Origin of the sequence: Teichococcus oryzae, assembly GCF_008386565.1 — a bacterium.
GTDB classification, from domain to species: domain Bacteria; phylum Pseudomonadota; class Alphaproteobacteria; order Acetobacterales; family Acetobacteraceae; genus Pseudoroseomonas; species Pseudoroseomonas oryzae.
In genome coordinates, this window is record NZ_VUKA01000014.1 from 1 (window position 1) to 56163 (window position 56163).

The 56163-nt window shown below is 69.8% G+C and carries 53 protein-coding genes (1 of these 53 only partly in view); 31 read left to right on the forward strand and 22 right to left on the reverse strand.

What is annotated here, in order from left to right:
- Positions 1-126 precede the first annotated feature (126 nt).
- The gene (locus F0Q34_RS17620) at positions 127-327 is read right to left on the reverse strand and encodes a DUF465 domain-containing protein (RefSeq protein ID WP_149813635.1); all 201 of its coding nucleotides are present in this window, start codon (positions 325-327) and stop codon (positions 127-129) included.
- A gap of 240 nt (positions 328-567) precedes the next feature.
- Between F0Q34_RS17620 and F0Q34_RS17625 the strand changes: the two genes are divergently transcribed.
- Together F0Q34_RS17625 and F0Q34_RS17630 are read left to right on the forward strand one after the other, a co-directional pair.
- Positions 568-738, forward strand: a complete 171-nt coding sequence (locus F0Q34_RS17625) for a YdcH family protein (protein ID WP_149813570.1) — start codon at positions 568-570, stop codon at positions 736-738.
- A gap of 211 nt (positions 739-949) precedes the next feature.
- The gene (locus F0Q34_RS17630) at positions 950-1201 is read left to right on the forward strand and encodes a DUF3126 family protein (RefSeq protein ID WP_149813571.1); all 252 of its coding nucleotides are present in this window, start codon (positions 950-952) and stop codon (positions 1199-1201) included.
- A gap of 49 nt (positions 1202-1250) precedes the next feature.
- On the opposite strand, the gene F0Q34_RS17635 is transcribed toward F0Q34_RS17630, so the two are convergent.
- Entirely contained in the window at positions 1251-1814 is a 564-nt protein-coding gene (locus F0Q34_RS17635) for a DUF1013 domain-containing protein (protein ID WP_149813572.1), read from the reverse strand.
- Positions 1815-1993: 179 nt separating this feature from the next.
- Between F0Q34_RS17635 and F0Q34_RS17640 the strand changes: the two genes are divergently transcribed.
- The 7 genes from F0Q34_RS17640 (at position 1994) to F0Q34_RS17670 (ending at position 14392) form a co-directional block, all read left to right on the forward strand.
- Positions 1994-2938: a complex I NDUFA9 subunit family protein gene (locus F0Q34_RS17640; RefSeq protein ID WP_456316251.1), complete on the forward strand. Its 945-nt coding sequence runs from the start codon at positions 1994-1996 to the stop codon at positions 2936-2938.
- Positions 2939-3173: 235 nt separating this feature from the next.
- The gene (locus tag F0Q34_RS17645) at positions 3174-4613 is read left to right on the forward strand and encodes an NAD(P)-dependent oxidoreductase (RefSeq protein WP_149813573.1); all 1440 of its coding nucleotides are present in this window, start codon (positions 3174-3176) and stop codon (positions 4611-4613) included.
- Between the two features lie 5 nt (positions 4614-4618).
- Positions 4619-9157: a glutamate synthase large subunit gene (gene gltB, locus F0Q34_RS17650; RefSeq protein ID WP_174242074.1), complete on the forward strand. Its 4539-nt coding sequence runs from the start codon at positions 4619-4621 to the stop codon at positions 9155-9157.
- A 137-nt stretch (positions 9158-9294) separates the two neighbouring features.
- On the forward strand, positions 9295-9963 hold the full coding sequence (gene fzlA / locus F0Q34_RS17655) for an FtsZ-binding protein FzlA (protein ID WP_149813574.1): 669 nt from the start codon (positions 9295-9297) through the stop codon (positions 9961-9963).
- A 212-nt stretch (positions 9964-10175) separates the two neighbouring features.
- Positions 10176-11858, forward strand: a complete 1683-nt coding sequence (gene cydD, locus F0Q34_RS17660) for a thiol reductant ABC exporter subunit CydD (protein WP_149813575.1) — start codon at positions 10176-10178, stop codon at positions 11856-11858.
- Positions 11855-13519, forward strand: a complete 1665-nt coding sequence (cydC, locus tag F0Q34_RS17665; RefSeq protein ID WP_241665563.1) for a thiol reductant ABC exporter subunit CydC — start codon at positions 11855-11857, stop codon at positions 13517-13519. Before cydD ends, cydC begins: the two co-directional genes overlap by 4 nt.
- Positions 13520-13600: 81 nt before the next feature.
- Positions 13601-14392 (forward strand): YidB family protein, encoded by a 792-nt coding sequence (locus F0Q34_RS17670; RefSeq protein ID WP_149813576.1) that lies wholly within the window; start codon positions 13601-13603, stop codon positions 14390-14392.
- Positions 14393-14443: 51 nt separating this feature from the next.
- Here the strand turns inward: F0Q34_RS17670 and F0Q34_RS17675 are convergent, their stop codons facing one another.
- Positions 14444-15385, reverse strand: coding sequence for a hydroxymethylglutaryl-CoA lyase (locus tag F0Q34_RS17675; protein WP_149813577.1), 942 nt, complete (start codon positions 15383-15385; stop codon positions 14444-14446).
- Entirely contained in the window at positions 15382-16593 is a 1212-nt protein-coding gene (locus F0Q34_RS17680) for a CaiB/BaiF CoA transferase family protein (RefSeq protein WP_149813578.1), read from the reverse strand. Before F0Q34_RS17680 ends, F0Q34_RS17675 begins: the two co-directional genes overlap by 4 nt.
- 57 nt (positions 16594-16650) lie before the next feature.
- Here F0Q34_RS17680 and F0Q34_RS17685 point away from each other — a divergent pair, with 57 nt between their 5' ends.
- Positions 16651-17325 (forward strand): IclR family transcriptional regulator, encoded by a 675-nt coding sequence (locus F0Q34_RS17685; protein WP_149813579.1) that lies wholly within the window; start codon positions 16651-16653, stop codon positions 17323-17325.
- A 128-nt stretch (positions 17326-17453) separates the two neighbouring features.
- Positions 17454-18326: an isocitrate lyase/PEP mutase family protein gene (locus tag F0Q34_RS17690; protein WP_149813580.1), complete on the forward strand. Its 873-nt coding sequence runs from the start codon at positions 17454-17456 to the stop codon at positions 18324-18326.
- 15 nt (positions 18327-18341) lie between these two features.
- On the opposite strand, the gene F0Q34_RS17695 is transcribed toward F0Q34_RS17690, so the two are convergent.
- From F0Q34_RS17695 to F0Q34_RS17710, 4 genes are all read right to left on the reverse strand, one after another.
- Positions 18342-19169, reverse strand: coding sequence for an ABC transporter permease (locus F0Q34_RS17695; RefSeq protein ID WP_149813581.1), 828 nt, complete (start codon positions 19167-19169; stop codon positions 18342-18344).
- Positions 19166-20110, reverse strand: a complete 945-nt coding sequence (locus F0Q34_RS17700) for an ABC transporter permease (RefSeq protein ID WP_149813582.1) — start codon at positions 20108-20110, stop codon at positions 19166-19168. The genes F0Q34_RS17695 and F0Q34_RS17700 overlap by 4 nt, the downstream gene beginning before the upstream one ends.
- Complete coding sequence (locus F0Q34_RS17705; protein WP_149813583.1) at positions 20095-21750, reverse strand: peptide ABC transporter substrate-binding protein; 1656 nt, start codon at positions 21748-21750, stop codon at positions 20095-20097. The genes F0Q34_RS17700 and F0Q34_RS17705 overlap by 16 nt, the downstream gene beginning before the upstream one ends.
- Positions 21751-21908: 158 nt before the next feature.
- Positions 21909-22649: an orotate phosphoribosyltransferase gene (locus tag F0Q34_RS17710; protein WP_149813584.1), complete on the reverse strand. Its 741-nt coding sequence runs from the start codon at positions 22647-22649 to the stop codon at positions 21909-21911.
- A gap of 51 nt (positions 22650-22700) precedes the next feature.
- On the opposite strand from F0Q34_RS17710, the gene F0Q34_RS17715 reads away from it, so the two are divergent.
- The 5 genes from F0Q34_RS17715 to F0Q34_RS17735 all read left to right on the forward strand — a co-directional run bounded on the left by F0Q34_RS17715 (position 22701) and on the right by F0Q34_RS17735 (position 26611).
- Positions 22701-23651, forward strand: a complete 951-nt coding sequence (locus tag F0Q34_RS17715; protein WP_241665564.1) for a mitochondrial fission ELM1 family protein — start codon at positions 22701-22703, stop codon at positions 23649-23651.
- A gap of 94 nt (positions 23652-23745) precedes the next feature.
- Entirely contained in the window at positions 23746-24816 is a 1071-nt protein-coding gene (locus F0Q34_RS17720; RefSeq protein ID WP_149813585.1) for a tartrate dehydrogenase, read from the forward strand.
- A gap of 122 nt (positions 24817-24938) precedes the next feature.
- Positions 24939-25178, forward strand: coding sequence for a hypothetical protein (locus tag F0Q34_RS17725; RefSeq protein WP_149813586.1), 240 nt, complete (start codon positions 24939-24941; stop codon positions 25176-25178).
- 207 nt (positions 25179-25385) lie between these two features.
- The gene (locus F0Q34_RS17730; RefSeq protein WP_206668081.1) at positions 25386-25862 is read left to right on the forward strand and encodes a PepSY domain-containing protein; all 477 of its coding nucleotides are present in this window, start codon (positions 25386-25388) and stop codon (positions 25860-25862) included.
- Between the two features lie 44 nt (positions 25863-25906).
- Positions 25907-26611 (forward strand): general stress protein, encoded by a 705-nt coding sequence (locus tag F0Q34_RS17735; RefSeq protein ID WP_194163325.1) that lies wholly within the window; start codon positions 25907-25909, stop codon positions 26609-26611.
- Positions 26612-26656: 45 nt separating this feature from the next.
- Here F0Q34_RS17735 and ggt read toward each other — a convergent pair whose 3' ends face one another.
- Positions 26657-28345: a gamma-glutamyltransferase gene (gene ggt / locus F0Q34_RS17740; protein WP_149813587.1), complete on the reverse strand. Its 1689-nt coding sequence runs from the start codon at positions 28343-28345 to the stop codon at positions 26657-26659.
- 283 nt (positions 28346-28628) lie between these two features.
- On the opposite strand from ggt, the gene F0Q34_RS17745 reads away from it, so the two are divergent.
- Positions 28629-29168: an ankyrin repeat domain-containing protein gene (locus F0Q34_RS17745; protein WP_149813588.1), complete on the forward strand. Its 540-nt coding sequence runs from the start codon at positions 28629-28631 to the stop codon at positions 29166-29168.
- Here the strand turns inward: F0Q34_RS17745 and cuyB are convergent.
- Both cuyB and F0Q34_RS17755 read right to left on the reverse strand, forming a co-directional pair.
- On the reverse strand, positions 29165-29872 hold the full coding sequence (cuyB, locus tag F0Q34_RS17750) for a cysteate racemase (protein ID WP_149813589.1): 708 nt from the start codon (positions 29870-29872) through the stop codon (positions 29165-29167). The two genes, F0Q34_RS17745 and cuyB, sit on opposite strands and share 4 nt — an antisense overlap.
- 8 nt (positions 29873-29880) lie before the next feature.
- Positions 29881-30666, reverse strand: a complete 786-nt coding sequence (locus F0Q34_RS17755; protein ID WP_241665565.1) for a sulfite exporter TauE/SafE family protein — start codon at positions 30664-30666, stop codon at positions 29881-29883.
- A gap of 82 nt (positions 30667-30748) precedes the next feature.
- Between F0Q34_RS17755 and F0Q34_RS17760 the strand changes: the two genes are divergently transcribed.
- Positions 30749-31570, forward strand: a complete 822-nt coding sequence (locus F0Q34_RS17760) for a sulfite exporter TauE/SafE family protein (RefSeq protein ID WP_149813591.1) — start codon at positions 30749-30751, stop codon at positions 31568-31570.
- Here F0Q34_RS17760 and F0Q34_RS17765 read toward each other — a convergent pair.
- A complete protein-coding gene (locus F0Q34_RS17765) occupies positions 31552-32040 on the reverse strand; it encodes an RrF2 family transcriptional regulator (RefSeq protein WP_149813592.1) in 489 nt (162 codons plus the stop codon). The two genes, F0Q34_RS17760 and F0Q34_RS17765, sit on opposite strands and share 19 nt — an antisense overlap.
- Positions 32041-32123: 83 nt before the next feature.
- Between F0Q34_RS17765 and hmpA the strand changes: the two genes are divergently transcribed.
- From hmpA to F0Q34_RS17825, 12 genes are all read left to right on the forward strand, one after another.
- Positions 32124-33326 (forward strand): NO-inducible flavohemoprotein, encoded by a 1203-nt coding sequence (hmpA, locus tag F0Q34_RS17770; RefSeq protein ID WP_149813593.1) that lies wholly within the window; start codon positions 32124-32126, stop codon positions 33324-33326.
- A 260-nt stretch (positions 33327-33586) separates the two neighbouring features.
- Positions 33587-34525: a 2-hydroxyacid dehydrogenase gene (locus tag F0Q34_RS17775; RefSeq protein WP_149813594.1), complete on the forward strand. Its 939-nt coding sequence runs from the start codon at positions 33587-33589 to the stop codon at positions 34523-34525.
- Entirely contained in the window at positions 34525-35295 is a 771-nt protein-coding gene (locus tag F0Q34_RS17780) for a class II aldolase/adducin family protein (RefSeq protein ID WP_149813595.1), read from the forward strand. Before F0Q34_RS17775 ends, F0Q34_RS17780 begins: the two co-directional genes overlap by 1 nt.
- 13 nt (positions 35296-35308) lie before the next feature.
- Positions 35309-36385 (forward strand): ABC transporter ATP-binding protein, encoded by a 1077-nt coding sequence (locus F0Q34_RS17785; protein WP_306419399.1) that lies wholly within the window; start codon positions 35309-35311, stop codon positions 36383-36385.
- Positions 36386-36534: 149 nt separating this feature from the next.
- Entirely contained in the window at positions 36535-37311 is a 777-nt protein-coding gene (locus F0Q34_RS17790) for a class II aldolase/adducin family protein (protein WP_149813641.1), read from the forward strand.
- Positions 37308-38969: an amidohydrolase gene (locus tag F0Q34_RS17795; RefSeq protein WP_149813597.1), complete on the forward strand. Its 1662-nt coding sequence runs from the start codon at positions 37308-37310 to the stop codon at positions 38967-38969. The genes F0Q34_RS17790 and F0Q34_RS17795 overlap by 4 nt, the downstream gene beginning before the upstream one ends.
- A 4-nt stretch (positions 38970-38973) precedes the next feature.
- On the forward strand, positions 38974-39915 hold the full coding sequence (locus F0Q34_RS17800) for an ABC transporter permease (protein ID WP_149813598.1): 942 nt from the start codon (positions 38974-38976) through the stop codon (positions 39913-39915).
- The gene (locus F0Q34_RS17805) at positions 39912-40811 is read left to right on the forward strand and encodes an ABC transporter permease (protein WP_194163326.1); all 900 of its coding nucleotides are present in this window, start codon (positions 39912-39914) and stop codon (positions 40809-40811) included. The genes F0Q34_RS17800 and F0Q34_RS17805 overlap by 4 nt, the downstream gene beginning before the upstream one ends.
- A 22-nt stretch (positions 40812-40833) precedes the next feature.
- On the forward strand, positions 40834-42459 hold the full coding sequence (locus F0Q34_RS17810; protein ID WP_149813599.1) for an ABC transporter substrate-binding protein: 1626 nt from the start codon (positions 40834-40836) through the stop codon (positions 42457-42459).
- A gap of 14 nt (positions 42460-42473) precedes the next feature.
- On the forward strand, positions 42474-43907 hold the full coding sequence (locus F0Q34_RS17815; protein WP_149813600.1) for an amidohydrolase family protein: 1434 nt from the start codon (positions 42474-42476) through the stop codon (positions 43905-43907).
- Positions 43907-44911 (forward strand): ABC transporter ATP-binding protein, encoded by a 1005-nt coding sequence (locus tag F0Q34_RS17820; protein ID WP_149813601.1) that lies wholly within the window; start codon positions 43907-43909, stop codon positions 44909-44911. The genes F0Q34_RS17815 and F0Q34_RS17820 overlap by 1 nt, the downstream gene beginning before the upstream one ends.
- Positions 44908-45972, forward strand: coding sequence for an ABC transporter ATP-binding protein (locus tag F0Q34_RS17825; RefSeq protein WP_149813602.1), 1065 nt, complete (start codon positions 44908-44910; stop codon positions 45970-45972). The genes F0Q34_RS17820 and F0Q34_RS17825 overlap by 4 nt, the downstream gene beginning before the upstream one ends.
- Positions 45973-45985: 13 nt before the next feature.
- On the opposite strand, the gene F0Q34_RS17830 is transcribed toward F0Q34_RS17825, so the two are convergent.
- The 9 genes from F0Q34_RS17830 to hisI all read right to left on the reverse strand — a co-directional run bounded on the left by F0Q34_RS17830 (position 45986) and on the right by hisI (position 53638).
- Positions 45986-46354: a response regulator gene (locus F0Q34_RS17830; RefSeq protein WP_149813603.1), complete on the reverse strand. Its 369-nt coding sequence runs from the start codon at positions 46352-46354 to the stop codon at positions 45986-45988.
- A 26-nt stretch (positions 46355-46380) separates the two neighbouring features.
- On the reverse strand, positions 46381-47817 hold the full coding sequence (locus tag F0Q34_RS17835) for an RAD55 family ATPase (RefSeq protein WP_161600934.1): 1437 nt from the start codon (positions 47815-47817) through the stop codon (positions 46381-46383).
- Between the two features lie 126 nt (positions 47818-47943).
- Positions 47944-49119 carry a lipid-A-disaccharide synthase gene (gene lpxB / locus F0Q34_RS17840; RefSeq protein ID WP_149813605.1) on the reverse strand — a complete coding sequence of 392 codons (1176 nt, stop codon included), beginning with the start codon at positions 49117-49119 and terminating at the stop codon, positions 47944-47946.
- The gene (locus F0Q34_RS17845; protein WP_149813606.1) at positions 49116-50003 is read right to left on the reverse strand and encodes a carbon-nitrogen hydrolase family protein; all 888 of its coding nucleotides are present in this window, start codon (positions 50001-50003) and stop codon (positions 49116-49118) included. Before F0Q34_RS17845 ends, lpxB begins: the two co-directional genes overlap by 4 nt.
- Positions 50000-50599, reverse strand: a complete 600-nt coding sequence (locus tag F0Q34_RS17850) for a GNAT family N-acetyltransferase (protein ID WP_149813607.1) — start codon at positions 50597-50599, stop codon at positions 50000-50002. The genes F0Q34_RS17845 and F0Q34_RS17850 overlap by 4 nt, the downstream gene beginning before the upstream one ends.
- A gap of 92 nt (positions 50600-50691) precedes the next feature.
- Complete coding sequence (locus tag F0Q34_RS17855; RefSeq protein ID WP_149813608.1) at positions 50692-51393, reverse strand: SDR family oxidoreductase; 702 nt, start codon at positions 51391-51393, stop codon at positions 50692-50694.
- Positions 51394-51432: 39 nt separating this feature from the next.
- A complete protein-coding gene (locus F0Q34_RS17860; RefSeq protein ID WP_149813609.1) occupies positions 51433-52083 on the reverse strand; it encodes a GOLPH3/VPS74 family protein in 651 nt (216 codons plus the stop codon).
- Positions 52084-52179: 96 nt separating this feature from the next.
- Positions 52180-53226 carry a CobW family GTP-binding protein gene (locus F0Q34_RS17865; protein ID WP_149813610.1) on the reverse strand — a complete coding sequence of 349 codons (1047 nt, stop codon included), beginning with the start codon at positions 53224-53226 and terminating at the stop codon, positions 52180-52182.
- The gene (gene hisI / locus F0Q34_RS17870; protein ID WP_149813611.1) at positions 53216-53638 is read right to left on the reverse strand and encodes a phosphoribosyl-AMP cyclohydrolase; all 423 of its coding nucleotides are present in this window, start codon (positions 53636-53638) and stop codon (positions 53216-53218) included. The genes F0Q34_RS17865 and hisI overlap by 11 nt, the downstream gene beginning before the upstream one ends.
- A gap of 66 nt (positions 53639-53704) precedes the next feature.
- Between hisI and F0Q34_RS17875 the strand changes: the two genes are divergently transcribed.
- Positions 53705-54187, forward strand: coding sequence for a Fur family transcriptional regulator (locus F0Q34_RS17875; protein WP_149813612.1), 483 nt, complete (start codon positions 53705-53707; stop codon positions 54185-54187).
- Positions 54188-54350: 163 nt separating this feature from the next.
- Here the strand turns inward: F0Q34_RS17875 and F0Q34_RS17880 are convergent, their stop codons facing one another.
- A protein-coding gene (locus tag F0Q34_RS17880; protein ID WP_161600935.1) for a PAS domain S-box protein crosses the window boundary here: on the reverse strand, positions 54351-56163 show its 3' portion. Its footprint extends 1151 nt past the window's final position; only the last 1813 of its 2964 coding nucleotides appear in the window; its start codon lies off the right edge, out of view; the stop codon is at positions 54351-54353.

Below are 56163 nucleotides of genomic sequence, written 5' to 3' on the forward strand. Positions count from 1 at the left end.
GCTGGTGCCGACCGCCGACGGCGTGCGCGAGCCGCAGAACCGCCGCGTCGAGATCGTGCTGCGCTAAGCCGCATCACGGAACGGATGTTGAAAGGGCGCCGCGAGGCGCCCTTCGCATATCCGCTCTCAGGCGATGATGTCGGGCAGAAGCCGGCTTTCCAGCCAGGCGATCTCGTCCTTCAGCTTCAGCTTGCGTTTCTTCAATCGCTGGAGCTGCAACTGGTCCAGCAGGGAAAGCTCCATGCGGGAGATCACCGTATCCAGATCCCGGTGTTCACTGCGCAATTCGTGGAGACGGCGAAGCAGACTGTCACGGTCGGCCAGGATGGGCCTCATCTTTTGCTCGGTTTGAGTCGCAACGGCAGGGAAAAGCGCCATATCATGTCCGGGCGTGATCGCACAGCTTTGCACTGGCCATCTGCATCACCCGGCCGTCAGGTCGTGGATCGGCCGATGTCAGGCATGTGGGACGCGCTCCGGTCCGGCGCGCCTCGTGCTGCTTCAGCAGGCAGGGGCGCCGGGACGGGCCTTTGGCTAAATGAGCAACCCTGAAACATTGGAGCGCCGATGTTGCAAGAGCCACGCCTGCGCAGCCTACAGGAACGCCATGCCTCCCTGGAGCGGCAGATCGCCGCGGAGGGTCAGCGCCCGCAGCCCGACGCGGGAACCTTGGGGCGGTTGAAACGCGCCAAGCTTCGCCTGAAGGAGGAGATGCATCGGCTGCGCCCGGCACGTTGAGCCAGGCCGGCGATTGACGCCGCATCGGAACCGCCCCCATGGCCAGCGCCGTGGGGGCGGCTTGATTCCAGCCGCCGCCAATCCACCTCATGGACCTTGGCAGGGGTTGCGCCGGCGCCATGCACCGCGCAGAAGGCGCTAGGCCGCGCAACCGGCCTTGAGTTCTGGGGCACGAGCCTCGATCACCCACTCCAGGGAGCAGTGACACGGCATGGATGCCTCCGACATCGCGCGTGTGCAGGCCTATCTGCGCAGAATCCTCGGCAGCGAGCGCGTTACCCTCATCAAGCCCGCCCGCCCCGGACTGTCAGTGGAAGTCGCCGTCCAGGAAGAGGTGATCGGCACCGTGCACCGGGACGATGACGAGGGCGAGGTTTCCTACTCCGTCCACCTGACTATTTTGGACGAGGATCTGCCGCCCCTGCCCAAGGCGGCCGCAACACCGGCGCGCCGCCGAGTTTGACGACCCGGCCAGGGCCCGGCCATGCGCGGGGCCCTGGCCGGACGCCGCCTCAGGCGGCGTCGTCATCCTCGGACAAGGCCGCGGGCTCGGCCGGGTTGCCACCCGCCGCGGTGACGGCGGCGTTCAGGTCGGATTGGCTGCACAGCCCCAGGATCACCGGATCGCGCGGCTTGATGTTGGCGCTGTTCCAGTGCGTGCGGTCGCGCACCTTGGCGATGGTGTCCTTGGTGGTGCCGAGCAGCTTGCTGATCTGCGCTTCGGTCAGCTGGGGATAGTTGCGCAGCAGGAAGGCGATGCCGTCCGGCCGGTCGTTGCGCTTGGAAACCGGGGTATAGCGCGCGCCCTTGCCACGGCTCTTGGGAACAGGGATGGCGCTTTCCTGCAGCCGCAGCCGGGCATCCGGATTGCCTTCGCAGCGCTCGATCTCCTCGCGCCGCAACTGCCCATTCTGGACAGGGTCGTACCCGACAATACCCTGGGCGACCTCCCCATCGGCGATCGCCTGCACCTCGAGGGGATGCATGCCGACAAAGTCGGCGATCTGCTCGAAGCTCAGGGATGTCTTCTCGATGAGCCACACAGCGGTGGCCTTCGGCATCAGCGGCAGGGTCATCGGAAACCTTAATGATCAGCGGGCGCGCCACGCGGGCCGCCCCAGATATGCCTGCATATAGAGACCGGGAAGGGGAGGGTCAAAGCCTCGGGCGCATCAGGCGGCGGTGGCCCCGCTGGCTTGGCGGCGCGCCTGACGGCCCATATCGTCCCTGGGACAGATCACGGAGGAAGATTGCGATGCGGCGCCTCGCGACCATTTTCGGCGGTTCCGGTTTCATCGGGCGGCACCTGGTGCCCCGCCTGGCGCGGCTGGAATACGACATCCGCATCATCACCCGCCATCCCGATGACGCGCTGCCGCTGACCACCCAGGGCCGGGTCGGCCAGATCGTGCCGCGCCGCGCGGATCTGCGCAGCGATGACGCGGTGGCCGCGGCGGTGGCCGAATCCACGCTGGTGGTGAACCTGATCGGCATCCTAGCGGAAAAGAAATCCGGCGATTTCAACCGGGTGCAGGGAGAGCTGCCAGGGCGCATCGGGCGCGCCGCCGCCCGGGCGGGCGCGGGGCGGGTGGTGCATGTTTCCGCCATCGGCGCCGATCCGGGCAGCGAAAGCGCCTATGCGCGCAGCAAGGCGGCGGGGGAGGCGGCACTGCGCGAAGCCTTTCCCGCGGCGACCATTCTGCGCCCCTCCATTATCTTCGGGCCGGAGGACCAGTTCTTCAACCGCTTCGCCGCCATGGCGCAGATGCTGCCCTTCATGCCGGTGATCTGCGGCGGAACGCGCTTCCAGCCCGTCTATGTCGGGGATGTGGCGGATGCCATCGCCGCTGCCAGCCAGCGCCCCGACGCGGCTGGCCGCACCTATGAGCTGGGCGGCCCGCGTGTCGTCAGCTTCCGCGAACTGATGGGCTATGTGCTGGAGGTCACCGGCCGCCGCCGCCGCCTGGTCGAATTGCCGGATGGCTTGGTGCGGCTTCAGGCGAGGCTGGGCGAGCATCTTCCCAGCCCGCCCTTGACCCGAGACCAGCTGGCCCAGCTGAGGCGTGACAACGTGGTCGGCGAGGCAGCGGCGGGATTCGCCGAGCTCGGCATCAGCCCCACGGCGATGGAGGCAGTGGTGCCGTCCTACCTTGCGCGCTTCCGCCCGGGAGGAGGCAAGCGCCGCTCATTTCCCTACTAGGGCCGAATCGGACATTTAAAGCAGCAAGCTTGGCCGGAAGGAAGACAGGGGAATGGCAATACCGAAAAAATAGGGAACGCGTTCTGTCCTAACGGTCGAATTATTCTGGTTTCGCCCTGGCGACTATGGCAAAGCTGCGCGAACGGAGGGTGCCCCCCGGCCTGACCAGTCATGTCCGGCTTCTGGTGCCTTCCACCCCCTGCTGATCCGCCTTCCTGCCGAAGGACCCGCGCCCATGGCCGACCGCATGCTGCAATTCGTGCGCCTGTCGCAACAAACGCCCGACAAGCGGACGGCCTCGGCGCGAAAAACCGACTTCGGCGAAATCTACCAGCGCTTCACCGCCGAACGGGCGAGCGAGCAATCCAGCCGTTGTTCGCAATGCGGCGTGCCCTTCTGCTCGATCCACTGCCCGCTGAACAACAACATCCCCGACTGGCTGAAGCTGACCGCCGAGGGGCGGCTGGAGGAAGCCTATGAGGTGTCCTCCGCCACCAACACCTTTCCCGAGATCTGCGGCCGCGTTTGCCCGCAGGACCGCCTTTGCGAAGGCAATTGCGTCATCGAGAAGGGCTTCGAGAGCGTCACCATCGGCGCAGTCGAGCGCTACGTCACCGACACCGCCTGGGAGAATGGCTGGGTGAAGCCGCCCACCCCCGTGCGGGAGGTGGACCATTCCGTCGGCATCATCGGCGCCGGCCCGGCCGGCTTGGCCGCGGCGGAACGTCTGCGCACGCGCGGCTGGAAGGTCACGGTGTATGATCGCTACGACCGCGTCGGCGGGCTGATGATCTACGGCATCCCCAACTTCAAGCTGGAGAAGGAGGTGGTGGTTCGCCGCGCCGAGCAGTTCGCTGCGGGCGGCATCGAGTTCGTGCTGAACTGCCAGGTCGGCCGCGACATTTCGCTGGAGGAGATCCGCGCGAAGCATGACGCCGTGCTGATCGCCACCGGCGTCTACAAGGCACGCGACATTGGCGGCCCCGGCGCGGACCTCGCGGGCATCGTTCCCGCGCTGGACTACCTGACCGCCTCCAACCGCGACAATCTAGGCGACAGCGTGCCGGAATTCGCCGATGGCACGCTGAATGCCGCCGGCAAGCGCGTGGTGGTGATCGGCGGCGGCGACACGGCCATGGATTGCGTGCGCACCGCCATCCGGCAGGGAGCGTCCTCCGTCACCTGCCTGTATCGCCGCGACAAGGCCAACATGCCCGGCTCGATGCGCGAGGTCGCCAATGCCGAGGAGGAGGGCGTGACCTTCGCTTGGCTGTCCGCGCCGGAAGCCTTCGAGGGCGAGGATGGCCGCGTCACCGGCGTCACCGCCACGCGGATGCATCTCGGCCTGCCCGACGCCACCGGCCGCCAGCAGGTGGAGCCGATCCCGGGCAGCCAGTTCACCGAAGGCGCCGACCTCGTCATCAAGGCCCTGGGCTTCGACCCCGAGGACCTGCCGGCGATGTTCAACGAGCCCGGGCTCGCCGTGTCCCGCTGGGGCACGCTGACCATCGACCGGCGCAGCATGATGACCAGGCTGCCCGGCGTGTTCGCCGCCGGCGACATCGTGCGCGGCGCCTCCCTGGTGGTGTGGGGCATCCGTGACGGCCGCGACGCGGCCGACCAGATCGAGCAATACGTGCTGGCGCAGCAGACGCCGGCCATCGCCGCGGAGTGACAGCCATGGACATGATCGAGAACGGCTCCGCCTTCGCCGAAAGCTATTCCCGCAACGCCGCCCTGCTGAGCGGCGCCGCCCATGTCGATGTGACGGAGCATGATGCCTGTGGCGTGGGCCTCGTCGCCGCGCTGGACGGCAAGCCCCGGCGCGACGTGGTGCAGGCCGGCATCGACGCGCTGAAGGCGGTGTGGCACCGCGGCGCGGTGGATGCCGACGGCAAGACCGGCGACGGCGCCGGCATCCACCTCGAGATCCCGCAGGATTTCTTCGCCGAGGTGGTGGAGCATGGCGGCGACTGGCTCCGCCCCGGCCGCATCGCGGTGGGCATGGTGTTCCTGCCCAAGACCGACCTGTCGGCGCAGGAGCGCTGCCGCCAGATCGTCGAGACCGAGATCCTGAACGCCGGCTACCACATCTATGGCTGGCGCCAGGTGCCGATCAAGGTGTCCTGCATCGGCGAGAAGGCCAACGCGACCCGGCCGGAGATCGAGCAGATCCTGATCTCCGACCCCGAGCAGCGCGATGCCGCGACCTGCGAGCGGGACATGTATGTCATCCGCCGCCGCATCGAGAAGCAGGCCATCGCGGCGCAGGTGCCGGAGCTGTATCTGTGCAGCCTGTCCTGCCGCTCGATCGTCTACAAGGGCATGTTCCTGGCGGAGAACATCACCGACTTCTATCCGGACCTGAAGGACGAGCGCTTCGTCAGCCGCTTCGCCATCTATCACCAGCGCTACTCGACCAACACCTTCCCCACCTGGCGTCTGGCGCAGCCCTTCCGGATGCTTGCCCATAATGGCGAGATCAACACGGTCCACGGCAACATCAACTGGATGAAGTCGCATGAGACGCGGCTCGCCCATGAGCTGCTCGACCCGTTCATGGATGACATCAAGCCGGTGGTGCAGGCCGGCGGCTCCGACACCGCCACCATGGACAATGTGTTCGAGCTGCTGGTGCGCGGCGGCCGCGACGCGCCGATGGCCAAGGCGATGCTGATCCCGGAAAGCATCGGCAGCAACGCGACGATGCCGGAGGCGCATCGCGACCTGTTCATGTACTGCAACGCGGTGATGGAGCCGTGGGACGGCCCCGCCGCCGTTTGCGCCACCGATGGCCGCTGGGCCATCGCCGGCCTCGACCGCAACGGCCTGCGGCCGATCCGCTACACCATCACCAATAATGGCCTGCTGATCGTGGGCTCCGAGACCGGCATGGTGAAGCTGGCGGAAAGCGACATCGTCGCCAAGGGGCGCGTCGGTCCTGGCCAGTGCATCGCCGTCGATCTTGACGCGGCGCGCTTCTATGGCGATGCCGAGCTGAAGGACCTGCTGGCCGCGCGGCATCCCTTCGGCGAATGGGTCGGCCGCACCACACGCATCGACGGCATCGTGCGCAACGAGGTCGATGAGGCGCAGGAGTTGCAGGGCGACGCGCTGCGCCGCCGCCAGCTCGCCATGGGCTTCACCATGGAGGACCTGGAAACCATCCTGCACCCGATGGCGGAGGATGCCGCCGAGGCGATCGGCAGCATGGGCGACGACACGCCCATCGCCGTGCTTTCGGCCGGCTATCGCGGGCTGCACCATTATTTCCGGCAAACCTTCAGCCAGGTCACCAACCCGCCGATCGACAGCCTGCGCGAAACGCGGGTGATGACGATCAAGACCCGCCTCGGCAATCTGGGCAACATCCTCGACGAGGACCCGGCCCAGTGCGACATGCTGATGCTGGACAGTCCCGTGCTGTCGAACGCCGAGTTCGCGGCGATGCGCAGCTACATGGGCGACACCGTGGTTGTGGTGGACGCCACCTTTCCGGCCGCCGAGGGCGAGGCCGGGCTGCGCCGCGCCCTGGAGCGCATCAAGCGCGAGGCCGAGGAAGGCGTCCGCTCCGGCTGCGCCCATGTGATCCTGACGGATGAGGCGACCGACGCCGCGCGCGCCGCCATTCCGATGATCCTGGCGACCGGCGCGGTTCACACGCATCTCGTGAAGCATTCGCTGCGCACCTTCACCAGCCTCAATGTGCGCGCCGCCGAATGCGTCGACGTGCATTACTTCGCCGTGCTGATCGGTGCCGGCGCCACCACGGTGAACGCCTATCTGGCGCAGGAAAGCATCGCGGACCGCCACCGCCGCGGGCTGTTCGGCCAGAAATCGCTGAAGGATTGCGTGGCCTCCTACCGCAAGGCGGTGGACAAGGGCCTGCTGAAGATCATGGCCAAGATGGGCATCTCGGTGCTCTCCTCCTATCGCGGCGGCATGAACTTCGAGGCGATCGGCCTGAGCCGCGCCCTGGTGGCGGAGTTCTTCCCCGGCACGCAGTCGCGCATCTCGGGCATCGGCCTGCTGGGCATCGCGCGGCGCGTGCTGGCCATGCACAAGCAGGCCTGGGGCACTTCCGCCGCCGTCCTGCCGGTGGGCGGGCTGTACAAGCTGCGCCGCCGCGGCGAGGCGCATGCCTTCGATGGCAGCCTGATCCACCTGCTGCAGAACGCCGTCGCGACCGACAGCTACCAGACCTTCAAGCGCTACTCGGAGGCTGTGCGCAAGCTGGCGCCGGTGGCGCTGCGCGACCTGCTCGATTTCCGCACGGAAGCCGCCCAGCCGGTGCCGGTGGACGAGGTCGAAAGCATCACCGAGATCCGCAAGCGCCTGATCGCGCCCGGCATCTCGCTCGGCGCCCTGTCGCCCGAGGCGCACGAAACGCTGTCCATCGCCATGAACCGCATCGGCGCCCGCTCCGACAGCGGGGAGGGCGGCGAGGACCCGGAGCGCGCCCGCCCGCGCGCCAATGGCGACAACGCCAACTCCGCCATCAAGCAGATCGCCTCGGGCCGGTTTGGCGTCACCGCCGAATACCTGAACAACTGCAAGGAGATCGAGATCAAGGTCGCGCAGGGCGCCAAGCCCGGCGAGGGCGGGCAGCTTCCCGGCTTCAAGGTGTCCGGCATCATCGCCCGGCTGCGCCATGCGACTCCGGGCGTCACGCTGATCAGCCCGCCGCCGCACCACGACATCTACTCGATCGAGGATCTGGCGCAGCTCATCTACGACCTGAAGCAGATCAACCCGGATGCCTCCGTCTGCGTGAAACTGGTGTCGCGCTCCGGCATCGGCACCATCGCGGCGGGTGTGGCGAAGGCGAAGGCGGATGCCATCCTGGTGTCGGGCCATTCCGGCGGCACCGGCGCCTCGCCGGTGTCCTCCATCAAGTATGCCGGGCTGCCCTGGGAACTGGGGCTGTCCGAGACGCATCAGGTGCTGCTGCTGAACCGGCTGCGCCACCGCATCAAGCTGCGCACCGATGGCGGCCTCAAGACGGGGCGCGACGTGGTGATCGCCGCCATGCTGGGCGCCGAGGAGTTTGGCATCGGCACCGCCTCCCTCGTCGCCATGGGCTGCATCATGGTGCGGCAGTGCCATTCCAACACCTGCCCCGTCGGCGTCTGCACCCAGGACGAGGATCTGCGGAAGAAGTTCGAGGGCTCGCCCGAGAAGGTGATCGCGCTGTTCTCCTTCATCGCGGAGGAGATCCGCGAGATCCTGGCGTCCCTGGGCTTCCGCAAGCTGGAGGACGTGATCGGCCGCACCGACCTGCTGAAGCAGGTTTCGCGCGGCGCCGAGGACCTTGACGATCTCGACCTCAACCCGCTGCTGGTGCAGGCCGATGCCGGCCCGTTCCCGCGCTTCTGCACGCTGGAAGGCCGCAACGAGGTGCCGGAAACGCTGGACGCCGACATGATCCGCGACGCCGCGGCGCTGTTCGAGCGGGGCGAGAAGATGCAGCTCGCCTACAACATCCGCAACACGCACCGCGCCATCGGCACCAAGATCAGCAGCAAGATCACCCGCAAGTTCGGCATGAGCGGTCTGCAGCCGGGGCACCTGACGGTGCGGCTGCGCGGCTCGGCCGGGCAGTCCCTCGGCGCCTTCGCGGTGCGCGGGCTGAAGCTGGAGGTGCTGGGCGACGCCAATGACTATGTCGGCAAGGGGCTGTCGGGCGGTTCCATCGTGTTGCGCCCGGCGCCATCCTCCACCCTGGTGTGGAACGAGAACGCCATCATCGGCAACACCGTTCTGTATGGCGCGACGGCGGGCGAGCTGTTCGCCGCCGGCCAGGCAGGCGAGCGCTTCGCCGTGCGCAATTCCGGCGCCATCGCGGTGGTGGAGGGCGTCGGCGCCAATGGCTGCGAATACATGACCGGCGGCGCGGTGGTGATCCTGGGTGCGGTGGGCGACAATTTCGGCGCGGGCTTCACCGGTGGCCATGCCTTCATCTACGACGCCGATAACAGCTTCGAGCAAAGGCTGAACCCCGACACCCTGCTGTGGCGCCGACTGGCTTCCGCGCATTGGGAAGACTATCTGCGGGAACTGATCGGGCGCCATGCCAGCGAGACCGGATCGCGCCTCGCCGCCCGGCTGCTGAATGACTGGGCGGTGGAGCGCGGCAGCTTCTGGCATGTCGTGCCCAGGGAATATGCGCGCTACCTGCCGCAGCCCATGGAAGATGTCGCCATGATGGCCGCCGAGTGATCCGGAAGGCGGAGGAGGGGGCCTGCCTGCCTCCTCCGTCCCGTAACATTCGGCAATCCGGCGTGATGCATGGCTGGTCCTGGGCTGGTGCGCATGCCATAAGCGCCTTCCTGCTGACAGTTCCCGGCCTCGACTGAATGCGAATTCTCTACCAATTGCCGTTGTCTCCGACCTCGCGGAAGGTGCGCCTCGTGCTGGGCGAGAAGCGCATCCCCTTCGAACTCCGGGCGGAGCGCGTGTGGGAGCGGAATGAGGAGTTCCTGGCCCTGAATCCGGCCGGCACCGTCCCGGTGCTGGTCGAGGAGAACGGGCTGGTGCTGCCGGACAGCTACGCCATCTGCGAATATCTGGACGAGGCCTATCCCGAGGTCCAGCTGCTCGGCCGCACCCTGGGTGAGCGCGCGGAAGTCCGCCGCCTGGTCGCATGGTTCGACGGCAAGTTCGCCCGCGAGGTCACGGACAACCTGCTTTACGAAAAGCAGATGAAGCGGCTGCTGGGGCGCGGCAACCCGGATGCGGGCGCGATCCGGGCCGGCTACGCCAATCTGAAGCCGCATCTGGATTATCTCGGCTGGCTGGCGGAAACGCGCATCTGGCTGGCCGGAAACACCCTGTCCCTGGCCGACCTCGCGGCGGCGGCGCATCTTTCGGCGCTCGACTATATCGGCGATATTGACTGGTCGCTGAACGACGCGGCGCGGGACTGGTATGCCCGCATCAAGTCCCGCCCTGCCTTTCGCCCCCTGCTGGCGGACCGTGTCAGCGGCACCAACCCGCCGCCGCATTACGCCGACCTCGACTTCTGAGCGCGGGAGGCGGGGCGCGTTGCGCCAGGGATCTCGGAACACCAGCCCGCCGCATGATGATGGCCGTGGCGTCCATGGCCGGGCGGCATGCCGGGCGCCCCTTGCCTGCCGGGGCTGATCCTCCGGCAGCCATTGGCGCGAGGGGAGAGCAAAGCGCGGGCCATCCCTGCTCTGCGGTTTCCGTGCGGCGAAATCCCGGCTAGAAGGCGCCCATGTCTCAGCCCCTGCCGGCCGAGGCAGCCCGGGCGCGCGCCCTGCTTTCCGCCACGGCCCGTCAAGGCCGGGGCCGGATGGCGCGCCCCGTCCTGCTTGGCCTTGCCTCGATTGCCTGCGGTCTGGCCCAGGCCTGGTTCATGGCGCATCTCCTGGCGACCCTGCTGGGCCATGGCGATTCCGGCTGGGCCGAGATGGGTGCCGCCGCCGCTCTGGCCTTGCTCGGCATCGCGCTCGGCGTGGCGCAGGAGCATGCCCAGGCCGATGCCGGCGCCGCCGCCCGTGCTGGGCTGCGCCGCCGCGCCTTCGCCCGGCTGCTGGCCCTCGGCCCCGCCGATCCCCGCCCCGCCGGCGAGCGCGCCGCCCTGGTGGTGGACCGCATCGAGGCGCTGGACGGTTACTTCGCGCGCTGGCTGCCGGCCGCCATCCTGGCCGCCGCCGGGCCCTTGCTGATCGCCCTGGCGGTCGCGTCGGAGGACCCGCTGAGCGGTGTCATCCTGTTCGCCGCCGGGGCCATGGTGCCGGTCGGCATGGCCTTGACCGGCATCGGCGCCGCGCTGGCGAGCCGGCGGCAGTTCGACGCGCTGCAGGCGCTGTCCGGCCGCTTTCTCGACCGCATGCGCGGCCTGCCGCAGATCGTGCTGTTCGGGCGGCAGGAGAGCGAGGCCCAGGCCCTTGGCGCCGCCGCCGATGAGCTGCGGACCCGCACCATGCGGGTGCTGCGCGTCGCCTTCCTGTCCGGGCTGAGCCTGGAGGTGATCGCCGCGGCGGTGCTGGGCTGCCTGGCTTGGCGGCACGGCCATCTGCTGGTGGGCGGGCATCCGGACCCGCAGGCGGCGCTGTTCTGCCTGCTGATGGTGCCGGGCTTCTTCGCGCCGCTGCGGGCCTTTTCCGCCGCCTATCACGAGCGCATGTCCGCCCACGGCGCCGCCGCCGCCCTGGCCCCGCTGCTGGAGGGGGAGGAGGCGGACGAGGCCGGCCTGCTACTCGCCGAGATCCCGCCCAGCGTGGTGGTGACCTTTGAGCATGTGAGCCTGACTTATGACCCCTCGCGCGGGCCGGCGCTGCGCGACCTCAGCTTCCGCGCCCTGCCGGGCGAGGCGCTGGTGCTGGCCGGCCCTTCCGGCGCCGGCAAATCCTCCGTGCTGCGGCTGCTGATGGGCTTCAACCGCCCGGATGGCGGGCGCATCGCCTTCAATGGCCGCGACGCCACCAGCCTGCGGCCCTCCGAGCTGCGGCGGCTTTCCGCCTATGTGGGGCAGAAGGCGCATCTGTTCCGCGACACCATCCGCAACAACATCGCCCTGGCGCGGCCCGACGCCACCGAGGCCGAGATCCTCGCCGCCGCCCGCGCCGCCCATGTGACCGATTTCTCCGACAAGCTGCCCGGGGGCCTGGACACGATGGTGGGTGAGGGCGGCTACGGCCTGTCGGGCGGACAGGCCCAGCGTGTCGCCATGGCCCGAGCCTTTCTGCGGAACGCCCCCCTGGTGCTGCTGGACGAGCCTACCGCGCATCTCGATCCCGGCACCGAGGCCGAGTTGCTGGAAAGCCTGCGCCGCCTTTGCGCCGGGCGCACCGCGATCATCGCCACCCATTCCTCCGCCCTGCGCGCCCGCTTCACCCGGGTGCTGGAAATGGCGGATGGCCGTGCCAACCCGGCGCGGATGGCCGGCGAATGAGCCCGATGCTTCGATTGTTGCTGCGCGTCCTCAGCCTGTGGCGCTCCCGGCGCGGCTGGCTGTTGGGGGGCGTGGTGATCGCGGCGCTGGCCGCCCTGGCCGGTGTCGCCATGCTGGCGCTGGCCGGCCGTGGCGTGTCCGAGGGATTGCGGCATTCGGCGCTGACGGCAGGCGCCGTCGGCTCCCTGCTGCTGCTGCGGCCGTTGATCCTTTTGCGGCCGGTGGCCCGCTATCTGGAGCGTCTGGCCACCCATTCGGCCACCTTCCGGGCCCTGGCGGACACCCGCCTCTGGTTCTTCCGCCGGCTGGCGGAACGGCTGCCGGCCGGGCTCGGCCTGCGCGGCGCGGGCGACCTGCTGGGCCGCATCGTGACCGACGTCGAGGCGCTGGATGGGCTCTACCTGCGCGCCCTGGTGCCGGGTGCGGCGGCGGTGGCCGTGGTGCTGGCGGTGGCGGTGCTGCTAGGCGCCGCCGGGCCGGGGCTGGCCGCCGTGGTGGCGCTGCCGCTGGCCGCCGCATTGCTGCTGCCGCCGCTGCTGGCCCCCGGCGCGGGCCGCGCCGCCGCCCGGGTCGCCGAGGCGCAGGGCCAGTTGCGCGCCGCGGCGGTGGACCCGCTGCTCGGGCTGGAGGACATGCTGGCGGCCAATGGCGAGGCCCGCGCCACGGAGCGGCTGATGCAGGCCGGTGACCTTCTGGCGCGCAAGCAGAAATCCCTGGCCCGCCGCGCCGCCTGGGGCGGCGCCAGCGGCCTTGGACTCAGTCAGGCTGCGCTGCTGGGCGCGCTCGGATATGGCCTGGCCGGGGGAGAAGGCGCGGTGGCCGGGTCCGTGCTCGGCCTGTTCCTGGCCCTGGCCGCGGCGGAGGTGCTGGCGGCGCTGCCGCGCGCCGGAACCGCCCTGGCCAGTGCCAGCGCAGGGGCGCAGCGCTTGTTCGAGGCCGCCGACACGCCGCCCCCCGTCGCCGAGCCGGCCGAGCCGGCGCCGCCCCCCGCCAGCCATGCCATCCGCATCGAGGGGCTGCGCTTCGCCTGGGCACCGGACCGGGCCCCGGTGTTTGACGGGCTGGATCTCGACCTGCCGGAAGGCGGAAGGCTGGCCCTGCTTGGTCCCTCGGGCGCCGGAAAATCCACCCTGGGAAGCCTGCTGCTCAAGCTGGCAGCCCCGCAGGAGGGTCGGATCACGCTGGGCGGGATGGACATCGCGACCCTGTCCGGTGCCGCTGTCCGCCAGCGCATCGCCTGCCTGACGCAGGATGCGCGGCTGTTCGACGACAGCATCGCAGCCAATCTGCGCCTGGCCGCTCCCGAGGCGGGGGACGAGGCGCTGTGGCAGGCCCTGGAGCGCGCCGGCGTGGCCGAGGTGGTGCGGGCGCTGCCCGATGGGCTGAACACACGCTGCGGCGAAGGCGGCGCGCGTTTTTCCGGCGGGCAGGGGCGGCGCATCGCCCTGGCCCGGGCCTTGCTGTCCCCCGCCCCGGTGCTCATCCTCGACGAGCCGGCCACCGGCCTCGATCCCGTGGCGGAGCGGGCCTTCCTGGAAACGCTGGAAAGCGCCACACAGGGCCGCAGCGTGATCCTGATCGCCCACAGGCTGCTGGGTGTCGAGCGTCCCACGCGCATCCTCCGCTTGATCGGCGGGCGCGCCATTCCCGCCATGGGATGATCGCGCCGGATTGATCCCCCGAAGCCTAATCCCGTTGCCTGACCCGCCCATTGTTCGGGAACACGAAACGGGAGGGTGACCATGAGTGACTTCTTTTCCGGCCAGCGCGGCGGCGGCCTTGCCGGCGGCATGTCGGGCGGCGTGAAGATGGCGGCCGTCGCGCTGCTGCTGCACCAGCTGATGAAGCATGCGCGGACCCAGCAGGGCACGGCAGGCCCAGCACAGGGCCAGGATCAGGGTGGCATCGGCGATGTGCTCGGCGGGTTGCTGCGCGGCGGGACCTCGCCTTCCGATACCACGGGCAGCATGGCAGGGGTCGATCCCCGCACGGGAGGGCAGGCGCCGGCGCAGGGCGGCGGCATTGGCGATGTGCTGGGCGGCCTGTTGCGCGGCGGCGGCGCCAATCCCGGCATGGGCGCCGGAATGGGCGGTGGCCTGGGTGGTCTTCTCGGCGGCTTGCTTGGCGGCGGCGGCCAGGGAAGTGGTGGCCTTGGCGGCGGCATGGCAGGCAATGCGGGTCTCGGGGGCCTGCTGGGCGGGCTTGCGGGCATGCTGGGCGGCATGCGCCGGCATGGCTTCGCGGAGGAGGTGGATTCCTGGGTCGCGCCCGGCGCCAACCGGGACGTCCCCCGGCAGGCGGTGGAGCAGGAATTCGATCCGCAGGAACTGGATGCCGTGGCGCAGCAGCTTGGCACCGACCGGGACAGCCTGATCGAGGAATTGCGCCGCACCATGCCGGAACTGGTGGACCGGCTGACGCCGCAGGGCCGGGTGCCGGAGCGCGAGGACGAGCTGGGCCAGGGCGGCGTCGGCGAAATGCTGGGCAGCCTGCTGCGTCCCGTCGGTTCGCCGGGCGGGCCGCCGAAAGCCTGAAGCTTCAGCCGAGGCGGCCGGCCGGTCCGGGCAATGCCGGTTCCGGCCGCGTCAGCCGCGGGCCGCCAGCAGCCCGCCCTGCTTGACCCGCCCCGGAAGGGGATGGCCGACCACCTCCTCGGCCAGCCATGCGGCCTCGATCAGCTTTCCGAGGTCCAGGCCGGTCTCGATGCCGCTTTCGGCGCAAAGCAGGGCGAGATCCTCGGTGCAGATATTCCCGGCCGCGCCGGCATGCTTGGCGAAGGGGCAGCCGCCAAGGCCGGCAATGGCGGCGTCGAACCGCGCCACCCCAAGCTGCATCCCGGCCCAGGCATTGGCGATCGCCATGCCGCGCGTGTCGTGCAGATGCAGCGAGATTTCCACATCCGGCCACTTCTCCCGCACCGCGCCCACCACGCGCTGGATCGAGAGCGGCGTGGCCCAGGCCATGGTGTCGGCCAGCGATACGCAGGGCCGGTTCAGCCCGGCGCCGCCGGCCAGGGAAAGCAGCGCCTCGACCCGGTCCAGCACGGCGCCGACCGGCACCTCGCCCTGGAAGTTGCAGCCAAAGGCGGCCATCACGGTGATGCGCGCCAGCGGGATGCGGTGCTCGGCATAGAGCGCCATCAGCGCGGCGGCGGCGGCGAGGTCCTGTTCCCGGTCGCGGTTCTGGTTGCGGCGGCCGAACACCTCCGACGCGGACACCGAGACGCTGCCTTCCAGCACGATGTTCGGCGCCACCAGGGCCCGCAGGAAGCCCTTCGCGTTCAGCCACAGCGCGGTGTAGGCGACGCCCGGATGCGGCGTCAGCCTGGCGCAGACGGCCTCGGCATCGGCCATGCCGGGCACCCGGCGCGGATCAACAAAGGAAACGGCCTGGATGTGGCGCAGTCCGGTCCCGGCCAGCGCTCCGATCAGGTCCAGCTTGCGGGCGGTGGGGATCTCGCCCTTCTCGAACTGGAAGCCCTCGCGCGGGCCTTCCTCGCGGATCTCGACGCGGCGGGGCAGGGTCACGCGGGGGCTTCCCCGGCGGGCAGGGCCAGCACATGGTCGCGCGCCAGAGCGGCCTGCTCCTCGGGCGCGATGCCCAGCTCGGACAGGATGGCGGCGCCGCCCTCGCCGATATGCGGCGGCTGGTGCCGGAGCCGGACCTCGCTATTGCCGAGATGCACGGGGGTCATGGGAATCGGCGCCAGGAGATGGTCGGTCAGCGCGGTTTCGCCCATGATGCCGCTGGCCAGCAGGTGCGGGTCGTTGAACAGGTCCTCGGGATGGGCCACCGGTGCGCAGGGGATGAAGGCATCGCGGCAGCGGCGCAGCACTTCCTCCACCGGCCATTCGGCGATCAGGGCCTCCAGCACCGGCATGATACGCTCCCGTGCCGCGACGCGCTGGGCGTTGGTCGCCAGATCGGGATCGGCGCCCAGCTCCTCCAGCCCGAGATGCTGGCACAGGCGCTGCCAGTGCTGGTCGCTGGTGACGCCAACGAAGACCTGCCCGTCCCTGGCCTGGAACACGTCATAGATCGCCCAGGTGATGCGCCGCGCGGTCATCGGCGGCACGCGTTCCCCGGCGATGGCGCCGGCGGCCATGTGCTGGCCGACCATGAAGGCGACGCTTTCGAACAGGGAAGCCTGCACCTTCTGCCCTTCGCCGGTTTGCTCGCGCTGGCGCAGCGCCGCCAGGATGCCGACTACGCCGAACACGCCGCCCATGATGTCCACCACCGAGGTGCCGGCGCGCATCGGCCGGCCCGGCAATCCGGTCATGTAGGCCAGGCCGCCCTGCATCTGCACCACCTCGTCCAGGGCGGGCAGGGTGTCGTAGGGGCCGGGAAGGTAGCCTTTCAGGGCGCAATAAACGAGCCGTGGGTTGATGGCCCGCAGCGCCTCGCAGCCCAGGCCGAGCCGCTCCATGGTGCCGGGGGCGAAGTTCTCCACCAGAACATCGGCGGTCAGCACCAGCTTGCGCAGGATCTCCGCTCCGCGCGGGTCCTTCAGGTTCAGCGCGAGGGAGCGCTTGTTGCGGTTGTAGGTGGCGAAGAAGCCGGTGCCGAAGCCGCCCAGGCGGCGGGTGCGGTCGCCTTCCGGCGGTTCGATGCGGATCACCTCGGCGCCCAGATCGGCCAGCACCACCCCGCAGGTCGGGCCCATGACCGTGTGGCCGAAATCCAGAACCCGGAGGCCGGCGAGGGGGAGAGGGCTGGCCGCTTCGCTTGACATGGGATTGTTCCGTCAGACAGAATTGAGTTCTTTCAAACAGAATGGAGGGCCGGGGCTATGCCGGTCAAGCCGGATGCGCCGGAATCGGGCGTCGGCGCGGTGGACCGGGCGCTTTCCGTGCTGTTCGCCTTTGAGGCCGGTGAGGAAACGCTGACCCTCGCGGAACTGGCGCGGCGCACCGGCCTCTACAAAAGCACCCTGCTGCGGCTGATCGCCTCGTTGGAGCGGGTCCGGATGGTGCTGCGCGAGGACGGGGCCGCACGCTGGCGGCTGGGCCCCGCCCTGGTGCTGCTGGGCGCCCGCGCCGGGCCGGTGCCGGTGCGCGCCCTGGTGCCGCCCGCGCTGCGGCGGCTGGCCGAGGAAACCGGGGAGAATGCCAGCTTCTATGTGCGCCATGGCGAGGCACGGCTGTGCCTGCTCCGCGAGGAAGGGCGCCATCCGGTGCGCGACAATCTGGTGCCAGGCAGCCTGCTGCCGCTGGATCGCGGCGCCGCGGGCCATGTGCTGCGCGACAACCGCGATGGCCTCGTGGTGACGCTGGGTGAAAGGGACCCGGAGATGGCGGCACTGGCGGCGCCGGTACGGGGCGCGGATGGCGAGTTGCTCGGCGCGCTGTGCCTATCCGGCACCGTGACCCGGCTGCGGGACGAAGCGCGCCGCGCGCCGATGGAGGCGGCGCTGCTGCGCGAGGCGGCCGCGCTGAGCGGGATGCTGGGCAACGGGCGCGGATAGGCCCCGCGCCGCCCTGGCTGTTCCCTTGGCTGTCCCCCTGGCTGCCGCCCGGCATATCGGCTTAGCTGGCCGGAACAATGATCGGCGTTGCCGGCGGCCGGCGACGTTTCCGGGAAGGGGAAGCACCGATGGTCCGGCAACAACATCCCGTGGCCAGGCTGCGCGCGGCCATGGCCGGGGGCATCGTCATGGCGCCCGGCGCGCCCGATGCGCTGACGGCGCGGCTGGTGGAGCGGGCGGGTTTCCCGGCCGTGTACATGACCGGCCTCGGCGCCACGGCGGTGCGGCTCGGCCAGCCCGATCTGGGCCTGCTGACGCAAACCGAGATGGCGGAGCATGCGCGCAGCATGACGCGCGCCGTCGGCATCCCGGTCATCGCCGACGCCGATACGGGCTATGGCGGCGTGCTGAACATCCGCCGCACGCTGCGCGAATACGTCCAGGCCGGCGTAGCGGCGCTGCATCTGGAGGACCAGGTGGCGCCGAAGCGCTGTGGCCAGCTTTCCGGCATCCGGCTGATGGAGGCGGAGGAAAGCGCGCAGCGGCTGCGGGCGGCGGTGGAGGCGCGCGGCGGGGACGAGGTGCTGATCATCGGCCGCACCGACGCGCTGGGCGCGACGGGGATCGAGGATGCGCTGGAGCGCGCCCGGCGCTACCAGGACACCGGCATCGATCTCGTTTTCGTCGATGGAATCCGGAAGATCGCCGAGGCGGAGGCGGTGGCGCGCGCCATCCGGGGGCCGAAGGTGATGACGGTGGTGGACGGCACCGAGACCGTCGGCCTGACCGCGTCCGAGTTGCAGCAGATGGGCTTCAGCATCGTGTTCTACGCCGTCAGCACGCTGTTCACCGCGATCCGCGCGGTGGGCGACACATTGGCGGAGCTGAAGCGCGCCGGAACTCCGCGCGGCCGGGCGGACGCCATGGCGAGCTATGCCGAGTTCGCCGAGGTGGTCGGCCTGCATGAGCAGCAGGATTGGGCCGGCCGCTTCGGCGGTTGAGGAGGGGCGGCGCGGTCATTGGCCGCGCCGCGCCACGCCATCCGCCACCAGGGCGCAGCCGACGATGGCGATGAGGATGGCGAGCCCGGGCCACAACGCCGCCAAGGGCGCCGCGAACACCGCTTCCTGCGCATTGGCCAGCATGTTGCCCCAGGATGGCGTCGGCGGCTGGATGCCAAGGCCCAGGAAGCTCAGCACGCTTTCGGTCAGGATGGCGCCCGCCACGGCCAGCGCGCAGGCCACCGCGACTGGCGCGGCGAGGCCCGGCAGCACATGCCGCCACAGCAGCCGCGCTTCCGTGACGCCGAGCGCCCGCGCCGCCCGCACATAATCGGTGGCCAGCAGCGACAGCGCCCCGGCGCGCGCCAGCCGCGCCACGCCGACCCAGCCGAACACCACCAGGATGACGACGATGCGCAGCATGTCCACCATGGCATCGCCGCGCGGCAGGCCGAGCTTCGCCGGGTCCATCGCCGCCAGCAGCACCAGGATGGGCAGGGCCGGCAAGGCCAGCAGCCCGTCGGCCAGCCGCATCAGCACCGCATCCACCCAGCCGCCCTTCCACGCGGCCAGAACGCCGAGGGCGGTGCCCAGCACCGACGCGGCCAGCGCCGCCGCCAGCCCCACCCCCAGCGAGACGCGCGCGCCGTAGAGCAGCCGCAGCAGCAGGTCGCGCCCCAGCTCATCGGCACCGAGCGGGTGTTCGGCGGAGGGTTCGGCATAGCGTGCGAACAGGTCGGGCGCGAAGGGATCGGTGCCGAGCCATTGCTGGGCCCAGGGCGCCACGCTGGCGGCCAGCGCCATCAGGGCCAGCAGGGTCAGGCCAAGACGAAGGCGCGTCATCGCTCGCCGAGCCGCGGGTCGATCCAGCGCTGCGCCAGATCCGCCAGCAAGGTCGCCAGCATGGTCACCAGGGCCACCAGCAGCAGCGCCAGCAAAGCAAGGTTGTAGTCATTGCCCATCACTGCATCATAAAGCAGCTTGCCCATGCCGGGGCGGGCGAACACCGTTTCCGTCACCAGCGCGCCGGACACCAGCGACCCGGCATCCAGGGCCAGCAGGGTCAGCAGCGGCACGGCGGCGTTGGGCAAAGCGTGGCGCCAGATCAGCCGCCGCTCCCCGGCGCCGCGCGCGCGGGCACTGGTGATGTGCGGGCGGGACAGCTCGGCCGAAAGCGCGGCGGCGGCATGGCGGGCATAGGCCGCCATCTGGCCGAAGGCGATGGTGACAACCGGCAGCACCAGGAAGGGCAGGGCCGATTGCCCGGCATCCGGCGCGCCGCCCGCCGGCAGCCAGCCGAGATTCACCGCGAACAGGATGATCAGCAGGATGCCCAGCCAGAAGGCCGGCACCGCCTGGGCCAGCAGCGCCACCGCATCGACCAGGGGCGCGGCGCGCGGCCGCAGCGCCGCCAGGGCCCCCAGCGCCACCCCGAGCGTCGCCGCCAGCAGCACCGCGCTGCCGACCAGGGCCAGGGTGGAGAGCAGGGCCGGCCAAAGCACCCGCCACACCGGCTGCGCGAACAGGCGGGAATAGCCGAACTCGCCCCGCAGCAGCCCGCCGGCCCAGGCCAGGTATCGTTCGATCAGCGGCTGGTCGAGGCCGTGCAGGGCGCGCAGCCGCTCGATATCCGCCGGCGTCAGGCGCGGGTCGGAGATCATCGCCAGCGACACGGGATCACCCGGCATCAGCCCGATGGCGAACCAGGCGGCCAGCGACAGCAGAACCAGGGTGAGGGCGATCTGCGGCAGCCGCCACAGCAGCAGGTTCAGCGCACCCGCCACTGCGTCACCCAGAGCGAGGAATAGTTCTGGTGCCCGGTCGGCATGACGCCTTCCAGCCAATGCGGCCAGACATGCGCGTCCGAGCGGTGCCAAAGCGGCAGCGCCGGGAGGTCAGTGGCGACGCGGCGCTGCAAGGCGGACCAGAGCGGCAGGCGCTTTTCCGCGTCAAGCTCCAGCGGCAGCGCCTCGATCAGCCTGTCCACCTCGGCATCGCGATAGCCGGTGTAGTTCTGGCCCGACCAGTTGCGGGCGGCGGTGGCGATCTCGTCCGAGTGGAGCGTGGTGCGCGGCACGCTTTCCGGGCTGCTGATCCAGGCAAACATCGCGGCCCCGCCATAGCGCCGCTTCGAGACGGTTTCGGCGAAGAAGACGCGCGGCGGCTCGTTGCGGATGCGCGCCTCGGCGCCGACGGCCTTCCACATGCCGGCTAGGATCTGCTGCACCTGTTCGCGGGTGCGGTTGCCGGCGGTGGTCATGAAGTCGAAGGCCAGGGCCTCGCCATCGGCGTTGCGGCGGATGCCTCCGGCGCCGGGCTTCCAGCCGGCCTCGTCCAGCAGGGCGCGGGCGCGGGCGGGGTCGAAGGGATATTGGGGGATGGCCGGATCAAAGCCGGCGTCGCGCGGATGGATGCCGCCATGCGCCACCTCCTGCCGCCCGCCGAACAGCCGCGCCACGATCTGCGCCCGGTCGGCGGCCAGCAGCAGGGCCTGCCGCACGCGGCGATCGGCCAGCACCGGGTTCTCCAGGTTCAGGTCGATGTGCTCGTAGGTGAGGCCGGGATTGTAGTGGAAGCGGAAGCGGTCGCCGGTGCGGCGCTGCAAGGCCGTGGCCTGCTCCAGCGGCAGGCCCAGCTCGCCGGCGATCATGTCCACCTGCCCGGACAGCAGCTGCGCTTCCAGCGCCGCGCTGTTCTCCACCATGCGGAGCTGGATGCGGTTGAAGGCGGGGGCCGGGCCGCTCCAGTGCGGATTGCGCTCCAGCGTCACGCCGGCGCCGGGCTGCACGGCCGCGATGCGGTAAGGACCGTTGTAGAGCGCGGGGTTGGTGGTGTCCGTCTCATAGGCGGAGCGGACACGGTATCCGGCCTTGTCGGCTTCCCAGATCGGCCGCTCGATGCGCGCGGGCAGCGGCTGGAACTGGCCGAGGCCGGCATAGTCATAGGTCACCTTGTCGAAGCGCAGGGTGATGCTGTGCGGCCCGCCGCTCTCGAAGGCATAGGCGGAGCGGTAGAACTCGGCCGGGCCGAAGCCGGTCTCGAAGGCGCGGCCGGCTTCCCAGGCGAAGCGGAAATCCTCGGCCGTGACCGGCGTGCCGTCTCCCCATTTCCAGTCCTGCCGCAATTGCCAGGTGACGCGGATGCCGGGCTTGCCATCCGGCGTGGTTTCCAGCGTGGCATCGCCATTCTCAAGGCTGGGCAGGCGCGTGCAGGCGATGCAGACCTGCTTCCATTCCGCGTCGTAGGCCGTCACCGGATGCAGGGCGAAGCCGAGGGCGTAGGCCTTGGCCGCCATGTTCTCGATGTTGGGATGGAAGTTCGAGGGATACTGGCTGAGGCCGATGGTCAGGCTGTCGCGCGATGGCTGCGCCGTGGCAGCAAGCGGCGGCAGCAGAAGGAGAAGGGCGGCCAGGAGGTGTCGCATCGGCCGATGATGCAGAAGGATGCCGCGCTGCGGTAGCGCAAATGCCACGGCAGGTTGTTCTGGCCAGGGGGGCGCATCCCGTCCCCTCCCGAGAACGGGAAGGGCGCCGCCGCATCGCCGCGGGACGCCATTCCATGCATCGCGGGAAGGTCGAGCCTTCAGCCGGCCTTCAGCTTGTAGGCCTCGGCTTCCTCCAGGCTGCCGACGCCGCCGCGGACGCGGCTCCAGCTCACCGGATCTTCCAGGAACTTGCGCACTTCCTTGAGCGCGGCCTCGGAGAAGTAGGGCCGCTCGCGGCACACCTCCAGCACATCCCACCAGGTGGCGAGGTGCAGGAGGTTGAGGTTGATCTCCTTCAGCTTTTCCTGGCCGCCAGGGAAGACGCCGTAGAAGAACACCACGAAGGTGTCGTCGCAGACCGCGCCGGCGTCGCGCAGCGCCTGGGCGAAGCGGATCTTGCTGCCGCCATCGGTGGTCAGATCCTCCACCAGCAGGGTGCGCTTGCCCTCAGGCACGTCGCCCTCGATCTGCGCGTTCCGGCCGAAGCCCTTGGGCTTCTTGCGCACATAGGCCATCGGCGCGCCCATGCGGTCGGCGATCCAGGCGGCATAGGGGATGCCGGCCGTTTCCCCGCCGGCCACCGCCTCGATGGTCTCGTAGCCGATGTGGCGGTTGATCTTCTCCACCGCCAGGTCACAGATCCGGGTGCGGGCGCGCGGGAAGTAGATGATCTTGCGGCAATCGATATAGACCGGGCTCTTCCAGCCGCTGGTGAAGGTGTAGGGCTCCTCCGGACGGAAGTTGACGGCCTTGATCTCCAGCAGGATACGGGCGGTGGTGAGCGCGGCGTCACGATCCCAGTCGGAAAGATGGGTGGCGGGCAGGTGGGGCGAGGGCATGGCAGTGGCTCCTTTTGCACCGGTTCGTAAAGCCCGGGGCGCGTGGCGTCCATGACGGAGATGGCAAGTGCCGCCCAGGGCATCTGGGTGCTGGCCGATCCGCGCGCCGGCACCGCCGCCCAGGCCCTTGGCATCGCCGAGCGGCTGGAGCGGCCCTTCCGCACCGTGCCGCTGGAATGGGGCGAACTGGCCCGCCTGCCCTGGCCCTGGGCGACGCTGGCGGGGCTGACCCCCGCCACCCGCGACGGCCTCCTGGCCCTTCCCGGAAAGCCGGAGCTGGTGATCTCGGCCGGGCGGCGGGCCGCGCCGGTGGCGCGCTGGCTGCGGCGCCGCGGCGCCCGCACCGTGCATGCGATGCGGCCCGGGCTTTGCGAGCGGGATTTCGACATGCTGGTGATCGGCCGCCACGACGCGCCGCGGGAGCGGGGCAACGTGTTTCCGATCCTTGGCGCCGCGCACCGGATGAGCGCGCCGCGCCTCGCGGCGGCTCGCGCGGAATGGGCGGCGGAGCTCGGTGCCCTGCCATCTCCGCGCGTGGCCCTGCTGCTGGGTGGCGCGGTGCGGGGGGAGGGGCTGGACCCTCAGGTCGCGGCCGAGCTGGCGCGCCTCGCGGCCGGCTTCGGCGGCGGCGTCATGGCCACCACCTCGCGCCGCAGCGGCGCCGCGGCCGCGGCCGCGGTAGAGGCGGCGCTGGCCAGCCTGCCGCATCACCGGCATGGCTGGGACCATCCGGGGCCGAATCCCTATGCCGGCTACCTGGCCTGGGCGGATGCCGTGGTGGTGACCGGCGACTCCGTTTCCATGATCAGCGAGGCCCTGGCCACCACGGCCGCCGTTTTCATTGCCGAAACCACGGAAGCTCCGCGCCATGCCCGGCTATGGCGCAGCCTTTATGAGGCGGGGCAGGCGCGGCCTTTCCTGTCTCCCACGCCCTTCGTCCGCACGCCGCTCGACGAGGCGGCGCGGGTCGCGGCCGAGATCCGCGGGCGCGGCTGGGCCTGAAGCGCCCTTCGCCCGCTAATCGCCCTTCACCCTCTTGCCGCCGCGACGGGCTGAGGCCACCCTCCGCGCCCAAGATTTGCCTCGGAGGAAGCGCATGTCCCGTTCCTACAAGATCGCCGTGGTGCCCGGCGACGGCATCGGCAAGGAAACCACGCCGGAAGGGCTGCGCGTGCTGGATGCCGCCGCTCGCCGCTTCGGCTTCGACCTCAAGCTGAAGCACTATGACTGGTCCTGCGAGACCTACAGCAAGACCGGCCGGATGATGCCGGAGGATGGCATCGACCAGCTACGGGACAGCGACAGCGTGTTCCTGGGCGCGGTGGGCTGGCCCGGCGTTCCGGACCATGTGTCGCTGTGGGGCCTGTTGATCCCGATCCGGCGGGAGTTCGACCAGTATATCAGCCTGCGCCCTTGCAAGCTGATGCCGGGCGCCAAGACCCCGCTCGCCAACCGCACCCCGGCCGAGATCGATTTCTACGTGGTGCGCGAGAACACCGAAGGGGAGTATTCTTCCTCGGGCGGCAAGATGTTCGCCGGCACCGAGCGCGAATTCGTGACGCAGGATTCCGTCTTCACCCGCAAGGGCGTGGACCGCGTGCTGAAATACGCCTTCGAGCTGGCGCAGACCCGGCCGCGCAAGAAGGTGACCAGCGCCACCAAGTCCAACGGCATCATCCACACCATGCCCTACTGGGACGAGCGCTTCGCCGAGATGGCGAAGAACTATCCCGGTATCACGACCGACCAGTTCCATATCGACATCCTGTGCGCCCATTTCGTGCAGCATCCGGACTGGTTCGACGTGGTGGTCGGCTCCAACCTGTTCGGCGACATCCTGTCAGACCTCGGCCCGGCCGTGGCGGGCTCGATCGGCATCGCGCCCTCGGCCAACATCAACCCGGAGAAGGCGCATCCCTCGATGTTCGAGCCGGTGCATGGCTCCGCGCCCGACATCGCCGGCAAGCACATCTGCAACCCGATCGGCCAGATCTGGTCCGGCGCCATGATGCTGGAGCACCTTGGAGAAAAGGAAGCGGCGGATTGCATTGTCGGCTGCATCGAGAAGCTGCTGGCCGAAGGCGGGCCGCGCACCCGCGACATGGGCGGCCAAGCCGGAACCGAGGATGTGGGCCGCGCGCTGGCGGAGGCGGTGGCGTCGGCGTGATCGGCATCCGGCGAGGCCCGATGATAGACGGCCTTGAAGGAAACTATTGAACGAGCCTATAAAAGAGCGCGGGATGAGTTGCGATCGATTCTCAAATAGCTCGCAACTTCGGGAGAATGCGAATGGGTCATGATGTGAGCCACATCACTCGCCGCTGCGAGCGGGCGGTGGTGACGGCATACCGGGAGCTGCGGGAAACGGGGAATGACGACCTATCTTCCTTCCGCGCCTGCACGGCCCTGTATCGCATTCACCACCCTGAGGCCTCGGTCAGCGAGGCGCGGCGGCTGGTGTCGGAATGGATCGACCACCATGTGGTGCGGGGCGAAACCGGCCCCACCGATGGCTGCGAGTGCCCCTGACGCCTTCCCGTTCCGCTTCATGACCTGAGTGGCCGCTCCCTGCCGGGGGCGGCTTTTTTTATGCGTTCCCGGTGCTTCCCGGCAGCCGGTGAGAAGGCTTTTCGCCCAGCTTCCCTGCGCATCCGGCGGAAAACATACGGCGCCTGCGCCGTTATCCCTGCAGAAGGCGGCCAATGAGCCGCCGGCCACAGAACAGGGAAGCCATTCATGCGTACGAAGACCACGGCCCTGGCACTCGCCGCCAGCTTGCTCGCCGCACCCTTTGCCCTGGCGCAGAATCAGCCGGCCCAGCAGCCATCCGGAACGGCGGGTTCGCCGACCGCGCCGCGCGGTGGCGGAACCACGATGCAGCAGGGGACGCCCGGCCCCACTACGGGCGGGACCACGGCGCCCGGCGCGACCAGCGGCACCACTTCCGGCGACAGCGGCTCGACAACCGGGGGAGCCGCGGCGCCGGGCACCAACAATCCGCCCACCACCACGACGCCCGCCGCCGGCGCCAACAGCTTCACCGAAGGCCAGGCGCGCAGCCGCATCGAGGCGGCCGGCTACACCGACGTGCAGGAACTGCGGAAGGACGAGCAGGGGGTCTGGCGCGGCCGTGCCATGCGCAACGGCCAGCAGGCCGATGTGGGCCTGGATTTCCAGGGCCAGGTGGTGACCGGCAGCGGCACCCCGCGCTGAGCCCGCAGGCTCGCTCGCTTCCCCAAACAGAAAGGTGACGTCCCATGGCCCGTAAAACTGTAACCCGGCTTTTCGACACCCGCGAGCACGCCCTGGCGGCGCTGCGCGACCTGGAGGCCGCCGGCTTCTCGCATGACGACATCGGCATCGTCGCCAGCAATGGCGACACCCAGGACCCCGTGCGAGGGCACGACACTACTGAATCCACCTCCTCCGGTGCCGGGATCGGCGCGACGATCGGCACCCTGGTGGGTGGCGGCGCAGGTCTGGCGGCGGGGCTTGGTGCACTTGCCATTCCCGGGATCGGGCCGGTGGTCGCCGCTGGCGCCCTGGTCGCCGCGCTGACCGGCGCGGGTGCCGGTGCCGCCGCCGGCGGGCTGGTAGGCAGCCTGACAGGCGCCGGTGTCAGCGAGTCGGAAGCCCATGTCTATGCCGAGGGGATGCGCCGCGGCGGCAGCATGGTGACGGTGCAAACCGACGAAGCCCGCGAGGCCGAGGTCGTCGGTATCCTGAACCGTCACAACCCGGTGAACATCACCGAGCGCGAGGCCAGCCTGCGGGCCAGCGGCTGGCGCGGCTACGAGGAGGAGCGGACCGGCGACCCGAACCTGCCGCCCACCGCCGGCGCGACGGCCGGCACCCCCCTGGGTACCCCCCCGGGCACGACCACGGTCGCGACCCCGGGTCCCAGCACCAGCGGGGGCATCGCCGACGCGCCCGGCACGCTGCCCTCCGATCGCCGCATCTGAGGCTCCCGCCCGGCGGCATGTCCGCCGGGCCAGGGGCAGCGCCGTTCAGCGCCGCCCCACCTCCGGATTAAAGCGCACATCCGGCCGCGCCAGGCCACCCGAGATGCCGACCGGCGTTCCATCGGCCCGCCAGCAGGCGGCGCCTTCCAGCATGCCATCGTCGCGGAACCGCACCGCGGCCATGCCGCCCCCGATATGCTTCACGCGCTGCACCTGATGGCCGAGCGCGGCGAGGCGCTCGGCCACATCGGCCGCCACGGTTGGCTCCAGTTCCAGCGTGTGACCCTGGGTCCAGATGCGCGGCGCCTCGACGGCGTCCTGCAATTCCATGCCGTGGTCGATCAGGTTGATCACCGCCTGCATGGCCGAGCCGAAGATGCGCAGGCCACCCGGCAAGCCAAGGGCAAAGACCGGCTTGCCATCCTTGCGCACAATGGTCGGCGCCATGGAGGTGAAGACCCGCTTGCCCGGCGCCACAGACAGCGCCTGGCCCGGATGTGGGTCGAAGTTGAACATGTAGTTGTTGGCGATCAGCCCGGTGCCGGGAATGGAGAAGCGGGCGCCGAACAGGCTGTTGATGGTTTGCGTGGTGGCGACGATGTTGCCGGACGAATCGGCCACCGTGACATGGGTGGTGTTGGCGCTCTCGGCCTGCGGGATGCCGGGTGCCCAGTCCCGCGCCCGGTCGCGCCGCAGCAGCGCTCGGCGCTCGGCCGCGTAGTCCTTTGAGGTGAGCCGCGCCACCGGCACCTTGACGAAGGCCGGATCGGCGGTCGCCACGGCCCGGTCCGCGAAGCCCATCTTCAGGGCCTCTGCCAGCAGGTGGATGGTGTCGGCGCTGCCGGAGCCAAGCGCCGCCAGGTCATATTCTTCCAGCAGGTTCAGCATCTGCGTCATGTGGACGCCGGAGGAGGAAGGCGGCGGCGGCGCCAGCACCTCGAAGCCGCGGTAATGGCCGATGACCGGCTCCCGCCCGGCCACGCCGTAGGTTTCCAGGTCCGCGATGGTGATCAGGCCGCCGCTGGCCGCCATGTGCGCCGCCAGCGCGCGGCCGATCTCCCCGCCATAAAGCGCCTTCGGCCCCTCGGCGGCGATCAGCCGCAGCGACTCGGCCAGGGCCGGCTGCTTCAGCAGGGTGCCGGCCTCGGGCGCCGCGCCGCCGGGCAGGAAGGTGGCGGCGAGGCCCGGGTCACGCGAAAGATCCTCCGCCGCGTCGATCACGGCACCGCGCAGATAGGGGGTGACGCGAAAGCCGTCGGCGGCGGCGCGGATGGCCGGCCGCAGCACCTCGCCGAGCGGCATTGTGCCGTGTTCGGCCAGCGCCTTGCACCAGCCGGCCAGCGCGCCCGGCACGCCCATGGCAAGAACGCCGACCTTGTTTTCCAGCCCTTCCGTTTCCTGGTAGTCGGGCAGGCTGTCGGAGATGGGCCGGTACATGTCGGGCCGCGCCGCGGCGGGGGCGGTGGAAAGCCCGTCCAGCACCAGGTGGCGGCCATCGGCCAGCCGGATATGCGCCACGCCGCCGCCCAGGGGGCCGACCATCATCGGCTCCACCACCGTCAGGGTGAACAGCGCCGCGATGGCAGCATCGATCGCGTTGCCGCCCGACAGCAGCATCTCCGCCCCGGCGGAGGAAGCCACGGGGTGGTTGGTGACCACCATCCCCCTGCTGGCCAGGGCCGGCTGCTTTTCCCGCGTGAAGGGCGAACCGGCGCGGGATCGCCAGCCGCTCATGCCGCCCAATCCTGGCGGGCCATACCGGAACCATTCCTGGGGGCGGTTCCGGGGGCGCCCCGGCCTGGGCTTTGCAGATGCAAGGGCTTCACCAGGATCTCCTTTCCTCCGGACACGGCACGCAGCCCGTGACCTCCGCGCCGCCGCCGGAAATGGCGGCGATGATTCAGCCTGTCAGGCTCGCGCCAGTTCCTGCGCTTGTCCAGGGCAAGGCTGGCCTCGGCGGCCGAAGCTCCCATATGGTCGGCACCCGATATGCATCGCCAGCCTTGGAGCCGCCCGCATGACTGAACATCCCGACACCGAGCCATCACGGGATGCGGTGATCGCCTTTGCTGGCCGCGTCTTCGACGCCGCGCGTGCCGGCAATGCCGGGGCGCTGGCGGAATGGCTGGGCCAGGGCCTGCCGCCCAACATGAGCAACGACAAGGGCGACACGCTGCTGATGCTGGCCGCCTATCATGGCCGGCCCGATGCGGTGCGCGTGTTGCTGGAGCATGGCGCGGACCCGAACCGGCTGAACGATCGCGGCCAGACGCCGGTGGCGGGCGCCGCCTTCAAGGGCGACCTCGCCGTGGTGGAACTGCTGCTGCAACATGGCGCGCAGGTCGATGCCGCCGGGGCGGATGGCCGCACCGCCTTCATGACCGCCGCCATGTTCAACCGGGTGGAGATCATGCAGCTTCTGCTGGCGCGCGGCGCCAATGCCTGGGCACGCGACGCTGTTGGCAGGACGGCGCTGGATGCCGCGCGGACCATGGGCGCGTCGGAAGCGATGGCGCTGCTGGAAGGGGCGCCGCCGCCCACGGCTGATCCGGCCTAGCGCCCCGCCCAGCGCAGCGCGGCCAGCGCCAGCGCGTCGATGGTGTCCACCAGCGGCAGGCCGATCTCGGCCTGCGGCCCGGCCTGGATGCCGAGCGGGATCTCCGTGCAGCCCAGCACCACGGCCGCGGCGCCCCGGTTCCGGAGGTTGCGGGCCGCCTCGGCCAGCGGCGCATAGGCCTCGGCCACGCGATTGGCCTTCACCAAGGCGATGCCGGGGGAAACCAGCGCCTCCATTTCCGCCGGGTCGGGGACGATGCACTCATAGCCGCGCTGGTCCAGCCGCTCCTGGTAGAGCCGCATCGCGAGGGTGCCGGCGGTGCCCATGACGCCAATGCGGCCCCCTGCGATGCCCTGCCGCAGGAGGTCCTCGGCGGCGGCATCGACGATGTGCAGGATCGGCAGCGAGGTCGCCGCCGCCATGCCGTCGAACCAGCCATGGGCGGTGTTGCAGGGAATGGCGATGGCGCCGCAGCCGGCGGCCTCCAGCCCGCGGATGCCGCGCACCAGCCAGGGCAGCGGGTCCTCGCCGCCGCCGAGGCGGGCGGCGGTGCGGTCCGGCACGCGAGGGTCGGACCAGAGCAGGGCGGGAAGGTGATCCTGGTCGCGCGCGGCAGGGGTCAGCAGGGTCAGCCGCAGCATGAACTGCGCGCTGGCCAGCGGACCCATGCCGCCGAGGACGCCAAGAAAGGGTGTGTCGGACATGAGGGTGCTCACAAACCAAGGCCATCGGCCACCAGCTTCAGGCCGGTGGCGCCAAGAAGGACATAGATGACGCGATAGAACAAACGGTCGGAGATGCGCCGCTGCATCCAGACGCCGAGCCGCACCCCGACCGGCGCCAGGGGCAGCAGCACCAGGCTGGTCAGCAGGTTGGACAGGCTGAGCTGACCCAGCAGCGCATAAGGCAGCAGCTTCACGTAATTCACCGTGCCGAAGAACACGACGGTGGTGGCGGCGAGCTGCGCCCGCTCCATCCGCAGGGGATACAGATAAACAGCCAGCGGCGGCCCGCCGGCATGGGCGATGGTGGAGGTGAAGCCGGACACTGCGGACCAGAAGCCGCCGCGCGCCGCGCTGTGCGCCGCCGGGGCCGGGGACGCCCCATGCCGCCCGAGCCATAGCGAACGCGCCAGAAAGGCCAGCGCGATGCCGCCCACCATCAGCTTGATGGCCTGATCCGTCATCACCCCGAAGGCGAAGGCGCCGATCAGGATGCCAAACAGCCCGCCCGGCAGGATCACCCGCATCTCTCGCCTGTTCCAGCGGCCCCACCAGGCCCGCAACCCGGCGATGTCCATGGCGCAGAGAATCGGCAGGGCGATGGCGGCGGCCTGCGGCGCCGGGATCAGCAGCGCCATGGCGGGAACCGAGAGATTGCCGCCGCCCGAGGCGAAGCCGCCCTTGCTGATGCCCGTGATCAGCAGCGCCGGCACGGCCAGGGCATAGAACCACGGATCGGTGATGAGGTAGTCGGACCAGGGGGAATGGGGTGGCACGGGCTGACGCGACCTTGGCGGCGGTGTAAGCACACTGCCCGCAACGTCCCTGAACGCCAAGGTCAACACCCGCATGGAACATATGACTGATCCCTATTGGCTCGCGGTGCTGGCCTTCGCCATGGCCGTGACCGGCCTGCTGTCCGGCACGCTGGCCGGGCTGCTCGGCGTCGGCGGCGGCATCGTCATCGTGCCGGTGCTGTTCAACGTCTTTCCGCTGCTCGGCATCCCGGAGGCGGTGCAGATGAAGCTCGCCGTCGGCACCAGCCTGGCCACCATCATCCCGACCTCCATCGTCTCGGCGCGCAAGCACCATGCCAAGGGCGCCATCGACATGGGGCTGCTGCGGGCGATCTGGCCGTCGATGATCCTGGGCGTCGCGCTGGGAACGATCCTGGCGATCTGGCTGCATGGCGACGCCCTTTCCGGCGTGTTCGCCGTGATCGCCCTGCTGGTGGCGCTCAACATGGGCTTCACCGGGGTGGACTTCAAACTGCGCGACCAGACGCCGCGCGGCCCCGGCCTGTGGGGCATCGGCGGCTTCATCGGCACCGTTTCGGCTATGATGGGCATCGGCGGCGGCACGGTGGGCGTGCCGATCCTGTCGATGTTCGGCACGCCGATCCGCTCCGCCGTGGCGACCGCCTCGGTCTTCGGGCTGATCATCTCCATCCCGGCCACGGTGGGCTTCATCTGGGGCGGCTGGGGCAACCCGCTGCTGCCGCCCTTCTCGGTGGGCTACATCAACCTGATCGGCTTCGCGCTGATCGTGCCCAGCTCGATCCTGGCGACGCCCTGGGGCGTGCATCTGGCGCACACCATCCCGCCGCTGATGCTGAAGCGGGCCTTCGCCCTGTTCCTGGCGATCACCGCGGTGCGGATGTTCTACGCCCTGCTGACCTGAGGCAGTGGGGGCGGGGGCGCTTCCAGCCCCAGAAGGGCCCTCAGCGCCTCCTGGCGCGGGGCCAGCAACTCGGCCAGCGTGACGCCGTCCAGCACGGCCATGAAGGCCGCCAGCGCCTCCGCCAGCGCGGATTGCAGCCGGCAATGGCCGGCGATCAGGCAGGGGCCGCCGGATGGCAGGCCGTCCGCGCCGGCGAAACAGGCCACCAGCGCCAGATCCTCCTCCGTCGCGCGCACCACATCGCCCACCCGGATGGCCTCAGGCGGGCGCGCCAGCCGCAGCCCGCCGCCGCGCCCGCGCACCGTGTCCAGGAAGCCCGCGCGGCCCAGCCCGTGCACCACCTTGGTCAGATGGTTCTCCGAAATGCGGAAGGCCGCCGCGATCTCCGCGATGGAGGCGAGGCGCCCGCTGCGCAGCCCGACGAAGATCAGGGTGCGCAGGGCGTAATCCGTGTGAAGGGTCAGGCGCATAATAAAGGTATATAGCACTTGCACCTTCAATTCAGCAGGTCCTATAAGGTGCATAGTTTATGCATCTTTAGGTAGGACGTGCGATGCCAGCTCCGCTCAGCGACGCCACCATCCAGATCATCAAGGCAACTGTTCCCGCCCTTGAGGCGCACGGCCTCGACATCACCCGCGCCATGTATGCGCGGCTGTTCCAGGACCCGGCGATCCGTGGCCTGTTCAACCAGTCGCACCAGGGCGCCTCGGACAAGCAGCCGCGCGCCCTGGCGGGGGCGGTGCTGGCCTATGCGCGCAACATCGACAACCTGCCGGCCCTGGCCGGTGCGGTGGAGCTGATCGCGCAGAAGCATGTCTCGCTCGACATCCAGCCGGAGCACTACGAATCGGTGGCGACCGCGCTGCTCGGCGCCATTGGGGAAGTGTTGGGGGAGGCGGCGACGCCGGAGATCCTGGCCGCCTGGGGCGAGGCCTATTGGTTCCTGGCGCATCTGCTGATCGGCCGGGAAGCCGAGATCTACCAGGCCCATGAAGCGGCCCCTGGCGGCTGGAAGGGCTGGCGTGACTTCGTGGTGGCCGAGCGCGTCGCCGAAAGCGCGGTGATCACCTCCTTCCTGCTGCGGCCCGCCGATGGCGGCAAGGTGATGCGGCACCGCCCCGGCGAATATCTGGGGCTGGAACTCACCATCGCCGGGCAGCCGCCGATGCGGCGCAACTACAGCATCTCCTCGGCGCCGGATGATGCGGACTACCGCATCTCGGTCCGGCGGGACGGGCTCGCTTCCTGCTGGCTGCACGACCACGCGGTGGCGGGAACGCGGCTGCGCGTGGCGGCGCCGGCCGGCGATTTCATGCTGCGGGAAAGTGGCCGGCCTATCGTGCTGCTCTCGGGCGGCGTCGGCCAGACCCCGCTGTTGAGCATGCTGGAGGACCTGCTGGCCCGCCGGCCCGAGGCCGAGCTGCATTGGGTGCATGGCACGCTGGACGGCACCACCCATGCCTTCGGCGCCCGATTGCGGGAGCTGGCGGCGCGCCACCCAGGCCTGCGCGTCACCACCTTCTACGAGGTGCCGAGGCCGCAGGACCGGTTCGGCGAGGATTTCGACCTGGCCGGTCGCCCCTCCCTCGCCTGGCTGCTGTCCGAGACGCCGGCGCGCGAGGCCGACATCCATCTTTGCGGCCCGCGTCCCTTCCTGGGTTATTTCGTGCCCGGCCTTCAGGCGGCGGGGCTGGCCGCCGACCAACTCCATTACGAGTTCTTCGGCCCGGCCGAGGCGCTGCAGGCGGCCTGACCTTCCCGCCCCGGAGGGGATGGAGGCGCGGGGAGCCGGGTGGAACAGGAGGCTGTTCCCCCGACCCGCTTGGACAGGCTGCGTGGCGCCGCATCGGCTGCCGCGTGCCCATGCCCTGCGCAACCTGACCGGCCGGCTGGCGCATTCCCACCAGGCATCGCCCGGCGCCGGTGAATTCGGCGCCGCGGCGCCCTGGACGAAGTCGGCGCGGCAGGTGAGGCTGCGGCCACCGGAACCGGCGAGGGGCAGGCGGCAAGGTGGTGAAGCTTCTGGTGAAGTCGGGTGGCCGCGGGGCCGTGGCGGAATGGCAGGAATGCTTCCGCAAGGCGGATCCGCGCATCTCCGTGCATTGGTGGGAAGATGAGGGCGTGGCGCCCGAGGCGGTGGATTACGCGTTGGTGTGGGACCCGCGCCCCGGCTGGCTGGCCTCGCTGCCCAACCTGAAGATGGTGTTCTCCTCCGGCGCGGGGGTGGAGCACATCACCCGTGATCCCGGCTGGCCGCGACACCTGCCGCTGATCCGCATGGGCGGGCCGGAAACGGACCAGCGCATGGGCGAATACATCGCCTGGGCCTGCCTGTCCCTTCTGCGCGAAACGCGGCACTTCGCGCTGGGACAGGCTGCCGCCGAGTGGCGGCACAAGGCCAACCCCTTCGCCGCCACGGAGCGCCGCGTCGGCATCATGGGGTTGGGCAATCTGGGCAGTCGCGCGGCGGCGATGCTGCAGGGGCTGGGCTTCCCGGTGCGCGGCTGGTCGCGCTCCCGCAAGAACCTGCCGGGCGTCGTCAGCTATGCCGGCGCTGACGAACTGGCGGAGTTCCTGGCCGGCACGGACATCCTGGTCTGCCTGCTGCCCTCCACCCCGGAAACCGCCGGGCTGATCGATGGCCGCCTGCTGGCGAAGCTGCCACCGGGCGCGGACGTGGTGAATGCCGGGCGCGGCTCGCATCTGGTGGTGGCGGATTTGCTGGCGGCCCTCGATTCGGGGCATCTTGGCGGCGCCGTGCTCGATGTCTTCGAGGAGGAGCCGCTGCCGGCCGCCAGCCCGCTCTGGTCGCACCCCAAGGTGATCGTGACGCCGCATGTGGCGTCCGAGGCCAGCCGGCAGGGGCGGGCCGGGTATGTCGCCGGCGTCATCGCCGATTTCGAGGCGGGCCGGCCGCTGCCGAACCGCTACGACCCGATCCGAGGTTACTGATGCCGCTGCCCCCACCCCCTGTGCGCCCCGATCCGGATCATCGGCCGACCGAGCGGGAACTGCGCGAGGACCTCGCCTGCGCCTACCGGCTGCTGGCGCATTTCGGCATGACCGACCTGGTCTACACCCACCTGTCGGTGCGCATCCCGGGGGAGGGGCACCGCTTCCTGGTCAATCCCTACGGCCTGTTGTTCGAGGAGATCACCGCCTCCTCCCTCGTGGCGGTGGATGCCGAGGGCGAGCCGCTGCAAGAGACCGACTGGCCGGTGAACCCGGCCGGCTTCGTGATCCATTCCGCCGTGCACCGCGCGGTGGAGCGGGCGCAATGCGTCATGCACACCCACACCCTGGCCGGCATGACGGTGGCCGCGCAGGCCGGCGGGCTGCTGCCGCTGAACCAGATGAACATGGAACTGCATGACCGCGTGGCCATGCACGACTATGAAGGCGTCGCGGCGGATGACAATTTGTCCGAGCGCGAGCGCATCGTCGCCGATCTTGGCGACAGGCCCTGCATGATCATGCGCAACCATGGGCTGCTGACCATCGGCCGCACCGTGGGCGAGGCGTTCTACTGGATGTATTACCTGGAACAATCTTGCCGCATCCAGGTGGCGGCGCAGTCGACGGGCGCGGGGCTTTCCATGCCGCCGCCGGAGGTGGTGCAGCGCGTGCGCGCGCAATCCGCCGACAGCCCGGTGAAAGGCTGGCTGCCCTGGCAGGCGCTGAAGCGCAAGATGGACCGCGAGCAGCCGGACTACCGGAGCTGATCCGGTGAGTGGCGTGACGGGACATGCGCTCAGCCTGGTTGGCGTGGGCAAGCGCTATGGCGGCTTCACGGCGGTGGAGGGCGTCGATCTTTCGGTGGAGCGCGGGGCCTTCCTGACCCTGCTCGGCCCCTCGGGCTCGGGCAAGACGACGCTGCTGATGATCATCGCGGGCTTCGTGGAGCCTTCCGCCGGCGCCGTGCTGCTGGATGGGCGCGACATCACAGGCCTGCCGCCGGAGAAGCGGCAATTCGGCATGGTGTTCCAGGGCTATGCGCTGTTTCCGCACATGACGGTGGCGGAAAACATCGCCTTTCCGCTGCGGGTGCGGCGCATGAACCGTGCCGAGCAGCAGCGCAAGGTGCGCGCCGCGCTTGACCTGGTGCAGCTTTCGGCCTTTGCCGACCGCCGCCCGGCGCAGCTTTCCGGCGGCCAGCAGCAGCGCGTGGCGCTGGCACGCGCCCTGGTGTTCGATCCGGCGCTGCTGCTGCTCGACGAGCCCTTGTCGGCGCTTGACAAGAAGCTGCGCGCCGAGCTGCAGGAGGAGTTGAAGGCGCTGCATCGCCGCATCGGCCGCACCTTTGTCAACGTCACGCATGACCAGGAGGAAGCGCTCAGCCTGTCGGACCGGATCGCCATCCTGAACAATGGCCGCGTGGTGCAGCAGGGCGCCCCTTCCGAGCTGTATGAGGCGCCGCGCACCCGCTTCGTCGCGGATTTCCTTGGCACCTCCAATTTCCTGCGCGGCGTCGTCACCGCGGATGGCAGGGTGCAGGCCGGCGAAACCTTGCTGCGGGCGGCGGTGCCGTTGCCGCCCGGAAGCGCAGCGCTGTTGTCGCTGCGGCCGGAAAAGGTCCGGCTGCTGGCCGAGGGCGACCGGGCGGCGAACAGCGTCGCGGGGCGGCTGGTGTCCTGGTCCTATGGCGGCGCCGCCTTCACCCTGATGGTGGAAACGCGCGACCTTGGCCCGCTGCGCGTCGCCATGCCGGCGTGGAACGCGCCCGTGGCGCCACGGGAGGGTTTGGCGGTCACCCTCGGCTGGGACGCGGATGCGGCGGTGCCGGTGATCGAGGACGCGGCCGCCGCGGCGTGAGGATTGCCCGTTCCGGCGGCGCCCGTCCCGACGCCTGTCCATGCTGGTGGCAGGACGGGCTTATGTTGCACTGCATGATGCAATCGCCGGATTGACGCCGCCCCCCGCGACTGATGACATCGCTGTCACGGTTCCGGAGAGTCATGCAGATGAACGTCGCCACCACCCCGCCGCGAATGTCCTGTTCCGAGGAAGAATGGCGCATCCGCTGCGACCTCGCGGCGCTGTACCGCCTGGTCGCGCATTTCCGCATGACGGATTTCATCTACACCCATATCAGCGCGCGGGTGCCGGGCCCCGAGCATCATTTCCTGATCAACAAGTATGGCGTTCTGTTCGACCAGATGCGCGCCAGCGATCTGGTGAAGATCGACCTCGACGGCAACATCGTCGAGGAAGGGGCGGAATCGAAGAAGGTGAACGCCGCCGGCTTCACCATCCATTCCGCGCTTCACATGGCGCGGGAGGACGCCTTCTGCGTGGTGCATACCCACACCGCCGCCGGCATCGCCGTGTCGGCTCAGAAGCACGGATTGCTGCCGATCAGCCAGCACGCGCTGAAATTCTACGGCCATATCGCCTATCACGGCTATGAGGGCGTGGCGCTCGACCTCGACGAGCGCGAGCGGCTGGTGGCCGATCTCGGCAGCCATAAGGCGATGATCCTGCGCAACCATGGCCTGCTGGTCGCCGGGCGCTCCATCCCCGAGGCGTTCAACCTGATCTATTATCTGGAGCGCGCTTGCCAGGCGCAGGTCGCGGCGCTGTCGGGCGGGGCCGAGCTGGTGCTGCCGCCGGAGGAAGTGCGCCTCAAGACCGCCGCGCAGTTCAATGGCGATCCCCAAAGGTCGTTGTCGCACAGCGAATGGGCCTGGGGCTCCGCGCTGCAACTGATCGAGAACAGCAAGCCGGACTGGCGCGCATGAGCGCCGACCTGCTGATCGCCGGCGGCCGCGTTTTCCGCGGCCTCGCAGGCGGCTTCGCCGAGGCGGCCGCCATCAAGGATGGCCGCATCCTGATCATTGGCGACGAGGCGGAGGTGGCCGAAGCCGCCGGTCCCGCGACGCGTCGCATCGACCTCGGCGGGCGCGTGGCCATGCCGGCGCTGAACGAAGCGCATATGCACCTCCTGTCCTATGGGCTGGGGCTGGCGCAGGTGAACCTCCGCGCCGAGGAGGTCAGGACGCTGGACGAGGTACTGCGGCGCCTGAAGACGGCGGCGTCCACCACGCCGAAGGGGCAGTGGATCCTCGGCCGTGGCTACGACCATGGCGAGCTGGACATCCGCCGCCACCCGCTGGCCTGGGAGATCGACGCCGCGGTGCCGGACCACCCGGTGCTGATCGTGCGCACCTGCGGCCATGTGGCGGTGGCCAACAGCGCGGCGATGAAGCTGGCGGGCGTCGGCCACAACACTCCCGATCCCGAGGGCGGCGCCATCGAGCGCAGGGATGGCAGGCTGACCGGCCTGTTCCAGGAACGCGCCATGCGGCTCCTGAAGGACGTCATCCCGCCGCCTTCTGAGTCGCAGATGGTGGATGCCATCGAGGCTGCCGGGCGCAACCTCGCCGCCTTTGGATTCGCCTCGGCCAGCGACATGAATGTCGGCATGACGGCGGGCATGGCGGAAATCGGCGCCTATCGCCGCGCCGCCGCCGAGGGGCGGCTGATTCAGCGCATGTGGCAGGTGCTGGCCGGCAACCCGGAGGGCATCGCCGCCGAGGCCTGGGAAGCCGGGCTGCGGCCCAATATCGCCAATGGCGCGGCGGCGGAGGAAATGCTGGCGTGGGGCGCGGTGAAGACCTTTGCCGATGGCTCGGCCGGCGGGCTGACCGCCGCCTTCTTCGATCCCTATCTGGAAAGCGCCGGCGGCGGCACGGGCATCTTCTGCTTTCCCGACGCCGCACAGCACGAGATGCTGGCCCGATACCACGCCCAGGGCTGGCAGCTCGACATCCACGCCATCGGCGATGCCGCGATCGAGCAGGTGCTGAGCGGCATGGAAAAGGCCGACAGCGCCGAGCACCCGATCAAGGGCCGGCGCCACCGCATCGAGCATTGCGGCTTCCTGACCGCCGGCCAGCGCGCGCGCATGCTGCGGCACGGCATCATTCCCGTGCCGCAGCCTTCCTTTCTCTGGGAGTTCGGCGACCTTTACGTCACCAATCTCGGCAAGGCGCGGGCCGAGGCGTCCTATCCGATGCGCACCTGGCTGCATGAAGGGCATCATCCGGCGGCCTCCACCGACAGCCCGGTCTGCTCGGTGGACCCGTTCCCGAACCTCTACACCATGGTGACGCGCAAAACGTCGAAGGGCACGGTGCTTGGGGCCGGGGAAACGCTGACGTCCCAGGAAGCGGTGCATTGCTACACCTGGTGCGGCGCGTATTCGCAATTCGCCGAGGATGCGCGCGGCACGCTTGAGCCAGGGATGCTGGCCGACATCACCGTCATGTCGAAGGACTTCTTCGACGCGGCGCCGGAGGAGATCCTGTCGACCGAGGCCGACCTGACTTTCCGGTCCGGCCGCGCCATCTTCGACCGGCATGGCGAGGCCGCGGCCCTGGCCGGCGCGGCGGACTGACGCCATGCTGCGCCACGTCGTGCAGCGGCTGCTGCTGACCGTTCCGGTGATGCTGGGCGTGTTGCTGATCGGCTTCCTGTTGATGCAGGTGGTGCCGACCGATCCCGCCATCGTACGCGCCGGCCCGACGGCCACGCCCGACGTGGTGGAGGCGATCCGCCGCGACCTCGGCCTGGACGAGCCGCTCTGGGTGCAGTTCGGCACCTATCTCTGGCGGCTGCTGCAGGGCGATCTCGGCGTGTCGATCATCAACAACGTCGCGGTGACGCAGGAACTCGGCGCCACCATCGGGCCGACGCTGGAGCTGATGTTCGCATCGCTGTTCTGGTCGATCCCGATCGGCATCGCCCTCGGCACCGTGGCGGCCTATTTTCGCGGCTCGGTGCTGGACCGCTTCGTTACGGCACTGTCGGTGGCGGGCGGCTCCGTGCCAGTGTTCTTTCTGGGGCTGGTGCTGATCTGGTTCGTCGGCTTCCGGTGGCAGTTGCTGCCTTTCACCGGGCGCGCCGGGCCGCTCTGGACCATTGAAGGGTGGCAGGCGGTGGCGCTGCCGGCGCTGACGCTGGGTGGTGTCTTCATCGCGCCGGTGGCCCGCATGACGCGCACCGCCGTGCTGGAGGTGCTGGGGGCGGAGCATGTGCGCACCGCCCGTGCCAAGGGCCTGACCGAGCGGGCCGTTGTGCTGCGCCACGCGCTGCGCAACGCGCTGATCCCGGTGGTGACCCTGATCGGGTTGCAGATCGGCTTTCTGCTGGGTGGCGCGGTGGTGACGGAAACGGTGTTCTCCTGGCCGGGCGTCGGGCGTCTGGCCGTGGGTGCGATCCTGTCATCCGACTTCCCGATGGCGCAGGGCACCATCATCGTGCTGTCGCTGGGCTTCATCCTGATCAATCTCGTGGTCGATGTGCTGTATGTGGCGCTCGATCCGCGCATGCGGGGGGCGTGAGCGTGGCGAGCCTGAACTCCGCGGCCGCCGCGGCGGCCACGCCCGTCGCGCCTTCCGCGCCGCGCCGTCCAGGCACGCTGAGGCGGCTGCTGCGCGAGCCTGTCGCCGCCTTCGCCTTCGCGGTCGCGGTGCTGCTGGTGCTGGCGGCGGTGCTCGCGCCCTGGCTGGCGCCGACCGACCCGTATGACAACAACCTGTCCAGCGCCATGGCGGTGCCCGGAACGGAGGGCCTGCCGCTCGGCGCCGACAGCCAGGGGCGGGACATGGTCACGCGCATGCTGTTCGGGCTGCGGGTGACGCTGGTGATGGGGCTGGCCTCCGTGCTGCTGGGCGGCACCGTTGGCGCCGCGATCGGCTTTATCGCCGCCTTCTACCGTCGCGTGGACGGGCTGCTGATGCGGCTGATGGATGTGCTGCTGTCCTTTCCGGCCATTTTGTTCGGCCTGGCCATCGCCGCCATCTTCGGCCCTGGCATCCCCGCGGTGGTGCTGGCGCTTTCTGTCGCCACCGTGCCGCTGATGGCGCGCATCGTGCGGGGCGCGGCGCTGGTGGTGATGCGGATGGATTACATCGAGGCCGCGCGCGCCACTGGCATGGGCGACGCCCGCCTGATCTTCCGCCATGTGGCGCCCAACTGCCTGTCGCCGATTTTTGTTTTCGCGACGCTGCGCTTCGGGCAGGTGATCCTGCTCGGCTCGGCGCTGTCCTTTCTGGGCCTGGGCGCCCAGCCGCCGGTGCCCGAACTGGGTGCCATGGCCGCCGATGGCCGCAACTTCCTGTTCTTCGCGCCCCATATCGCGGTGCTGCCCTGTGTCGCGATCTTTGTGGTGGTGCTCACCTTCAACCTGCTGGGCGACGCCCTGCGCGACGCGCTGGACCCCCGCCTGCGTATCTGACCCGGTCATGAAAGGGCCAAGCATGCTTGACTTCCTGAAGGCGGGACGGCGCCGCACCGCCGCGCTGCTCGGCGGCACCATGCTCTCGCTCGCGGGGCTGCTGCCTGCCGGGCAGGCCGCGGCGCAGATGGCGCCGAAAGGCACGCTCGTGGTGCTGCGCGAGATCGATGCGGACCGCTACGATCCCCACCGCACCACCGCCACCGCGGCGGGCGAGGCGCTGTTCATGATGACCGATACGCTGGTCTCGATGGACTGGGACCAGAAGACCATCCGCCCGGGCCTGGCCGAAAGCTGGACGGTGAGCGAGGATGGCAAGCTCTACACCTTCAAGCTGAGGCAGGGGGTGAAGTTCTGCGATGGCAAGCCCTTCACCGCGAAGGATGTCGCCTACAGCATCAACCGCTGGATCAATCCTGCCACGCGCAGCCCGGTCAAGTGGCGTGCCGGGCCGGTGAAGGAAGTGCGCGCGGTCGATGACCACACCGTCGAATACGAGCTGACCGAGCCGTTCAGCGAGTTGCTGATCCAGCTGGCGCAGTATTTCGCCGGCATGGTCGATCAGGCGACGGTGGAGAAGCTCGGCGAAAATTTCGGTGTGCAGGGCTTCAACGGCGTCGGGCCCTATTGCTGGGCGAGCTGGACGCCCCGCCAGGACATGGTGCTGACCAAGAACCCCGCCTATAACTGGGGCCCGCCAATCTACAAGAATCCCTCGCCGCAGCTGGACCGCATCATCCTGCGGGTCATCCCCGAGGCGAACACGCGGCTGGCGGCCGTGCAGTCCGGCCAGGGCGACGTGACGCAGTGGATCCCGTATTTCGCGCTGGAGGGGCTGAAGCGGATTCCGACGCTCAAGCTGGTGCGGCAGGAAAGCTATTTCTACGACAACTTCGTGGGCTTCAAGGTCGACAAGCCGGTGATGAACGACCCGGCGATCCGCCGTGCCATCAACATGGCGGTGGACAAGGCGGCCATCAACAAGGCCGTCTGGTTCGGCGCCGGCGAGGTCGCGGATTCCTACATCAACCCGAATGCCCTCGACTACAATGCCGACGCGGCGTCCAAGATGCCCTCCCACGACCCCGAGGCCGCGCGCAAGCTGCTGGACGAGGCCGGCTGGAAGGCGGGCAGCGACGGCGTCCGCGTCAAGGACGGGCAGCGCGCCAGCTTCCTGCTTTATGGCATCCAGCACACCTACAACAACGGCATGATGCAGGCGATCCAGGCGGATCTGCGGCGGATCGGCATCGAGATGCGGATCCAGCTCTGGGATGCCACGGTGGCCTGGGGCAAGCTGGCGACGCAGGAATTCGACGCCTTCGTCATGTCCTACCCCTATGCGTCCGCGACCGACGCTCTGGCGCTGTACTTCCCCGGCACCAACCGGCCGACGCCGAACCGCATGAACTGGAACGACCCGGAAACCGACCGGCTGATCGCCGCCGCCAAGGCGGCGATCAAGCCGGAGGAGCGTGCCAAGGCCATCGGTCAGGTGCAGACGATCCTGGCGGAGCAGAGCCCCTGGCTGCCGCTGGTCCGGCAGCCGCTCTGGGTAGTGTCCGGGCCCCGCGTGGAGGGTGTCCGCCCGCACGGCATCTATGGCTCGGGCCTGTACAAGGGCCTCGACATCCGCCTGACGCGCTGAGGGAAGGAAACACCATGGCCACCACCGTGATCCGCGACGCGGACCTTGTCATCACCTGGGACGCGGCCGCGAAGCAGCACACCTACCTGACGGATGCGGTGCTGGCCTATGAGGATGGGCGCATCACCCATGTCGGCCGGGATTACGACGGCCCCGCCGACACGGTGATCGACGGCAAAGGGCTGATGGTGATGCCCGGCCTCGTCAACATCCATTGCCACCCATCCTCCGAGCCGATGAACAAGGGGCTGATCGACGAGATCGGCTCCCCCGGCCTCTACAATTCCTCCCTGTACGAATATCTGCCGATCTTCCGCGCGGATGCGGAAGCGGTGCCGCATTGCGTTCGCGTGGCGCTGTCGGAACTGCTTCTGTCCGGCGTCACCACCGTGGCCGACCTGTCCATGGCGCATCCGGGATGGCTCGACCTGCTGGCGGAAAGCGGCATGCGCGTCTGCATCGCGCCGATGTTCCGCTCCGCGCGCTGGTTCACCAAGAACGGCCATGTCGTCGAATATGAGTGGGACGAGAAGGCCGGCGAGAAGGCCATGTCGGAGGCGTTCAACCTGATCGAGCGCGCCGAGCAGCATCATTCCGGCCGGCTGTTCGGCATGGTGGTGCCGGCGCAGATCGACACCTGCTCCGAAACCCTGCTGCGCGAAAGCTTTCAGGAAGCCAAGGCGCGCGGCCTGTCCTGGCAGATCCACGCGGCGCAATCCGTGGTGGAGTTCCACGAGATCACCCGCCGCCACGGCCTGACGCCGATCGGCTGGCTCGACAGCCAGGGCCTGTTGTCGGAACGCTCGATCATCGGGCATGGCATCTTCCTCGACGATCATCCCAGCACGCGCTGGCACACCGAGAACGACCTCGACCGCCTGGCCGAGACCGGCACCACCGTTGCGCATTGCCCGACCGTGTTTGCCCGGCGCGGCATCTCGATGCAGCATTTCGGCCGCTACCGGAAGCGCGGCGTCAACATGGGCATCGGCACCGATACTTATCCGCACAACATGCTCGATGAACTGCGGCTGGTGTCCTATATCGCGCGCACCCAGTCGGGTGATCCGCGCAGCCTGACCTCAACCGACCTGTTCGACTCCGCCACCATCGGCGGGGCACAGGCGCTGGGGCGCGACGATATCGGCCGCCTCGCGCCCGGCTGCCGCGCCGATTTCGTGCTGGTGGATGTGACGCACCCGATGATGCGCCCGGCGCGCGATCCGATGCGCTCCCTGCTTTATGCGGCGGGCGACCGCGCCATCCGCTCCGTGCATGTGGATGGGGAAGCGGTGGTGCGGGACGGCAAGGTGCTGACCATGGATTACGAAGGCGCCGCTGCCGCCCTGGATGAGGCGCAGAAGCGCGTGCTCGACCGCGTGCCGCAGCAGGACTGGGCGCATCGCCCGGTGGAGAAGATTTCGCCGCCGACCTTCCGGTGGGCCTGATGGCGGCGCAGGACCTGCTGCGCATCGAGGGGCTGCGCACCTCCTTCCGGACCTCCGCCGGGCTGGTGCGGGCGGTGGACGGCATCGACCTTTCGGTGAAGCGGGGCCAGACGCTTGGCATCGTCGGCGAAAGCGGCTGCGGCAAGTCGATGCTGTCGCTGTCGATCATGCGGCTGGTGCCGCCGCCCGGCCGCATCACGGAAGGCCGGGTGCTGCTGGAAGGCCGCGATCTGCTGACCCTTTCCACCGCCGAGATGCGGCAGGTGCGCGGCGGGCAGATCGCCATGATCTTCCAGGAGCCGATGACCTCGCTCAACCCGGTCCACAGCGTGGGCAAGCAGATCACCGAGGCGATGCGGGTGCATTCGCCAGGGTCCAGCGCGGGCCAGTTGCGGGACGAGGCCATCGCCGCGCTGAAGCGGGTCCGCATCCCGTCGCCGGAGCGCCGCTTCGACGAATACCCGCACCAGCTTTCGGGCGGGATGCGGCAGCGCGTGATGATCGCCATGGCGCTGGCCTGCCGCCCGCGCCTGCTGATCGCCGACGAGCCAACCACCGCGCTCGATGTCACGGTGCAGGCGCAGATCCTCGACCTGCTGCGGGAGCTCCAGGCCGAAACCGGCATGTCCATCATCCTGATCACCCATGACCTCGGCGTGGTGGCGGAAATGGCCGACGAGATCGCGGTGCTGTATGCCGGCAAGGTGGCCGAGCGCGCCCCGTCCCGCGCCCTGTTCGAGGACCCGCAGCATCCCTACACGCTCGGCCTGCTCGGCTCCGTGCCGCGGCTGGATGAGGAGCGTGACCGCCTGCTGGCGATCGATGGCAGCGTGCCGCCGCCTTTCGCCTTTCCGTCCGGCTGCCGCTTCCATCCGCGCTGCCCCTTCAGCATCGGCCCCTGCACCACGGCGCAGCCGCCGCTGCGGGAGCTGGCGGCGGGGCACGAGGCCGCCTGCATCCGCGCGCCGATCGAAACCTCGCTGTCGCTGGAGGACGCCGCATGAGCACGCTGCTGGAGGTCGAGGGACTGGCGCGGCACTACCCGGTGAAGAAGGGCGTGCTGGTGCAAAGGCAGATTGGAACGGTTCGCGCCGTGGACGGCGTGTCCTTCAGCGTGAAGCGCGGCGAAACCCTGGCGCTGGTGGGCGAATCGGGCTGCGGGAAATCCACCACGGCGCGGCTGGTGCTGCGGCTGATCGAGCCCTCGGCCGGCACCATCCGCTTCGACGGGCAGGACGTGACCCATGCCGGCGGCGCCGCGATGCGCGCTTTGCGCCGCCGCATGCAGATCGTGTTCCAGGACCCTTATGCCAGCCTCAATCCCCGCCTGACGGTGGGGGACGCGATCGCCGAGCCAATGCAGGTGCATGGCATCGGCGACGCCGACGCCCGCCGCGCCAAGGTGCAGGAACTGCTTCGCCTGGTCGGCCTCGCGGCGTTCCATGCCGAACGCTATCCGCATGAATTCTCCGGCGGACAGCGGCAGCGCATTGGCATCGCCCGCGCCTTGTCGGTGGAGCCGGATCTGGTGGTGTGCGACGAGCCGGTTTCGGCGCTCGACGTTTCGATCCAGGCGCAGGTGGTGAATCTGATGAAGGATCTGCAGGCGCGTCTCGGCCTGTCCTACCTGTTCATCGCGCATGATCTTTCGGTGGTGAAGCACATGGCCGATCGCGTGGCGGTCATGTATCTTGGCCAGATCATGGAGATCGGCGACAAGCGCTCGCTGTTCCGCGACCCGCGCCATCCCTATACGCGGGCCTTGCTGGCGGCGATCCCGCATCCCGACCCCGCGCGGCGCGGCAAGGTGACGCCGCTCGGCGGCGACGTGCCAAGCCCGATGAACATCCCGCCTGGCTGCCGCTTCCACACGCGCTGCCCCTTCGCGCAGGATCGCTGCCGGAGCGAGGCGCCGGAACTGCGGGCGGTCGGGTCGAATCACGCCGCCGCGTGCCACTTCTCCGAATCCCTGCCGGATGCCGGCCTGGATTATTCCGGCGGCCTCACCGAAGCGGCGGCCCGGCGGCTGGCGCTCTACGATGCGGCAAGGCGCCGCGCCGCCTGAACCCGTCGGCGCGTTATTCCGTGGCCGGTCCAGCCAGGTCGCGGATGCGGGCCAGAAGCCTGCCAAGGGCGAAGGGCTTGTCGAACACCTCGTTGAACAGCTCGGGGTGTTCGCGGGCGATCGCCCCCTGGGCGCCGCTCAGCAGGATGATGGGCAGGTGCCGCCAAAGCGGCTCGGCGCGGATCGCCTGCGCCAGTTCCAGCCCGTTCATCAGCGGCATCATGAAATCCGTCACCACCAGCGCCGGCACTTCCTGCGCCAGAGCCTCAAGCGCCTTGTGCCCATGGTAGGCCTGGGTGACGCGATAGCCCTGATCCTCCAGCGCGCTGGCCAGAAGATCGGAAATCAGGAATTCGTCATCGACCACCAGGATCGTTGTCATGCGGAGCGGTGCCTTCCTGTCCCGCCTTACGCGGGATCGCCACGTTGGAAGGTGGGCGCGAAGCTCTTGCCCAACAGCCGGTTGAAGATGCGGATGCCCTGGCTGGTGATCTCGAAATCATGCAGCGCCGGCTCGAAGTCATTGTTGCGGGTCTTCACCACCGAGAACACGCGGTGGATGCGCCCATCCCGCTCCATCAGCCGCATCAGCACGATGTTGTCGACCGTGCTGAGGATCTCCGGGCTGGCCAGATGCGGGGTTGTGCCGAACAATTCGCTCATCTCCAGCGTCGTCAGAACGGTGATGCCGCGGGCGCGCAGTTCACCGACCAGGACGGACAGGAATGGGCTGAAGCGCTGATGCGTCGAAAGGCTGCGCTCCAGGACGCCGAGCCCATCGAGGAACAACCGCTTCACGCCGCGTTCCGCGGCCATGCGGAGCAACTCGCCAACCACCGCATCGGCCAGCAACTCGGCCGAGGGCCGCCATTCCAGGCTCAGGGAGCCCGCATTCAGGGAAGGCGCCAGATCCAGCCCCAGGGCCGTTGCCTTCGCGTGCAGCCGCTGCGGCGACTCGTAGAAGCCGAAATGCAGGGCAGGCTCGCTTGGGGCGCCGGCCAGGAAGTGGAGGCCCCAGGATGTCTTGCCGGCCCCTGATGGGCCGATCAGCAGGGTGGTGGAGCCGCGTGACAGGCCGCCGCCCAGGATCTGGTCGATCTCGGCGATGCCGCTGGTGGTGCGCTCCGCGCTGGGCTCCTCGGGTTGCAGGGGGCGGGCCAGCAGCGCTTCCGTTCGTGGAAAGGTCACGAGGCCGCCCGGGCCGATTGCGTATTGGTGCAGGCCGCCGAGCGCCGCGCTGCCACGAAGCTTGCGGACGCGCAGCCGCCGCATGCTGCGCACGCCGAGTTCCTCCTCGCGCAGCTCAATGATGCCGTCCACCATGGTGTATTCGGGGCTGCTGTCCTCGAACCGCGCGCTGGTGAGCAGCAGGGCCGTGCAGTGGACGCTGGCGGCGTGGTTCTGCAGCTCGGCGATGAACTTCTTCATGTCGAGGGCGCTGGTTGCCTTTTCGCGCGCGTTCAGCAGGCCATCGATCACCAGCAGAGTGGGCTTCTGGCGCGGGATCTCCCGTCGCAGCAGCCGCACCACGCCGTCCAGCCCTTCATGCTCCATGATGCTGAAGGCGCTGATGTAGTTGACCTGCCGCCCAAGCATCGACGGATCGTAGAAATCGAGCGTGGACAGAAACGCGAAAAGCCGCTCATGCGCCTCGGCCAACAGCGTCACATACAGCACGCTGGCGCCCTGGCTGGCTTGGTGAAAGGCAACCTGGTTCGCGAGAATCGTCTTCCCCGAGCCGGGATGGCCCTGGATGATGTAGGTGCTGTCAGCCACGAGGCCGCCGCCCAGGATCTGGTCCAGGCCTTCAATGCCGCTGTTGAGGCGTCGCAAGGTCTGAGGCACGGCTCTCCTTTGCTCCCGGCTGCCGGGATCGTCGGTCGCTGAACGGGGCGCATCTGGGCGCCGGGCAACAGGGATAAGTCAAACAACGCCGAAGGTGAACGCGGGCTGCGAAGAAACCGGCCGGATTTATCGCATTCCTGCGCTGGACGGGCCGGCCAGCATCTCCAGAACGGCCTCGGCGGCAGCCTCGCTCGGCAGCAGGCCATCTGGGCGCAGGCTGTCGAGGATTTGTGCGAATCCGGCCCGCTGCAGGTCCGCGGCGTCGCGATCGGTCAGCAGGCGCTCCAGCTCGGCCGAAAGCAGGTCCGGCGTGCAGCGTTCCTGGAGGTATTCCGGAATCACCGGCGCATCCGCCAGCAGGTTCACGATGCTGACATGGCGCACCTTGATCAGCCGGCGGGCAATGGCGGCGGAGATGGGGTTGACCTTGTAGCCGACCGCCATCGGCACGCCCGCCAGCGCCACTTCAAGCGAGGACGTGCCGGATTTGATCAGCCCGACGCCATGGCTTTCCCGCGCTGCGGCGAAGGCGTCGTATTTTTCCGCCACGTCGCGCAGCAGGATCGGCGCCGGCCGCCAGCATGCGGCCTCGGCCCGCACGGCATCCTCCACCGGCCCGGCGAGCGGCACCACGGGGCGTAGGCCGGGCACCCGTGCCTCCGTCCGGCGCAGCGCCTCGCCAAAGACGGGCAGTAGCCGGCCAACCTCGCTGTGGCGGCTGCCGGGCATCACCAGCACCACCCGCTCCTCCGGGGCCAGGCCATGGCGCGCGCGGAAGCGGGCGGCATCGCCCTGGTCCGCCCCGGATTCGAGGATGGAATGGCCGACGAAGCGGACAGGGATGCCGGCCTTCTCGAAGAACGGCGCCTCGAAAGGCAGCAGGGCCAGGATGCGGTCCACCTGCCGGGCGATCTTGCGCACCCGGCCCGGCCGCCAGGCCCAGACCTGGGGCGCCACGTAATGCGCGACGCGGAACCCCTGCGCCTTGGCCCGCGCCGCCACGCGCAAGGTGAAGCCCGGGCTGTCGATGGTGACCACCAGCGCCGGCCGCCGCGCCGCGATGTCGGCGGCGGTCTCCTCCAGGCGGCGGGCCAGCCTGCGGATGTTGGGCAGCACCTCCAGCAGGCCCATCAGCGCCAGCTCCCGCATCGGGAACAGGGAGGTGAAGCCCTGCTCGGCCATGCGGTCGCCGCCGACGCCGGCGAAGCGCAGATCCGGCCGCCGCCGGCGCAGGGCGGCGATCAGCCGCGCGCCCAGCATGTCGCCGGAAGCTTCCCCGGCGACCAGGTAAAGCAGCGTCAAGTGAAGCGGGCCGCGGAAGGCGCGGGGAAGGGGGCGCGTGGCCAGTCGCGATGGTTGAACACCGCCGGGTCCTGCCGTACCGCCTCGATGCGGGCGGGGTCGAGATCGACGAACAGCCAGTCCGGCGCGTCCAGCGCCCCTTGGGCGATCACCCCATCCTCCGGAAAGCCGCGATCCACCGGGCCGAACACCGCTGCATGGCCGCGATTGCGGTCCAGCGCTGCCGACCATTCGGCATCGCCCACGGTCGGGACAACGGCCACGAAGCACTGGTTCTCCAGCGCCCGGGCGGCGGCGGACAGGCGCACGCGGTTGAAGCCGTGCAGGGTATCGGTGCAGGACGGCACCAATACCAGCCATGCCCCGGCTTCAACCTGGGCGCGGACATGCGCCGGGAACTCGCTGTCGTAGCAGATCGAGATGCCGATGCGGCCCCAGGGCGTGTCGAACACCGCCGGCGGGGCGCCGGAGGAGACGCCCCAGCGCTCCGCCTCGAAGCGGGTCATGAAGTGCTTGTCCTGGTGGGCGCGGCGCCCCTCGGGGTCGATCAGGGGCGCGCGGTTGCGGATCACCCCGTCCGCGTCGCGCACCGGCAGGGTGCCAGGCAGCAGCCACAGCCCGGCGCGGCACGCTGCTGCCCGCATGGCCTCCTCGATGGCCGGCGCGGCCTCCACCATGGCGGCCAGCTCCTCCGCCTCGGTGGCGGGGGACCGGCCAGCCAGGGCGGAGCCCAGTTCGACGCAGGCATATTCCGGCAGCACGGCCAGGTCGGCGCCGTTGTCGCGGGCCACCGCCAGCTCCCGGTCCAGCCGCGCGGCCCATTCGGCGATGCTGGCGGGCCGCTCCACACGATAGGGCAGCAGCCCGATGCGCAGCGCCGTCATGCCAGGGCCTTTCGCCAGAAATCGAGCCGGTGCGGGATCTCCGCCGCGCCGCCAGGCTCGCGCCAGGTGAGGGTGCAGAACAGGCCGGGGCAGGGCGTGTAGCCGCGGCGGCGCCAGAAGCCATCCAGCGGCGTGTAGCCGGCGGGACGGCGAGGGTCGTCCGCCTCGCGCCGCACGGCGCAGAACGCCGCGTGGCGCGCGCCCAGGGAGCGGGCATGCGCTTCCCGCAATTCGAAGAACCTCACCCCGGCCCCCTGGCCGCGATAGGCCGGCAGCAGCACGCTTTCGCCGAAATAGCAGTGCTCGGCAGGGTCGAGGCCAGCGGTGGTGAAGGCGTCCCGCACCTCGGCATGGGTTTCGGCCATGGGCTCGCAGGTGGCGGCGCCGACCGACTCATCGCCGTCGCGGCACAGGATCACCGCGGCGCCCGGCGCCTCGGCATAGGCCCGCAGGTAATCGGCCTCGTAGGCTTCGTCGCCCTCGTAGAGATAGGGCCATTCGCGGAACACGGCGATGCGGAGCCGCGCCAGCGCCGGCAGGACGGGGTGCAGCGCCGATCCGCGTAGCGTTTCGAACCGGAGAGGATTCTTCGCCATGGAGGCGGCATAGAACAGATAGGCGCCCGAGACGAGGGCCTTATCGGCCGCCTCCCGCGCAGGTCCAGCCCTGGCGCGGAGCGGCGGATCACCTAGCCGGCATAGATCATCTTCCGCGTCATGCCGCCATCGGAGACGAATTCGGAGCCGGTGACGAAGCCGCTTTCCGGCCCCACCAGCCACGCCACCAGCGCGGCGATGTCCTCCACCCGGCCGACGCGGCCGGCCGGATGCTGCGCATGGTCCTCCGGCCGCAATTCCTCGCCCGCGACGTCGATCCAGCCGGGGCTGACGCAATTGGCCCGCACCTCGGGCCCCAGGCTGACCGCCAGCGCGTGGGTGAGGGCGAGGATGCCGCCCTTGCTGGCCGAATAGGATTCAGTGTCCGGCTCCGACATGTGGGCACGGGTGGAGGCGATGGCGACGATGCTGCCGCGCGCCGCCTTCAGCAACGGCGCCGCCTGGCGGGCCAGCAGGAAGGCGCTGGTCAGGTTGGTGCCCAGGACCTTGTTCCATTCCGCCAGCGACAATTCGGCGAGCGGCTTGCGCAGCATGATGCCGGCATTGCAGACCAGCGCGTCGAGCCGCGCCTCCCGCGCCGCGACGCCGTCCAGCAGTGCGATCACGGCGGCTTCGTCGGCGACGTCGGCGATGACATGGCGGGTGCCGGAATCGCCGGGATCGAGATCCGCGGTCACGACGCGCCAGCCTTGCTGGCGCAGCCGCGCGGCGATGCCGGCGCCGATGCCGCGCGCGGCGCCGGAGATCAGGGCAACGGGGGATTGGTCCTGCATGGCCCTGGCAACGCGCGGCGGCCCGATCGGTTGGCGGCGCTACACCACCGGGCCGGCGCGGGCGATGTCGGTGAAGATGTCGCGAACCGCGTCGGTCAGGCCGCGGTTCAGCGGCTCGCTATTGGCCACGGCGTCGATCCGGTCCTGGGCCCGTTCCAGCTCGGCGGGCGCCAGCAGCAGCGGCAGCAGCCCGGCGGCGCGTGCCAGCCCGATCAGCAGCACGTCATGTGGCGCGGGCGGCGTGTCCTCGAAGATCACCGCCATGATGCGCGCCTTGACCTCCCGCTCCTCCTTGTCGGAGATCAGGGGATAGCGGCGCTCGGCGAAGAACCACAGGAAGCGGCCTTCCTCCAGCTTCAGGATGCCGCGCTCCACCAGCTTGTCGAAGTAGTGGTCGCGCAGGCGGTCCGCCTCGCCGGCCAGGTTCTCGATCCACCAGCGCGTGCCCTGCGCCTCCGTCGCGGCGCCGAGGCGGGCCAGCACGTCATCCATGGCCGCATCGCCGGTGGGGGCGGGGTTCAGCACCGTGATGCCCGCGGCCCCGCGCTCGATGCGGCCCTGCAGCCGCAGCTCGGCCAGGATGGCGGCGACGAGGGCGTAGTCGCCCGAGGGCGCGGCGCGGTCGATGAGCTGCCCCGTCTCATCGTCAAGCATCAGGAGCAGCAGCTCCTCGGGAAGGGTCAACGGCATGGGGGCAGGTCCTTGTGCGCTCCGCTCACAGGGAACGCGGCATGATGCGCCGCGTCAATCGCCCTGCATCGCTGATCGCCGGGGCGTGAAGCCCGGTCAGGAGCGTGCGGCGGCGCAGAAGGCGGCGATGCCGTCCTCGATCACCGCGCGGGGCAGGTCGCGCGAGATGAACACCAGGGTGGAGCGCCGCGGCATCCCCGCCGGCCAGGCCGGCAGCAGGGTGGGGGCGTGCCAGACGCTTTGCACGCCATGAATGGCCACCGGCCGGTCCTGTCCCTCCAGGTCAAGGATGCCCTTGACCCGCAGCACCGCGTCGCCGCGCGTGGCCGTCAGCATTTCCAGCCAGGTGGCCAGGCCTTCCCAGGGCAGGGGAGCATCGAAGCTCAGCGCGAAGGCGTGGATGCGGGCGTCATGCCGGTTCGGGTCGTGGCCGTGATGATGGTGGGCGCCATGGTGATGGTGGTGGGCACCGCCGCCTTCCGGCGTTCCGGCGGCCGCCATCCAGTCGCGCAGCACCGCTTCCCGCTGGGGGGCCGCGGCGGGGTCGAGGCCGGTGATGGCGATGGGCGATGCATCGATCAGGCGCGGCGTCACGACCGGGTTGACCGCCCGCAGACGCGCCAGCAGCAGCGCCATCCCTTCCGGCGCGGCCAGATCCGCCTTGCTGACCAGAAGCCGGTCGGCCACGGCGGCCTGCCGCACCGCTTCGGACTGTCGCTCCAGCGTGGCGAGGCCGTTCACCGCGTCCACCACCGTCACCACGCCGTCCAGCACGAAGTTCCGGGCAGTGGCGGCATCGGCCATCAGCGTTTGCAGGATCGGCAGGGGGTCGGCCAAGCCGGTGGTTTCGATCACCACGCGCCGCAGCGCCTGCCCGTCCCGGACGCGGCGGGCGATGCCCTCCAGCGCCTGCGCCAGATCGCCCCGGATGGTGCAGCACAGGCAGCCGGCCTGCAGCAGAACCGCCTCCTCCTCCAGCGCTTCCACCAGGAGATGGTCGAGGCCGATCTCGCCGAACTCGTTCACCAGCACGGCGGTGCCCTGCATGTCCTCCTGCCGCAGCAGGCGGTTCAGCAGGGTGGTCTTGCCGGCCCCCAGGAAGCCGGTCAGCAGCGTGACCGGAAGCCGTGCCTCAGCCTGCATAAAGCACCTTGGGGTCCACATCGGGGGCGGTGATGGCGGTCATCTCGTCGTCGCGCAGCGCCTGGAAGAAGCAGGAGCGGCGGCCGGTGTGGCAGGCAACCCCCTTCTGCTCCACCAGCGCCAGCAGGGTGTCGCCATCGCAATCGAGCCGCAGATCGGTCCAGTGCTGCACCTGGCCGGAGCTTTCGCCCTTGCGCCACAACGCCTTGCGGGAGCGCGAGAAATACACGACGCGGCCCGTGGCCAGGGTTTCCTCCAGCGCCTCGGCGTTCATCCAGGCCATCATCAGCACCTCCCCGCCCTGGCCGCCTTCCGCGGGGGCAGCCTGGGCGATGACGGGAAGCAGCCCGTGTTCATTGAACCGCACGGCGGCCAGGAAACGGGCGCGGGCGGCGGGATCGGTGACCGGCATGGGGCGGCTCCTCAAGGCGGGGTTCTGTTACTATATAACTTCCTGGGATCGGCAAGGAGAGAAGGCATGGCGGCAGGGCAGGGCAGCGCGGCGGTGATGGAGCGGCGCCTTTCCGCCGCCGAGGCGCAATGCGCCCGCGCCGGCGTGCAGCTGACCGAGCTGCGCCGCCAGGTGCTGGCCCTGGTGCTGGAGGCGGAGCAGCCGCTCGGCGCCTATGCGCTGCTGGACCGGCTGAAGACCCAGCGGCCGGGCGCGGCGCCGCCCACGGTCTATCGTGCCCTCGACTTCCTGCTGGAGCAGGGGCTGATCCACAAGGTGGAGCGGCTGAATGCCTTTGTCGGCTGTGCCGGCGCCGGGCATGACCACCATGCCGGCCATCAGCATGCGCATCAATTCCTGATCTGCCGGCAATGTGGGCAGACGATCGAGATCAGCGACCCGATGGTGGCCCGCGCCCTGGCCGAGGCCGCATCCCGCGTCGGCTTCCAGGCCGGCCACGCGGTGGTGGAGGTGGAGGGCCGCTGCGCCACCTGCGCCGCAGTGGCATGAGGCTGCGACGATGCGCCGCCTTTCACGCCGCCCTGCCGCCGGCTGATCCGGACCAGATGCTAGAGCACATCCCGATCGGGCGGGATCGCCTGATCGGGTGAAGATGCTCGACAGAACAAAGAACTGGAGCATTTGAAGTGAGCCGGCGCGAACGAAAAATGTTCTAGAACCCTTCCGCCAGCATCCGGCGGACCCGGCTGGCCAGTTCCTCCATGCTGAAGGGCTTGGTCAGCACGGCCATGCCGGGCGCCAATGCATCGCCCCGCAGCGCGGCTTCCTCGGTATAGCCGGTGATGAACAGCACCTTGATCGAAGGGCGGGCAGCGCGGGCGGCATCGGCGAGCTGGCGGCCGTTCAGGCTGCCGGGCAGGCCGACATCGGTGAGCAGCAGGTCGATCCGACGCGGCGATTGCAGCAGGGCCAGGGCGGCGGTGGCGTCGGCGCTCTCCAGCACCGCGAGGCCCATCCCGCGCACCACCTCACGCACCAGCATGCGGATGGTCGGCTCGTCTTCCACGATCAGGACGCTGCCATCGGCGGCTTCCGCCGGGTCTGGCTCCCCAGCCGGCATCTCCTCCTCGGGCGCATCCTCGGCGCCGAGGTGCCGCGGCAGGTAAAGGCTGACCGTAGTGCCCTGTCCCGGCTGGCTGTTGATCACGGCGCGCCCGCCGCTCTGGCGGGCAAAGCCATACACCATGGACAGGCCGAGCCCTGTGCCTTTGCCGATCGGCTTGGTGGTGAAGAATGGATCGAAGGCGCGGGCGCTCACCTCGCGCGGCATGCCTTCGCCGGTATCGGCGACCTCCAGCATGACATAGCAGCCGGGAGCCAGGTCAAGAAGGCGGGCGGCGCGCCCATCCAGCCTGCGGTTGGCGGTGGCGATCACCAGCCGGCCTCCCGCCGGCATGGCGTCCCTGGCGTTGATGCACAGGTTGAGAAGGGCGCTTTCCAGCTGGTTCGGGTCGCAAAGCGTGGTCCAGCTTTCCGCTTCATGCCTGAGCTGCAGCTCGATGGCGGGACCGACCGTGCGGCGCACCAGCTCCTCCATGCCGGCGGCCAGCGCATCGGGCCGGGTCGGACGCGGATCGAGCGTCTGCCGCCGGGAAAAGGCGAGCAGCCTGTGCGTCAGCGCCGCCGCCCGCTCGGCCGAGCCACGGGCGGCCATCAGGTAGCGATCCAGCTCCATACTCCGGCCATCCGTGCCCAGCCGCGCTTCCAGCAGGTCGAGGCTGCCGATCACGCCGGTCAGCAGGTTGTTGAAGTCATGCGCCAGCCCGCCAGTGAGCTGGCCCACCGCCTCCATCTTCTGGCTTTGCCGCAGCTGCTCCTCCAGCTGCATCCGGGCTTCCTCGCGTTCGCGCTCGGCGGTGATGTCGCGCGCGGTGGCGTAGATGCGGTTCCCCGCCACGGCGGCGTTCCAGGACAGCCAGCGATGGCCGCCATCCCGGTGGCACATCCGGTTGATGCGGTTGAATTGCGGCCGCCCCTGCCGCAGCGCCTCCAGCGTCGCGAGGCCGGCGGAACGGTCTTCCGGATGGGTGAGGTCAAGGACGTCGCGGTTGCGCAGCGCGCCTTCCTCCCAGCCCAGCACGGCGGTCCAGGCGGGATTCACGGAGGTGAGCCGGCCTTCCAGCGTGATCACGCACAGCATGTCGGTGGAACTGTTCCAGACCTGATCGCGCTCCTGGGTGCGCTCGGCGATAAGCTTTTCCAGCTCGGCATTGAGGCGGCGCACGGTGGCCTGCGCCTCCAGCTCGTCATGCACGTCCACGGAGCTGCCAAACCAGCGCCGCAGCCTGCCCGTCATCGGGTCGTGATAGGGAAGGCCGATGGTCAGCAGCCAGCGGTAACTTCCGTCCCGGCGAAGCTGGCGGTGGCTGATGCGGTATTCGCCGCCCTCATCCCGCGCCCTTGTCCAGGCGGCCAGTGTGGCGGCGCGGTCCTCGGGATGCAGCATGTCCAGCCAGCGCTGCTCG

Coding starts and splice junctions, on each gene's coding strand:
- F0Q34_RS17625 (WP_149813570.1), top strand. CDS start 568: ATGTTGCAAGAGCCACGCCTGCGCAGCCTACAGGAACGCCATGCCTCC.
- F0Q34_RS17630 (WP_149813571.1), top strand. CDS start 950: ATGGATGCCTCCGACATCGCGCGTGTGCAGGCCTATCTGCGCAGAATC.
- F0Q34_RS17635 (WP_149813572.1), bottom strand. CDS start 1,814: ATGACCCTGCCGCTGATGCCGAAGGCCACCGCTGTGTGGCTCATCGAG.
- F0Q34_RS17640 (WP_456316251.1), top strand. CDS start 1,994: ATGCGGCGCCTCGCGACCATTTTCGGCGGTTCCGGTTTCATCGGGCGG.
- F0Q34_RS17645 (WP_149813573.1), top strand. CDS start 3,174: ATGGCCGACCGCATGCTGCAATTCGTGCGCCTGTCGCAACAAACGCCC.
- gltB (WP_174242074.1), top strand. CDS start 4,619: ATGGACATGATCGAGAACGGCTCCGCCTTCGCCGAAAGCTATTCCCGC.
- fzlA (WP_149813574.1), top strand. CDS start 9,295: ATGCGAATTCTCTACCAATTGCCGTTGTCTCCGACCTCGCGGAAGGTG.
- cydD (WP_149813575.1), top strand. CDS start 10,176: ATGTCTCAGCCCCTGCCGGCCGAGGCAGCCCGGGCGCGCGCCCTGCTT.
- cydC (WP_241665563.1), top strand. CDS start 11,855: ATGAGCCCGATGCTTCGATTGTTGCTGCGCGTCCTCAGCCTGTGGCGC.
- F0Q34_RS17670 (WP_149813576.1), top strand. CDS start 13,601: ATGAGTGACTTCTTTTCCGGCCAGCGCGGCGGCGGCCTTGCCGGCGGC.
- F0Q34_RS17680 (WP_149813578.1), bottom strand. CDS start 16,593: ATGTCAAGCGAAGCGGCCAGCCCTCTCCCCCTCGCCGGCCTCCGGGTT.
- F0Q34_RS17685 (WP_149813579.1), top strand. CDS start 16,651: ATGCCGGTCAAGCCGGATGCGCCGGAATCGGGCGTCGGCGCGGTGGAC.
- F0Q34_RS17690 (WP_149813580.1), top strand. CDS start 17,454: ATGGTCCGGCAACAACATCCCGTGGCCAGGCTGCGCGCGGCCATGGCC.
- F0Q34_RS17695 (WP_149813581.1), bottom strand. CDS start 19,169: ATGACGCGCCTTCGTCTTGGCCTGACCCTGCTGGCCCTGATGGCGCTG.
- F0Q34_RS17705 (WP_149813583.1), bottom strand. CDS start 21,750: ATGCGACACCTCCTGGCCGCCCTTCTCCTTCTGCTGCCGCCGCTTGCT.
- F0Q34_RS17710 (WP_149813584.1), bottom strand. CDS start 22,649: ATGCCCTCGCCCCACCTGCCCGCCACCCATCTTTCCGACTGGGATCGT.
- F0Q34_RS17715 (WP_241665564.1), top strand. CDS start 22,701: ATGACGGAGATGGCAAGTGCCGCCCAGGGCATCTGGGTGCTGGCCGAT.
- F0Q34_RS17720 (WP_149813585.1), top strand. CDS start 23,746: ATGTCCCGTTCCTACAAGATCGCCGTGGTGCCCGGCGACGGCATCGGC.
- F0Q34_RS17725 (WP_149813586.1), top strand. CDS start 24,939: ATGGGTCATGATGTGAGCCACATCACTCGCCGCTGCGAGCGGGCGGTG.
- F0Q34_RS17730 (WP_206668081.1), top strand. CDS start 25,386: ATGCGTACGAAGACCACGGCCCTGGCACTCGCCGCCAGCTTGCTCGCC.
- F0Q34_RS17735 (WP_194163325.1), top strand. CDS start 25,907: ATGGCCCGTAAAACTGTAACCCGGCTTTTCGACACCCGCGAGCACGCC.
- ggt (WP_149813587.1), bottom strand. CDS start 28,345: ATGAGCGGCTGGCGATCCCGCGCCGGTTCGCCCTTCACGCGGGAAAAG.
- F0Q34_RS17745 (WP_149813588.1), top strand. CDS start 28,629: ATGACTGAACATCCCGACACCGAGCCATCACGGGATGCGGTGATCGCC.
- cuyB (WP_149813589.1), bottom strand. CDS start 29,872: ATGTCCGACACACCCTTTCTTGGCGTCCTCGGCGGCATGGGTCCGCTG.
- F0Q34_RS17760 (WP_149813591.1), top strand. CDS start 30,749: ATGACTGATCCCTATTGGCTCGCGGTGCTGGCCTTCGCCATGGCCGTG.
- F0Q34_RS17765 (WP_149813592.1), bottom strand. CDS start 32,040: ATGCGCCTGACCCTTCACACGGATTACGCCCTGCGCACCCTGATCTTC.
- hmpA (WP_149813593.1), top strand. CDS start 32,124: ATGCCAGCTCCGCTCAGCGACGCCACCATCCAGATCATCAAGGCAACT.
- F0Q34_RS17780 (WP_149813595.1), top strand. CDS start 34,525: ATGCCGCTGCCCCCACCCCCTGTGCGCCCCGATCCGGATCATCGGCCG.
- F0Q34_RS17790 (WP_149813641.1), top strand. CDS start 36,535: ATGAACGTCGCCACCACCCCGCCGCGAATGTCCTGTTCCGAGGAAGAA.
- F0Q34_RS17795 (WP_149813597.1), top strand. CDS start 37,308: ATGAGCGCCGACCTGCTGATCGCCGGCGGCCGCGTTTTCCGCGGCCTC.
- F0Q34_RS17800 (WP_149813598.1), top strand. CDS start 38,974: ATGCTGCGCCACGTCGTGCAGCGGCTGCTGCTGACCGTTCCGGTGATG.
- F0Q34_RS17810 (WP_149813599.1), top strand. CDS start 40,834: ATGCTTGACTTCCTGAAGGCGGGACGGCGCCGCACCGCCGCGCTGCTC.
- F0Q34_RS17815 (WP_149813600.1), top strand. CDS start 42,474: ATGGCCACCACCGTGATCCGCGACGCGGACCTTGTCATCACCTGGGAC.
- F0Q34_RS17820 (WP_149813601.1), top strand. CDS start 43,907: ATGGCGGCGCAGGACCTGCTGCGCATCGAGGGGCTGCGCACCTCCTTC.
- F0Q34_RS17825 (WP_149813602.1), top strand. CDS start 44,908: ATGAGCACGCTGCTGGAGGTCGAGGGACTGGCGCGGCACTACCCGGTG.
- F0Q34_RS17830 (WP_149813603.1), bottom strand. CDS start 46,354: ATGACAACGATCCTGGTGGTCGATGACGAATTCCTGATTTCCGATCTT.
- F0Q34_RS17845 (WP_149813606.1), bottom strand. CDS start 50,003: ATGACGGCGCTGCGCATCGGGCTGCTGCCCTATCGTGTGGAGCGGCCC.
- F0Q34_RS17850 (WP_149813607.1), bottom strand. CDS start 50,599: ATGGCGAAGAATCCTCTCCGGTTCGAAACGCTACGCGGATCGGCGCTG.
- F0Q34_RS17855 (WP_149813608.1), bottom strand. CDS start 51,393: ATGCAGGACCAATCCCCCGTTGCCCTGATCTCCGGCGCCGCGCGCGGC.
- F0Q34_RS17860 (WP_149813609.1), bottom strand. CDS start 52,083: ATGCCGTTGACCCTTCCCGAGGAGCTGCTGCTCCTGATGCTTGACGAT.
- F0Q34_RS17865 (WP_149813610.1), bottom strand. CDS start 53,226: ATGCAGGCTGAGGCACGGCTTCCGGTCACGCTGCTGACCGGCTTCCTG.
- hisI (WP_149813611.1), bottom strand. CDS start 53,638: ATGCCGGTCACCGATCCCGCCGCCCGCGCCCGTTTCCTGGCCGCCGTG.
- F0Q34_RS17875 (WP_149813612.1), top strand. CDS start 53,705: ATGGCGGCAGGGCAGGGCAGCGCGGCGGTGATGGAGCGGCGCCTTTCC.